The organism is Rectinema subterraneum (assembly GCA_009768935.1).
Lineage (GTDB): Bacteria > Spirochaetota > Spirochaetia > Treponematales > Rectinemataceae > Rectinema > Rectinema subterraneum.
The window spans coordinates 1-40,987 of the sequence record WESA01000022.1 but is presented as its reverse complement, the minus strand read 5'-3'; the positions used below and the strand labels follow the sequence as shown (position 1 = coordinate 40,987).

Annotated in this window: 36 protein-coding genes; 20 read left to right on the top strand and 16 right to left on the bottom strand. The window is 54.2% G+C overall.

The window, feature by feature from the left end:
- The coding region (locus tag GAP13_RS07145; RefSeq protein WP_503473378.1) for a transposase family protein at positions 1 to 584 on the bottom strand (584 nt) is incomplete at its 3' end.
- A 162-nt stretch (positions 585 to 746) separates the two neighbouring features.
- On the opposite strand from GAP13_RS07145, the gene rpmB reads away from it, so the two are divergent.
- From rpmB to GAP13_RS07130, 3 genes are all read left to right on the top strand, one after another.
- The gene (gene rpmB / locus GAP13_RS07140; protein WP_158907637.1) at positions 747 to 938 is read left to right on the top strand and encodes a 50S ribosomal protein L28; all 192 of its coding nucleotides are present in this window, start codon (positions 747 to 749) and stop codon (positions 936 to 938) included.
- Positions 939 to 1,110: 172 nt separating this feature from the next.
- Positions 1,111 to 2,085 carry a hypothetical protein gene (locus GAP13_RS07135; RefSeq protein WP_158907636.1) on the top strand — a complete coding sequence of 325 codons (975 nt, stop codon included), beginning with the start codon at positions 1,111 to 1,113 and terminating at the stop codon, positions 2,083 to 2,085.
- A 154-nt stretch (positions 2,086 to 2,239) separates the two neighbouring features.
- Complete coding sequence (locus GAP13_RS07130) at positions 2,240 to 9,001, top strand: FlgD immunoglobulin-like domain containing protein (RefSeq protein WP_158907635.1); 6,762 nt, start codon at positions 2,240 to 2,242, stop codon at positions 8,999 to 9,001.
- Between the two features lie 165 nt (positions 9,002 to 9,166).
- Here GAP13_RS07130 and GAP13_RS07125 read toward each other — a convergent pair whose 3' ends face one another.
- Together GAP13_RS07125 and murB are read right to left on the bottom strand one after the other, a co-directional pair.
- Positions 9,167 to 11,653, bottom strand: coding sequence for a cation:proton antiporter domain-containing protein (locus tag GAP13_RS07125; protein ID WP_158907634.1), 2,487 nt, complete (start codon positions 11,651 to 11,653; stop codon positions 9,167 to 9,169).
- Positions 11,654 to 11,753: 100 nt separating this feature from the next.
- Complete coding sequence (gene murB, locus GAP13_RS07120; protein ID WP_158907633.1) at positions 11,754 to 12,689, bottom strand: UDP-N-acetylmuramate dehydrogenase; 936 nt, start codon at positions 12,687 to 12,689, stop codon at positions 11,754 to 11,756.
- 62 nt (positions 12,690 to 12,751) lie between these two features.
- On the opposite strand from murB, the gene cysS reads away from it, so the two are divergent.
- From cysS to GAP13_RS07085, 7 genes are all read left to right on the top strand, one after another.
- Positions 12,752 to 14,191, top strand: a complete 1,440-nt coding sequence (gene cysS, locus GAP13_RS07115) for a cysteine--tRNA ligase (protein ID WP_241864311.1) — start codon at positions 12,752 to 12,754, stop codon at positions 14,189 to 14,191.
- Positions 14,192 to 14,252: 61 nt separating this feature from the next.
- Positions 14,253 to 14,846 carry an RNA polymerase sigma factor gene (locus GAP13_RS07110; RefSeq protein ID WP_158907632.1) on the top strand — a complete coding sequence of 198 codons (594 nt, stop codon included), beginning with the start codon at positions 14,253 to 14,255 and terminating at the stop codon, positions 14,844 to 14,846.
- Positions 14,836 to 15,456: an anti-sigma factor family protein gene (locus GAP13_RS07105; RefSeq protein ID WP_158907631.1), complete on the top strand. Its 621-nt coding sequence runs from the start codon at positions 14,836 to 14,838 to the stop codon at positions 15,454 to 15,456. Before GAP13_RS07110 ends, GAP13_RS07105 begins: the two co-directional genes overlap by 11 nt.
- On the top strand, positions 15,453 to 16,028 hold the full coding sequence (locus GAP13_RS07100; protein WP_158907629.1) for a hypothetical protein: 576 nt from the start codon (positions 15,453 to 15,455) through the stop codon (positions 16,026 to 16,028). Before GAP13_RS07105 ends, GAP13_RS07100 begins: the two co-directional genes overlap by 4 nt.
- 3 nt (positions 16,029 to 16,031) lie before the next feature.
- Positions 16,032 to 17,669, top strand: coding sequence for a transglutaminase domain-containing protein (locus GAP13_RS07095; protein ID WP_158907627.1), 1,638 nt, complete (start codon positions 16,032 to 16,034; stop codon positions 17,667 to 17,669).
- Positions 17,670 to 17,775: 106 nt separating this feature from the next.
- Entirely contained in the window at positions 17,776 to 19,059 is a 1,284-nt protein-coding gene (gene glyA / locus GAP13_RS07090; RefSeq protein WP_158907625.1) for a serine hydroxymethyltransferase, read from the top strand.
- 9 nt (positions 19,060 to 19,068) lie between these two features.
- The gene (locus tag GAP13_RS07085; RefSeq protein ID WP_158907623.1) at positions 19,069 to 20,250 is read left to right on the top strand and encodes an epoxyqueuosine reductase; all 1,182 of its coding nucleotides are present in this window, start codon (positions 19,069 to 19,071) and stop codon (positions 20,248 to 20,250) included.
- Between the two features lie 96 nt (positions 20,251 to 20,346).
- Here the strand turns inward: GAP13_RS07085 and GAP13_RS07080 are convergent, their stop codons facing one another.
- From GAP13_RS07080 to GAP13_RS07070, 3 genes are all read right to left on the bottom strand, one after another.
- Positions 20,347 to 20,628, bottom strand: a complete 282-nt coding sequence (locus tag GAP13_RS07080) for a type II toxin-antitoxin system RelE/ParE family toxin (protein WP_158907621.1) — start codon at positions 20,626 to 20,628, stop codon at positions 20,347 to 20,349.
- A complete protein-coding gene (locus GAP13_RS07075; RefSeq protein WP_158907619.1) occupies positions 20,628 to 20,879 on the bottom strand; it encodes a type II toxin-antitoxin system prevent-host-death family antitoxin in 252 nt (83 codons plus the stop codon). Before GAP13_RS07075 ends, GAP13_RS07080 begins: the two co-directional genes overlap by 1 nt.
- A 100-nt stretch (positions 20,880 to 20,979) precedes the next feature.
- On the bottom strand, positions 20,980 to 21,462 hold the full coding sequence (locus tag GAP13_RS07070; protein ID WP_158907617.1) for a hypothetical protein: 483 nt from the start codon (positions 21,460 to 21,462) through the stop codon (positions 20,980 to 20,982).
- A gap of 17 nt (positions 21,463 to 21,479) precedes the next feature.
- On the opposite strand from GAP13_RS07070, the gene GAP13_RS07065 reads away from it, so the two are divergent.
- The 5 genes from GAP13_RS07065 (at position 21,480) to GAP13_RS07045 (ending at position 25,188) form a co-directional block, all read left to right on the top strand.
- Positions 21,480 to 22,496 carry an amino acid--tRNA ligase-related protein gene (locus GAP13_RS07065; RefSeq protein ID WP_158907615.1) on the top strand — a complete coding sequence of 339 codons (1,017 nt, stop codon included), beginning with the start codon at positions 21,480 to 21,482 and terminating at the stop codon, positions 22,494 to 22,496.
- On the top strand, positions 22,483 to 22,608 hold the full coding sequence (locus tag GAP13_RS13305; RefSeq protein ID WP_371709717.1) for a type II toxin-antitoxin system PemK/MazF family toxin: 126 nt from the start codon (positions 22,483 to 22,485) through the stop codon (positions 22,606 to 22,608). The genes GAP13_RS07065 and GAP13_RS13305 overlap by 14 nt, the downstream gene beginning before the upstream one ends.
- A gap of 35 nt (positions 22,609 to 22,643) precedes the next feature.
- Positions 22,644 to 23,207: an elongation factor P gene (efp, locus tag GAP13_RS07055; RefSeq protein WP_158907613.1), complete on the top strand. Its 564-nt coding sequence runs from the start codon at positions 22,644 to 22,646 to the stop codon at positions 23,205 to 23,207.
- Between the two features lie 67 nt (positions 23,208 to 23,274).
- A complete protein-coding gene (locus GAP13_RS07050) occupies positions 23,275 to 24,603 on the top strand; it encodes a methyltransferase (protein WP_241864312.1) in 1,329 nt (442 codons plus the stop codon).
- 66 nt (positions 24,604 to 24,669) lie between these two features.
- Positions 24,670 to 25,188 (top strand): LB099 family protein, encoded by a 519-nt coding sequence (locus tag GAP13_RS07045; RefSeq protein ID WP_158907609.1) that lies wholly within the window; start codon positions 24,670 to 24,672, stop codon positions 25,186 to 25,188.
- Positions 25,189 to 25,236: 48 nt separating this feature from the next.
- Here GAP13_RS07045 and recG read toward each other — a convergent pair whose 3' ends face one another.
- Positions 25,237 to 27,285 (bottom strand): ATP-dependent DNA helicase RecG, encoded by a 2,049-nt coding sequence (gene recG / locus GAP13_RS07040; RefSeq protein WP_158907607.1) that lies wholly within the window; start codon positions 27,283 to 27,285, stop codon positions 25,237 to 25,239.
- 72 nt (positions 27,286 to 27,357) lie between these two features.
- On the opposite strand from recG, the gene GAP13_RS07035 reads away from it, so the two are divergent.
- A complete protein-coding gene (locus GAP13_RS07035; RefSeq protein ID WP_158907605.1) occupies positions 27,358 to 28,857 on the top strand; it encodes a carboxypeptidase M32 in 1,500 nt (499 codons plus the stop codon).
- Here the strand turns inward: GAP13_RS07035 and hisD are convergent.
- Genes hisD through hisG form a run of 7 tightly spaced genes read right to left on the bottom strand, consistent with a single transcriptional unit; the run spans position 28,781 to position 35,464 of the window.
- Positions 28,781 to 30,103, bottom strand: coding sequence for a histidinol dehydrogenase (gene hisD / locus GAP13_RS07030; RefSeq protein WP_158907603.1), 1,323 nt, complete (start codon positions 30,101 to 30,103; stop codon positions 28,781 to 28,783). The genes GAP13_RS07035 and hisD overlap by 77 nt on opposite strands.
- Positions 30,085 to 31,398, bottom strand: coding sequence for a phosphoribosyl-ATP diphosphatase (hisE, locus tag GAP13_RS07025; RefSeq protein WP_158907601.1), 1,314 nt, complete (start codon positions 31,396 to 31,398; stop codon positions 30,085 to 30,087). The genes hisD and hisE overlap by 19 nt, the downstream gene beginning before the upstream one ends.
- Positions 31,395 to 32,162 carry an imidazole glycerol phosphate synthase subunit HisF gene (gene hisF, locus GAP13_RS07020; protein ID WP_158907599.1) on the bottom strand — a complete coding sequence of 256 codons (768 nt, stop codon included), beginning with the start codon at positions 32,160 to 32,162 and terminating at the stop codon, positions 31,395 to 31,397. The genes hisE and hisF overlap by 4 nt, the downstream gene beginning before the upstream one ends.
- Entirely contained in the window at positions 32,159 to 32,854 is a 696-nt protein-coding gene (hisH, locus tag GAP13_RS07015; protein ID WP_158907597.1) for an imidazole glycerol phosphate synthase subunit HisH, read from the bottom strand. The genes hisF and hisH overlap by 4 nt, the downstream gene beginning before the upstream one ends.
- Positions 32,851 to 33,495 (bottom strand): imidazoleglycerol-phosphate dehydratase HisB, encoded by a 645-nt coding sequence (gene hisB / locus GAP13_RS07010; protein WP_158907595.1) that lies wholly within the window; start codon positions 33,493 to 33,495, stop codon positions 32,851 to 32,853. Before hisB ends, hisH begins: the two co-directional genes overlap by 4 nt.
- Positions 33,492 to 34,508 carry a pyridoxal phosphate-dependent aminotransferase gene (locus tag GAP13_RS07005; RefSeq protein ID WP_158907593.1) on the bottom strand — a complete coding sequence of 339 codons (1,017 nt, stop codon included), beginning with the start codon at positions 34,506 to 34,508 and terminating at the stop codon, positions 33,492 to 33,494. The genes hisB and GAP13_RS07005 overlap by 4 nt, the downstream gene beginning before the upstream one ends.
- A 14-nt stretch (positions 34,509 to 34,522) precedes the next feature.
- Entirely contained in the window at positions 34,523 to 35,464 is a 942-nt protein-coding gene (gene hisG, locus GAP13_RS07000) for an ATP phosphoribosyltransferase (protein WP_158907591.1), read from the bottom strand.
- Between the two features lie 360 nt (positions 35,465 to 35,824).
- On the opposite strand from hisG, the gene GAP13_RS06995 reads away from it, so the two are divergent.
- Both GAP13_RS06995 and GAP13_RS06990 read left to right on the top strand, forming a co-directional pair.
- Complete coding sequence (locus GAP13_RS06995) at positions 35,825 to 36,736, top strand: radical SAM protein (RefSeq protein ID WP_158907590.1); 912 nt, start codon at positions 35,825 to 35,827, stop codon at positions 36,734 to 36,736.
- The gene (locus tag GAP13_RS06990; protein WP_158907588.1) at positions 36,724 to 37,584 is read left to right on the top strand and encodes a PHP domain-containing protein; all 861 of its coding nucleotides are present in this window, start codon (positions 36,724 to 36,726) and stop codon (positions 37,582 to 37,584) included. The genes GAP13_RS06995 and GAP13_RS06990 overlap by 13 nt, the downstream gene beginning before the upstream one ends.
- Here GAP13_RS06990 and GAP13_RS06985 read toward each other — a convergent pair.
- Positions 37,550 to 38,683 (bottom strand): AI-2E family transporter, encoded by a 1,134-nt coding sequence (locus GAP13_RS06985; protein ID WP_158907586.1) that lies wholly within the window; start codon positions 38,681 to 38,683, stop codon positions 37,550 to 37,552. The two genes, GAP13_RS06990 and GAP13_RS06985, sit on opposite strands and share 35 nt — an antisense overlap.
- A 187-nt stretch (positions 38,684 to 38,870) precedes the next feature.
- On the opposite strand from GAP13_RS06985, the gene rsmI reads away from it, so the two are divergent.
- Both rsmI and GAP13_RS06975 read left to right on the top strand, forming a co-directional pair.
- Positions 38,871 to 39,578 (top strand): 16S rRNA (cytidine(1402)-2'-O)-methyltransferase, encoded by a 708-nt coding sequence (rsmI, locus tag GAP13_RS06980; protein WP_158907584.1) that lies wholly within the window; start codon positions 38,871 to 38,873, stop codon positions 39,576 to 39,578.
- Positions 39,575 to 40,378, top strand: coding sequence for a TrmH family RNA methyltransferase (locus GAP13_RS06975; RefSeq protein WP_158907582.1), 804 nt, complete (start codon positions 39,575 to 39,577; stop codon positions 40,376 to 40,378). The genes rsmI and GAP13_RS06975 overlap by 4 nt, the downstream gene beginning before the upstream one ends.
- 36 nt (positions 40,379 to 40,414) lie before the next feature.
- Here GAP13_RS06975 and GAP13_RS06970 read toward each other — a convergent pair.
- The coding region (locus GAP13_RS06970; RefSeq protein WP_158907580.1) for a hypothetical protein at positions 40,415 to 40,987 on the bottom strand (573 nt) is incomplete at its 5' end.

The following is a 40,987-nucleotide window of genomic DNA, read 5'->3' as shown; positions in this document are numbered from 1 at the left end:
AGCACCTCCCTGAATGACCGGCCGATCCCACCCCGTTCGAGCCGAATCGTCGAATAGAGCGCCTGTGCCTTCGCCTTTTGGTCCTGCCGCATGCTCCCTGAGCGCCGCCGTGTGCAGTGACTGACATCGAGCACGAAGCCGCTTGTCCGTCCCACCGCAATGGGGATTTCGCTCGGGAAGTACTGCGAGCAGTCGAAGGAGACAAAGCCGTCGATACAGATGTCTTCCTTGCCTCGCCGAGCGTGCAGCATCCGGGCGTGGAGTGCAATACCCTGGCGAGCCAGTCGGTCGATACGATTCGTAAGCAGCGACAGCGAGCACCCGAGCGCGCGACTCATCCCCCGTAGGCTCTCCCCGCCTACCAGCCTATAGAGCACATCCCGGTACGAGACAATGCGCTTGAGATAGTAGTGCGTAGAGAAGGTCTGGGTGGAAAAGCTTTTTCCGCAGCGCGTACAACGGAACCGGCGCACCTTCCCGAAGGCCTTGGTAGCATACCAGCCAATCGCATAGGCCCAGGGCGAGGCGGGGGCCTCGTGATGGTAGGGACAGTTCGGATTGGGACAAAAGGCAAACCAGTGCACGAATACCCTCCTTGACCGCAGTGGCGGTCATAGAGGTATTCGCGCAAATCTACCCTCTTTGCTTCAATTCTTTACCCAAGGTTGAGAGCACTAATGATGCCCTCTTTACACATTTATCGGATTCCGCTATATTTCATCGACTATTCTTTTTTGGAGACCACTATGTCCAGAGTTTGTGAAATCTGCGGTAAGAGAACGCTTTTCGGAAATAATGTGTCGCATGCGAAGAATCGCACGCGCCGAACCTGGTTCCCGAACCTTATCGAGGTGCGGACACTCCAGAATGGCACAGTGCGCCATATAAAGGTATGTGCGCGCTGCCTCAAATCCGGAAAAGTCGAAAAGTACGTGTAAATGCCCTTGAATGCCTGCTATCGGGCATGACGCGCAGTATCGATGCGTATGTGAAAAGAAGGCCGCCTTTGAGGGCGGCTTTTTCTTTTGTCGCACAGTGGATACGGAGCTTCAGCCGCATGCTCTTAATGCCGATAAAATAAAGAATGAATGCGTGCAGAAAGGGATACCCATGAACCGTGGAAAGCATATTATTTTGGCACTTGTCGTGATTGTTGTACTGATTTCCATATTCCCGATCACGGTCGAGGCTGTGGAACCGGTTCCCTACCGGCTTTTTCCAGCACTCTATAAAAAAGAAAACTTCTCGCGCATCGATCAAACGATGAGCTTGGTGAATTATCAGGCAGGGGGAGGCTTTCTCTGGGATCGTGTCCCGCTTATCGCGAATAATACTATTGTCGCCTATTATGGCAGTCCCTTGTCTGATCGAATGGGAATTCTCGGCCGCTTTCCCAAAGAGAAAATCGCGCAGATGGTCAAAGAAACAGCACAGCAGTACGACGAGGTGAATGGAAAAGATGGCGTCATCCCTGCATTTTATATAATTTATGGCACATGTTGGCCTGGCGGCGAAATCGGGTACCTCGACGAAAAGGTGCTTCTCGATTACATAAAATATGCCCAATCGGAGGGAATGCTGGTATTCGTCGATCATCAGATCGGAAAATACAGCGTACGCGAGGCGATGGATCGGATTCTGCCCTTTTTGCGCTATCCGAATGTCCATCTTGCCATTGATCCGGAATGGCGCACGCTCGTTCCGATGAAGGAAATCGGATCTATCACAGCGAAAGAACTGAACGATGCGCAGGATTACATGGATGCCTACATTCGGGAAAACAATATTCCTGGCATTCGTATGCTCGTGGTACACCAGTTTGCGGACAAGATGATTCAGTCCCGTCAAGAGGTGCAAGCGCATCGGGATCGTGTTATTCTCATCCATACATCGGACGGCTTTGGCGTTCCGCAAGTAAAAAAAGCGACCTACCAGCGCAATGCAAATGCCGCGAACATGCCAGTCAAAGGTTTCAAGCTCTTTTTCAAGTCGGATTTTCCTTTGGCGGGTTTCGACATGCCTTTGATGTCGCCGGCTGAAGTTATGCAGCTCGATCCAAGGCCAAGCCTCATTCTTTATCAATAAGGCTGCATAATGAGCGGTCAGGGATTGTGTGAAGAGCCTGATGGGAGAGAGCGCCTTGGGCAGGAATCGATATCGTATGGCAGCATGAGCCCTGAAGAATGGCGCTTGCTGTGATAGATTGAAACAGAGGTTCCATGAAAAGAAGGGGAAATAGATGAACAGAGCCCGAAAAGCGAATATTGCAATATTGCTGCTTTGTGCAGCTTTGAGCACCGTTTCTGCATACGATCCGCCCAAAGGAGCATCGCTGCTTGGGCGAATATATAGCCCCTGGTCCATGGGTGGGGGAATGTCGCTTACGGAACAGGGCAGCGGAGCATGGGCTTCTGCATTCAACCCTGCATCGACAGCTGTCGAAGAGCTTCCTGGACTTGAATTTTCTTATACTGGTATCGCTGATATGAGTACCGGGAGCCCGCAAGGGTGGGGAAGCGCCGCACAGGCTGATTTTGCGCTGCCCAAAGCCTATGGTGTGTGGAACGGCGCTGTGCGCTTATTCAGCGCACCTGGCGCGATGACAAGTATGCCGCTGGGAACTTTTGTAACTGTCGGTGGCGGTTTTTCGAAAAAGATTTCTGGCCGCATGTCGGTTGGTGCCTCCGCATGGCTGGCTATGGGGGACAATGGCAGTTTTGGCTGGGGCGTGTGGGCTGATCTGGGGGTAATCCGGGAACTGGGAGATGTTGGCTTTCTCAAGAATGCCAGGCTTGGCTTTGTCGTGAGCGGCCTTGGAAAGGAATTCAATTATCAGACACCTCCTGTTGGCATCGCTCCTGGAAGCCTTGCTGCAACAGGGTTTCCGCAAGCGTTTACGCCAGGAATCGGGTTCAGTGCAGACCTCCTGAATGAATATGATCTTCGCATGCGCGCATCTGTTGACCTTCGTGCGCCTTCTTTCAGTGATATTGAGGCAGAAACAAGTCTGGCGCTTTCTTTCAGAAATATTGTTTCACTCCGCCTCGCAATGGCCACCAGCCTGTATGATATTCAGCAGAAATCGGGCAGAAGCGTATGGCCTTCGTTGACGCTTTCGGGCCGGATTCCCCTCGGGAAAAAATCGGCAAATAATGCGGGCGTTTCTTCGGTTGCACCTGCTTTCGGGCTCATGCCGCTGTACGATTCGCTGGATGCATTCAGCCTTGGCACGCGCCTTTCGTTTGGGCAAGCGGACAAAAGCCCGCCAAAAGTGAAAGCGCAATTGCCAGTTTCGACAAGTGGCCTGCCGGCCGCTTATATTTCTCCGAATGCTGATGGTGCACAGGACTGGCTCGAAATCCCCATTACAGTTAGTGATGATCAACGAACCGTAGCCGGGTGGGTTTTCAAGATTGAAGACCGCTCGTCTGGCAAGGTAGTCCGGACCATAACTGAACAAGCAAGCCCCCCGGAGACCATCAAATCATTCGCGGATTTGAAAGAAGGCTTTGGCTTCTCGCGCCATAATGCGTTCATTCCAGATGCGCTGCGATGGGACGGAAAAGATGATCAGGGCAATCTTGTTCCTGAAGGTACCTATATTGTCAGTTTCCATGCGTGGGACGATCTTGGGAACACCAATATGGATTATGACTCATGCATGAATGTAGTGGTGGACAGAACACCTCCATCGGTAAATGCGTGGGTTTTGGGAGACGAACAGCTGTATCAGGGCACCGACCAGCTCATATTCAGCCCGGATGGCGACAACAGCAAGGATACCATTTCGTTCCGCACACAGGGATCCATCGAGAACAATTGGAAATACGAAATTCTCGATGCAAATGACAAAGCGGTGCGCACAAAAGAAATCCGTGAGCGGTCGGCACCGCGTGATTTTGTATGGGATGGTACAGACGATGCCGGAAAGAGGGTACCGGACGGCTATTATCGTTTCAGGCTTTCCGCTGCAGATCCGGCAGGGAATGTGGGATCGAAGACAATCGGGGTTGCGCCTGACAAATCCGATTGGATTGTAGTCGATACAAGTCGGCCGGCTGTTCGCGTTGCAGCGGACAGAAAGGCCTTCAGCCCGATAAAAGAAGGAAAGGCCGGCACAATCGATGTCTCTTTCAGCCTGGAATCTCTGAAGAATCTTGTTTCCTGGAAAGAATTTATTCAGGATCAAAGCGGCAAAACCCTATGGTCCTCATCGGGCGACAGCTCCAATCCGCCTCTAACTTCGTTCGCGTTCAATGGTTTGGATCCATCAGGAAAGCCATTTGCAGATGGACAATACAAAGCCGGGATCGAGATGAAATATCGGAACGGATATTCGCCCGTAGTGTACTCGGATCCATTTATACTCGATGCGACACCGCCCTCGGCTCAGATTGTACTCGACGATGTGCGGGCTATATTCAGCCCGGATGGAGATGGAAGCAGAGATGCGCTGGCATTCAAATTTGCCAGCAGCAAAGAAGATTTGTGGAATCTGAGCATCCGGAATGAACAAGGCGAAGTCGTGTACTCTCAGGAATATCGCGATGGACTTGCAAATCGCTTTGTATGGAACGGTCTTGATACAACAGGGCGTCGTGTCGATGATGGTCGGTATTTCCTCCATCTGGAAAGCAAGGATATCGCAGAAAATGCGTTCAGCACCGAATATGGTCCCATCGTAGTCGATACGCGAACCCCGCGCGCATCATTTGCGCTCAGCAGGGATGCATTCAGTCCAAATGACGATGGTGTCGCTGATGTGCTTAAAGTGGGCATCACGCTCGAAAGTATCGAAGGGCTTCGCGCTTGGAAGCTGGATGTCGCTAGCTCTTCTGCCGCACAGATAGCAGAGAAGAATGCTGCAATATCGACGCTTCTGAGCGGTGATGGATCGAACCCGCCTCCTGCGACATGGCAATTTGATGGCAAGACAGACCGCGGCCAGCTTCCGGAAGGCGCGTATCGCTTTGAACTGACAATAGAATACGACAATGGCTGGAAGACAACAGTATCGAGTCCGGAATTCGTACTCGATAACACCGCGCCTAAGGCGCAAGTTTCTCGTTCCCGCCCATACTTCAACCCGAGAGGCAGTGCGCTTCAATCGCAGGTAATTATTTCCCAGCTGGGCTCGAAAGAAAATCTCTGGACAGGAGAACTTCGTGATGCCCAGGGTGCGCTCAAGCGCAAATGGGAATTCAAGAACAGCGAGCCTGGCGAAATTCTCTGGGATGGGCGTACTGCTGATGGCGCGCTCCTGCCGGATGGACTCTATTCCTATCGCCTTTTCTGCGTCGACGCAGCAGGCAACAGTTTTGCTTCGGAGCCTATCCAGATTGGTATCGATACAGCTGCCAAACAATCTTCGCTTTCTGCAAACTACATGGCGATAAGCCCGAACGGAGATGGAATACAGGATGCAATGGCGCTTGCGATCAGTGTGACTTCGCCAGAGAGTGTCCAGAATTGGCGTCTTGCTATCCTTAAAGGGCAAGAAACTGTGATGGAATGGAAGGGTGCAGGAAATGTGCCCCAATCAATCACATGGGATGGCACAAGCCTTACACGCCTTCCTGTGCCAGACGGAAGCTATACTGCATTTTTCCATGCGGACTACCCGAATGGCGATGCTACAGAAGCAAGCTTGGGCCCGCTCGTGGTTGACCGCATAGCGCCGCAGGCTGAAGTAAAGATTGCAAGCGCGATTTTCTCGCCGAATGGGGATGGAGTGAACGATACCTTGCCGATTCAGCAGTCCTCGGTGCCGGGAGACGTGTGGCAAGGCAGCATTCTCGATGTGGATGGCAAGGTGGTGCGTTCCTGGACCTGGGATGGCGCGGTGCAGCCCTTTGAGTGGGATGGCCGGGACAATGCAGGGAATGTGGCTGCGGATGGCAAATATCGCTACAAGCTTGAATCGAAAGATGCGGCAGGTAATGCATTTTCCTATATCAGCCCCGCTTTCGAAATCGAGACTGAGAAGAAAGCGGTACGTCTGACAGTGAGCGACAAGGCCTTCAGTCCGAACAATGACGGCATTAAAGATGTGCAGGTTTTGAGTGCAGCGATTGTTGCGCCTGAAAAAGTGAAAGAATTTGTATTGCAGATTGTAGCGCAGGATGGGCCAGCGGCTTTGAGTGCCGTGCGGACATGGAAAGGCGAAACCCCGCTGAGCCGATATGAGTGGAGAGGGGAAACGGACGCACAGATACCGGCGCCTGACGGCCACTATGCAGCATCGATGCGCGTTGTGTACCGCAATGGCGATGAAGCGGAGAGCGCGACAGGAACCTTCCTGCTTGACAGGCAATATCCGCAGATCGACGTGAAAGTGCAAGGCAGTATTTTCTCGCCGGATGGAGATGGCCGCAGCGATACCATAACCATTGCGCAGTCCTCCGTGCCAGGCGATGACTGGAAAGGCACAATGAAGGACAGTGCGGGCAATGTGGTGCGCAGCTGGGTGTGGCAGGCACAGGCGAGCGACTTTGTTTGGGACGGCAGGAACACCAATGGCAGCGTAGTCTCCGATGGATTCTATACCTATGCAGTCGAATCCGAGGATGCAGCAGGAAATCGCACCATGGCAGGGCCGTTCCGGATTCAGGTTGAAACAGGCAAGCGGGCAGTGCAATTGCGTCTTAGCGACAAAGCTTTCAGCCCCAACGGCGATGGCATAAAAGACGAGCTTGTCATCAATGTCGAGGCGGACGCGCGGGATCGTATCAAACAATACAGCCTCATCATTCGAGGCAAAGACGGGACAGCGGTGAGGATATGGACAGGCAGTGCTGGTCTTGCCCGCGAATATCGATGGAATGGAACAAATGATGCAGGCGCTGCTGTACCCGATGGAGAATACAGCGTCGGTATCGAAGTTTTGTATTTGAATGATGCGTTCGCAAAGGATGGGCCGATCCCTGTGACGGTCGACCGCATACCGCCACAGGCAAGCGTCAAGCTTTCGCGCTCAATATTCTCGCCGAATGGGGATGGACGGGCCGATACGCTTGAAATTGCTCAGAGCAGCGTCTATGGCGACCGCTGGAATGGGCAGATAATTTCCGAAGTAGGCAAAATAGTTCGCACCTGGGAATGGTACCCCATGATTGCGGACATCGTGTGGGACGGCAAGGATCAGAATGGCAAGATTGTGCCTGATGGCGCATACTACTACGAATTGCGCTCCATCGATGAAGCCGGCAATTCCTTCATTCTGCCGCGCCAGCGAATCATTGTGGATGCTGCTCAGAAGAATGTGAGCTTCCGTGTCGAGCCAAGCGCGTTCAGCCCGAATGATGATGGCGTAAAAGACATTACCTACATCAATATCAGCGCGCCTAAGCCAGAAACCCTGCTGAGCTATGCTGTTTCGATATTCTCCGGAACAAAGGCTGTGCAAGGACAGGCTCCTGCCCGGAGCTGGAAGGGCAGTACGGATATAAAGACCCAGTATGTGTGGGATGGCTTGACCGATGCAGGGCTTAAGGTTCCCGACGGAAATTACAGCGTCTACCTTATGCTGGAGTATGCCAATGGCGACCTTTTCAATATCGGTCCCGTGCCGGTGGTAGTGGATACGGTTCCTCCGAAAATTTCGATTTCTGCCGATCCCATGCTGTTCTCTCCAAATGGCGATGGCATAAAGGATTATGTTACGATCACCCAGAATTCCGACCCCGGCGATGATTGGACGGGGAGAATACGCAGCGCTTCCGGGGCTGTAGTGCGCAGCTATACCTGGAAAGGTCAAGCAAAAACCTTCAATTGGGACGGCACAGATGCGAATGGCAAACTTGTTCCGAATGGAGCCTATTCTTATGAGGTTGTGAGCGTCGATGCGGCCGGCAACAGCGCCTCGGCCAGCATCAAAGGCCTTACCGTTGATTCGAGCAAGCCGAAAGTGTATGTAACTGCCTCTGACACCGGCATATCGCCCAATGGCGATGGCATCCGCGATGATGTTTCATTCTCTCTGACAGTAGAAAACCGCGAAGGGGTCGAATCCTGGAGGTTCTCGCTCATCGACTCGAAGGGTGTCGAGCGCTCGTTCTTTGGTGGGAGCGGCTCGGATGTACCCACGCGGCTTGTGTGGGATGGACGCGATCTGCAAGGCCAGGTGATTGAAGACACCTACACCGGCAAACTGGTGGTCAGGTACCTCAAAGGCGATGTGGCCGAAGCGAGCAGCGCGAAGATTATCGTCAAGATTGCTCCGCCCAAAGTGGATGTTACAGTCAAGCCTGAATATTTCAGCCCGGATGGCGATGGCGTCGATGACACGCTTACCTTCGGAATCGCAACAGAGAAAAATGCAGGCATCACAGAATGGAAGCTTGAGATTCTGGAGACGGCAGTAGTCGAATCGGCGAGCATGCAGGAAGCGAAGCCCACTCGTTCATTCAAGATTTGGACCGGCAAAGGCAATCCGCCAGCGCAAATTACTTGGAACGGGAAATCAGACAAGGGTGAGCTTGTCGAATCCGCGACCGATTACCCCTTCGAATTCACCTGCTGGGATGCACTGGGCAATCAGACAAAAGTAAAAGGCATCATAGCGGTCGATGTGCTGGTGATTCGGGATGGCGACAGGCTCAAGATCAAGGTGCCATCGATTGTGTTCCGCGCGAACCATGCCGATTTCATCGGCCTTGATGCGGAAACGGTTGCAAGGAACCAACGAGTCGTCGCACGCATCGCGCAGATCCTTAATAAATTCCCGGATTACCGTATCAGGATCGAAGGGCACGGCAACAATGTGGGCAAAATGCTCGGCTACAGCGCCTCACGCATCCAGCAGGAAGAGATCAACGAACTGATTCCGCTTTCAACAGAACGCGCTGAGGTTGTACGCAAGATGCTGGTGGATAATGGGGTGGACTCGCGGCGATTGACCGTGAATGGCCTTGGTTCGAGCGAGCCGGTGGTGCCCTTTACCGATGTCGAGAATCGCTGGAAGAATAGGCGAGTGGAATTCGTGCTGATAAAGAATCAGTAAACCGGCCAAATTTCTGAAGATTTGAAACAAGAAGGCTGCTCGGGGCTGAAAACTCCGGGCAGCCTGTTTTTAAGAAGCGCGCAATACATTATGCAAGTCCAGCTATTGCATGAAAGCCTGGGCGCCGCAAAAATTCTCAGTGTTGTGGGACTTAAGGTTGACGCATCAATGCTGGCTCAAAAGATTTTCTGGCATATTCGCAGCGATAAGACGTTCGCGAAGGTCATGCGAATGGAAAAGGGCGGCAATCTCCGCCAGGAAGCGAAGATGCTCCTCAGCGCCCTGGTTGTGCGGCACAAGAATGATCACGATGACCTGCACCGGCACATCGAGCGTACTGAGCCTGAATCCTTTCTTGTGGGCACCGAAGCAGACAATAGGATACGAAATGTTTTCGATACGATCATGAAGGAGCACCACGCCCGGTTCAATTTCTATAGGCTGACGCTGTACCATTTCAATAAAATGATCCGCAACGGACTGCAGGACATTCTTTTCGGTGTGAGGGAGGGCTGCAAACATAAGCTCGTAAATGCCGTCCGCAATGGCGCTTGTTTGCATATCCACCCTGATTCTGCCTGCCCTGACTGCTTCCGCAAGCAGGGCTTCCGCGCTGGATTCAGCGAGCGGCTCTGGCAATGGCTGCTGGTACTCCGAAGCTTGTGCTTCTTCGGGCAGGAAGGCTGGCATATAGAGCATAAGCACATTTGCGGCGCTATTTTTTTCTGCAAGGACATGCGGCAGTCGTTCAAATGCAGGATTCCATGATGCTTCACCGGGCCTTGCTGAGATTAGGGCAATCATTGCATGTGAGCCTGAAGAAACCTGTATCAGCGAGGGGATGTCGCGCCAGGAATGAAAATGACTTGTCTGAGCTGAATTGAATGACGCCAGGCTCTTGCCGATCTTCTGGACTTCCTCTGCATTTTCTTCTGCTACAATAAAATGAATGTGCGCATAGGTTGCCTCTGCAAGTCTTTCTATGCACTGCAAGGCTGCAGCGAATCCGGGGTGTCGATTGACGAGTACAGGTGCCACGACATAGATTTTTTTTATCTGCTTCCACGGGAATTGTGCGCGCGCAACAAGCACCATCTGGCTGGTTCCGGACACAACCTGGTCGATGACATTGCCAAAAAATGCATGGGAAAGGCGCGGAGGCTTGTTCCACCCGATAATGATGGTATCTGCATTTTTCTGGATAGCGGAATCGATAATGCCAAGGCCTGCGTTCAGAGCCTCGATTTGCAAAGGCAGAGCCGACTTTTGCATCTGCGAAAGCTGCATGACGGCTGTTGCGAGCAGTGTTTCGGAATCAGCTGATTGCTGCGAGGCAGTTTCTTCCGGCATGCGGACGACGAGGGGAAAAATTGGTGAGCTATTGGCTGTCCCATGCAGAATTCCGCTCAATTCGACTAGTTGTGCTATCGAAGAAGGCTTTGACAGGGCGATAAGGATCCGGTTCGGTATTGCGAGCCTGCTCTTGTCACCGCCTGCGGCAGAAGGCGCTTCTGCGCCAGATGACCCTTGTTTCATGGAAATCCCGGAGATAATGCTCGATATGATCGCGAGTGCGAGTGCGCTCAGAAATAACACTGAATCGAAGAGCCCTGAACCATAGAGTATCCAGGATATGGCCAGAGAAAAAGACGCAAACGGAACAGCCAGGCCGATGAGGGGTTCTGTAACGAGGGCAAATCTTTTGGACAGGAATACAATCAATATTCTTGCGGCCAAGCCGCCAATTACGAATATGACAGCCACGAGAATCCAATTGCCAGTTGGCAAAATGCCGGAAATTCGAGCCGATACTCCCATAAAAAGAAGCGCAGCAGGAATGAAAATATCATCCCTGACGGGAATCCGGTTCAGCTCGGAATCAGCAGATGGTGCTGCAGCAGCCGAAAGGGCAACGCCAGTCATGAATGCGGTGAACCAAGCCGGGATCGAGAAAAAGGTTCCCGCATATGCTGCCCCGAAAACCAGAAACAGCAAGAACCATACCTCTATGCTGCCTTTGATTTTGACATGGCGAAGAAACAGTGCGGCAAGGCGAGGAAAGACAATCCATACGAGACCACCGCCAATAAATGAAAAAGCCAGAACCAGCATAAAGCTTCGCGCATCAGCGCCAGACATGAGCGTATCGAGCACAAGCAGGCACAGGGCTGAAAAAATGGGCACAAACGCAGGCATTCCATATGAGGCTTGCTCCTGGAATTTGGCTTTGTTCAGCTTCAGTGCGGAGCGGGCTCCAGCAGAAGCAAAAAAAAGCCCGATCGCACATGCCCGGATGAAGGATGCTCCAGCAGCCAATCCGACCGCAATCCCCGCCATGGAAGGCATTATTGTCCAAATAAAAACTTGCTTTAAAATTACGCTAGTCGGGACAATGCTCCTTCTCGCGGTCCTTGATGCAATATTCGCTGACAATCCTGCTGAAAAGAATATGTACATAACGCCGATGGAGCCGAGAATCTGGAGCACAGTGCCACCCTCGATGATGCCAAGTACCTCAGGACCCAGAATGATACCGAGAACCGGAAGAATGGCAGCGATATGCATCGGCAAAAGGTCAGACAGCCATGCAGAGAAGAGCAGGGCGGCGAGCAAAACGGCAAATACTCCTGCCGGATCATGAATAGTATGCATCTATACTTGAGTGTAGAACAATAAGCGTCAAAAAGCAAATATGCAGTATTAGCAGGGCGGCAAGCCGCATCGCGGTCGCTTGTGTCATCTGTGCAGAAATTCAGAATTCGCCGACGAATAGGACCTCTGGCTCAAGTTTCCAGCCAGTAGCCGCCAGAACCACCGCTTGCGCATGCAAAATAAGCGCTCGCATGTCGCGGGCGGTCGCGCCTCCGAGGTTTATAAAGATGTTTGCGTGCCAGGGAGATATGGCGGCATTCCCTATCCGGTAGCCGCGCAACCCAAGCTCATGCAGGATTTTGCCTGTCGGCTTGCCAAAATTCCTGTTATTCTTGAACATAGACCCAGCGCTTGGATAATCGAAATGATGCTTGTGCATGCGATCTTCCATCCTGGAACGCATGTGTGCGGCAATTTGCAGAGGCTCTCCGGGCTCGAGCGAAAACCGGCCGGCCGCGACGATATATCCGGCAAAAGCCCCTTTCCTCATGAAAGGAGAGCGCTTGTACGACCATTGCATCGTCCGGGCAGACAGGCTTACAAGCTCGCCAGTGGGGCTGATTGCTGTTATTTCATTTATATGAAGAGAAATATCATCTTCATAGCAGCGGGCGTTCATGTAGATTGCTCCACCGATGCTGCCCGGCATTCCGTAGAAATTTTCAAGACCTGAAAGGCCTTGCACCAGCGCTTCGGTGCACAGTGTGGAAACCGAAGCGCCGCATTCCGCATAGATAATATTGCTATTTGACGCATCACTCCGCACAGACGAGAGCAGGCAGGTATCGATGACTGCGCCCCGAATTCCTTGGTCAGCGACAAGGATGTTGGCACCGCCTCCCAGCAAGAATACGGGGATGCGGGCTGACCTGAGGAGCGTGAGGACGCTCGCAAGCGCTTCGACAGAGCGTGGCTTAAGAAAAAGATCGGCAGGTCCCCCGATTCTGAATGTGGTGTGTGCCGACATCGGTTCATCGAAGGTCACAGAACACTGTTCAGTATTGATTTTTTGGGCGATTTGCCATAGGGTTTCCATACAATTGCAGTATCTTCGGTTCATGCTGCAAAAGCAAGAAGGTACGACAGGAGGGCGAGGGAATGCACGACATGTATCTCTTCAACACCATGGGTCGGAGTCTTCAGCGCTTCGAGCCGCTGCATGACCACAAAGTCGGATTTTACGGGTGCGGCCCTACTGTCTATAATTTTGCGCATATAGGAAACCTGAGAACATACATTTTCGAGGACATTCTCGTCAGGACACTGCGCCGGTTCGGGTATGATGTGACGCATGTCATGAATATCACCGATGTCGGGCATCTGACCGGCGACGATGATACCGGCGAAGACAAAATGGTCAGATCCGCCCGAGAGCGCGGCTCATCGGTTCTCGAAATCGCGCAGTTCTATACCGATGCATTTTTTGTCGACACACAGCGGCTCAACATCAATCGCCCCACCATCGTCTGCAAGGCTACCGACCATATCCAGGATATGATTGATCTCATACAGCGCATCGAAGCGAATGGCTATACCTATTTTGCGGGCGGCAACCTCTACTTCGATGTATCGAAGTTCGAGCATTACGGAGAGCTGGCAGGTCTTCAGCTCGACCAGCTCAAGGCAGGCGCGCGCATAGAAATCGATCCCAACAAGCGCAATCCCTTCGATTTCGTGCTATGGTTCACGAAGTCCAAGTTCGAAAATCAGGCGCTTTTATGGGATAGCCCATGGGGCAGGGGCTACCCCGGCTGGCATATCGAATGCTCGGCAATGAGCATGAAATACCTTGGAGAACAGTTCGATATTCACGCAGGGGGCGTTGACCATATCGCCGTCCATCACACCAACGAAATCGCCCAGTCCGAGGCGGCGACCGGCCACAAATGGGTGAATTACTGGATGCACGCCGAATTCCTCGTGCTCGACAAAGGAAAAATGTCCAAATCTTCTGGCAGTTTCCTTACCTTGCAGACGCTTGTCGACAAGGGCTATGATCCACTCGACTATCGCTATTTCTGCCTTGGTGGGCATTATCGCAGCCAGCTTTCGTTCTCCTGGGAAGGGCTCGACCAGGCGAGAGCAGCGCGGCTGGCGCTCGTGGACCGGGTTGTAGCGCTGAAAGAAGCTGCCGGGCAGCCAGCCCATTCGCTTGCACGGCCTGAACAGATTGGAGCCGCTGCGAAGGCCTATCTGCAGGCCTTTGATGACGCGCTTAGCGACGACCTTGCAATGCCGCGTGCGCTTGCCCAGGTTTGGACTATGCTCAAGGATACGGAAATTCCGCCTGCGGATGCGCTTGCCTGTATCCTCGATATGGATAGAGTGCTGGGCTTGAGCCTCGATGCTGCAGAAAAGCGGGAAGCCTCAGTCGATGCAGAGACAGTTCGCTGGATCGAAGATATGATACGTCGCCGCGCCGCTGCCAAAAAGGCACGCGATTATGCAGCGGCCGATGCGATTCGCAATGAGCTCAAAGCCAAAGGCATTCAGCTCGAAGACAGGCCGGATGGTACCTCATGGAAACTGACAAACTAGGCGCAGGTTTGCCTGATATGCTCGAATCCGCCGCTAAGGCTGTAACAAAAGGATAAGTACATTGTTCCAAAGAAAGGATGATAGTCTATCTTCGGATTTCGATCGCATCTTTGCGCAGAATATCGACCTTTTGCTGCGCATTGCGGTGCGCATAACCAATGATTGGGAATCCGCGGAAGATGTCGTCCAGGATGCCTTCGGCAAGGTGCTTGAGAAGCGCCTGCAATTTCCTTCGGATGAAGATGCGCGGTACTGGCTTATCAGAGTGGTAAAAAATGGCGCGATCAACTGGTCGAAGCGCAAGCTGAGGGAATTCAAGGCGTACGAGCACTGGTGGAAGGCTGAAACGACGCAGGCGAAGTCATCTTCGAGCGCTGCATCGAATGGTGAAGAGCAGAACCAGGATGCGGGAACCGAGCAATCAGCAGAGCATGAACTGCTCATGAAGGAATCTGCGGAGGAAGTTCGCGAAGCCTTGGCAAAACTGCCCGAAAACCTTCGGGTTGTGCTGATTCTGAAAGAATACGAAGGAATGAACTACAAAGAAATTGCAAAGGTGCTTGGGATATCCGAGGGAAATGTGAAAGTTCGCGCATTCCGGGCCCGACAGGCATTGCTTTCGCTTTTAAGCGAGGGAGGTACTCATGTGCCCTGATGAAATCCTTCTGACTGCTTTTGTCGATAACGAAGTGCCTTCGCCGTGGAAAGAGCGGATCGAGCTCCATCTTGAGCAGTGCGAACGATGCAGGACTCGCGTGGAAACATATCGCGAGCTGCGCGTGCGCCTCAGAAGCGCAGACAGCATCGATGCACTACAGCTTGCACATGCTGTTCAGAGAATCAGGCTCTCACTCGAAGAGACAGAAAAAGCCGCATCGATGAAAGGTGCACGCCGGCTGGTCGCACGATACCCGATTCTCTCGGCCCTCAGCTCCAGAAGAGTGTCAGTGCCTCTTCCTTTGCTAGTAGCTTCAGCGCTCTTGATTGTATTTTTTGCTGGGCTGGCTTTTGGCATCTTCGGAGCGGGGCGATACGCGAACCAAGCTCTTGCGCTCAGCACACGATTGCCTGCAACGACAAATGCCAATATTGAAAGCCTTGTATCCACCCTCTCCCAGACCGATCCTTCCCAAGTTGTGACAATAAGAGCCCCTGGAACGATGTTGGCGCCTCTTTCGAGCGCTGCGCCCGTATATGTCATCTATAATATCGGCGAGCAGAAACCGACAGTCATGGCTGTTCCTGCACAGGGAGAGGCGAAATGAGAATCCGCACGCTGGTGGTTATTGCGTTTCTGCTTGCAGGCGCGGGCTGCCTTTTCGCGCAGGCGCCATCAGCCCAGCCGGCGGCACAGGGCACAGGGATCGCACCATCGCAAAATCCTGGTGCAAGCCTTCCTCTTCCTGTATTCCAGTTTCGCTTGCGGGCAGCATTCATGCTGACGCCGGTCATGGTTGCCGCCATCCAGTCGGCTGCTATCCATTCCCAGAATTCGAAGGTAAACAACGCCCAGCCTTTGGATAAAGATGCTGTGCCTGCGTGGGACGAGCCGATTCTGCGCGATGTCAGCCTGACTTCTCCGCTCGGGATAAAAATACAAGGTGACCAGCTCATTGCGATGATCGTGTTCATGCCGGTAGAGCTTGTAAAGAAAGACTTGACCATGCTTGTCCAGAATCAGATCTGGGCGAAAAGCCCAGACAATTCGATTCAGATGAATACATCGGTCCATACGATCCGGGTGCCGTTAGGAGCGCTTTTCTATTACTATCCGCTCGGCGGAGACAATAAGCAGGGCGCGCCGGTAGCAATAGAGATACTTGTAAATCAGAAGTGATTCATGAAGAGGCGGGCGATCATCATTGTATGCATGTTTGTGCTCATGCTCGCTGCAGGCGCGATCGCGTTCTATGTAGTGAGCCGCCCGGTTCTCATTGCGATTGATCCTGTCAGCTCAAAGCCAAACGAGGTTGTATCTCTCTTCGGGCGCAATTTTGGGGAACAGCCGGGGCACGTGCTGTTCGATGCGGCACCTCTGCCTTCTCCGGCAGTACTGTATTGGAGCCCTCAGCTCATTTCTATTCGCATGCCGCATGGAGTGGATACCGCCATTGTGCGCATCCAGACCAGATTCGGGCTTTCCAATCCTCTCATGCTCGCTGATGCATCAAAAATTCCTGAAATATCGAAGTCCGCACCCATCCCCAGCATACATCCGGTCATTTCGAGTATGCAGCCAACCACAAATGCCCAGATTGGCAAACCCCTCATCGTTTCAGGAGACCATTTCGGCGACCCTGAAGAAGGATCGGCGGTCTTTTTTACCAGGATTGCTTCGGTCTCCACCCTCGCGCTCGATGATCCAGCGAATTTCATCGAAGTGAATTCGGTGGATAAGCTTGTCGAGGTCTGGACAGAGAATAAAATCACTGTGCGGGTTCCTGATGGAGCCGAAAACGGTTTTGTATTTATCCGGACGAAACGGGGTACCTCGAATGTGTATCCTGTCTCTATTTCCAGAGCAAAGGGACGGACATGGAAAGGCGAAACAGCGAAATACAGCATTGAACAGCGCATCGCCATCCATGTTGCAGCCTCCCTTCCGGAAGGCCAGCTTTCGCTGTTTCTTGCAAAGCCGCCAAACCAAGCAAATCAGAATGCGCAGATTGAGGTAAAGAGCGGGGCGGAATACCTTGTTGCAGATGAAAATAACTGGCAGGAATTCCGCCTCGGGCAGGCAGACGCGAGCAAGGGCAAAATCGAAATAGTTCGAGGGCTGCAAGTCGATGTATCAGAAATGCGTGCAGATCTCGCAAGTTCATCCCTGCAAGGCATAGATTCGCCATGGCCTGCTTTTCTTGCATCTTCTCTAGCCGCTGACACGCTTGTCCCCTCCGATGACCCCACCATTCAGGCCGCAGCGCTCGCGATTCAGAAAAAAGAGAAGAATCCCTTTCGCCAGATTGTGCTTGTATCGCAGTGGGTGTCTTCCAACGTCAAGCTGAACGACAAAAGCCAGGGGCTTTCCGATGAGGCGCTCGTTGCGCTTAAACACAAAGCGGGAGGAACGCGCGCCCTTGCCCTTTTGAATTGCGCGATGCTCCGTGCGCTCGGTATTCCGGCCGTGCCCGTCGCCGGCTTTCTTGCAACAGGAGACAACCGGCTCATTCCTCATTTCTGGGGGGAATATTATCTGACAGGGATGGGATGGATTCCTTTCGACCCCCTCTTGGCATCCGGATATGTTCCTCAACAATTCAGTGGCGGATTTTCCGATCGCCTGATATACTACCGTGGTATCGATAATCGGCATATCGCAATGAGCAGAGGGTATCGTTTGCTGCCTGCTGTTTCGCGCGAAGTCCAGAAAAAGCAGAAAGTATCCTGGTCATTCTTTGAATATGATGAGCTTTCGCTCGGGCTCAGTTACAGCTCGACATGGGATATTGCGATGATCAGCTGGAATGCAAACCCTTGATGCATCCAGCAAAAGCGTGCTCTTGCCCGCGAGAGCTTGTTTCGGTAAGGCTTTGGCTTTTGCAGAATATTCGGTATTTGGGTATTATATAGTCCAGGGAGGATATATGTCATATATACAATCTGTTGATCCTGAGCTACATGCAGCGATGCTAGCAGAGATGGATCGACAAAAAAACAAATTGGAGCTCATCGCCAGCGAAAACTATACATCCAGGGCGGTGCTGGAGGCTGCCGGCTCCGTGCTGACAAATAAATATGCAGAGGGCTACCCCGGCAAGCGCTATTATGGCGGCTGCGAATTTGTCGACATAGCGGAAAACCTTGCGCGCGACAGAGCGAAAAAGCTGTTTGGAGCTGACCACGCCAATGTCCAGCCGCATTCAGGAAGCCAGGCGAACATGGGCGTACTGTTTGCAGCTTTGAACCCTGGTGACACGATTATGGGCATGAGCCTCGCGCATGGCGGACACCTGACCCACGGCGCGCCGGTGTCATTCTCTGGAAAGCTTTACAAAGTAGTGAGTTATGGAGTCAATCCCGACACCGAGACCATCGACTACGACCAGGTTGCCTACCTCGCGCGCGAGCACAAGCCCAAGCTTATCATCGCCGGAGCGAGCGCATATTCGCGCATCATCGATTTCGATGCATTCCGCAGAGTTGCGGACGAGGTGGGTGCGTACCTTATGGTCGACATGGCTCACATTGCGGGCATTGTAGCGGTCGGACGGCATCCGAGCCCGATTCCTGTCGCCGATTTTACTACTACAACGACCCATAAAACTCTGCGCGGGCCGCGCGGCGGCATGATTCTGGTGGGAAGGGATAAAGAGAACAATCGCGGCATTATGACGCCCAAGGGCGATGCGCTCCGCAAATGGTCCGAAGTGATCGACAGCATGATTATGCCCGGTATCCAGGGCGGCCCGCTCATGCATATCATTGCTGGAAAAGCAGTTGCGCTCAAGGAAGCACTGGAGCCAAGTTTTGCAGAATACATCGATCGCGTGCTTCTGAATGCAAAGGCAATGGCAAAAGCTCTCAGCGCTGGCGGCGCGCGCATTGTGTCCGGGGGAACCGATAATCACCTCATGCTCGTCGACCTTACGCCGCTCGAGATTACCGGGAGAGACGCCGAGAAATGGCTCGACGAAGCCAATATCACTGTGAACAAGAACGGCATTCCCTTCGACAAGAAAAGCCCCTTTGTGACTTCCGGTATTCGTGTGGGAACGCCCGCCATTACGACTCGCGGAATGGGGCCAGCGGAGATGGAGAGAATAGCCGGCTTCATCATGGATGTGCTGAAATCCAAGGGCGATGCGCAGGTAATCACACGTGTCAAACAGGAAGTGCTCGCGCTGACAAAGCGGTTCCCGCTTCCATAATCTATATCTATGGTTCTCGAAGGCGGGGTGGGGCGGTGGTACGCGGAGGCACTTCTGCGGAGCGCCGCCTCGCAGCATTTTTTCTCGTTTGCAATCCTCAGGAAGGAAGAGTGGGTACGGGTGTTTCGCGTGCAGGGGGTTGCGGAGGAGGAAGGCGGGGCGCATGTGGACGAGGGCGCGCCTGAAAGCGGTGCGCAGAAAAGCCAGAACGCGCCAGATAGCGGAAGTGCCTCCCAAAATTCTGAAAACCTGTGGGCGCGCTACCAGCTCGACAGTGCGGGCGCGATGCTTGTCGTTGCGCTGCGGTATGCGCCAGATGTCGAGCCTGAATCCGACGAAGAGCGGGCAGTTCGCGGCCTGCCGCCATTGCCGATCGCAAAGGAAGGCCGGCCTGCGGCCGCTGTGGGCCGTTTTGCCAGGGCGAACTGGTACCGCGAGACAATCGCAAGGCTTGCAGACTGCGTGAAGTCCATCTCGGATGAGGCCAGAGCGCGCGGCCTTCCGGTTTTTGCGCCCCGAGAATGGCACAGATTTTCGAATTCGAGATTTCCGGAGAAGGCACTTGCGGTCGCTGCGGGTCTAGGGACCATCGGGCGCAACGGCCTTCTGATCGCGCAGCGCACGGGCAATGCAGAAGCATCGGACAGTGGCTGCGCAGAAACTTCAAGCTGGCCGCTATGGTCCTCCGCAGTCGTCCTTGGGCTCATGCTCCTTCCTTTCGATATTGGCAAAGAAGCCGGAACTTTGCATGATGAGCCCATTATGCCTCTTGCGCTTTGCGGAACTTGCCAGCGGTGCATTGATGCATGCCCGACTGGAGCTTTGGCGCTCGCAGAATTGCCCCGTTACGAGCGCGCCCGCTGCATCCAGAACTATACGAGCGGTGCAGGTCCGCTTCCCGAGGATATCGAAGCGGCGTGGGGCAATCAGCTCTATGGCTGCGACATCTGTCTCGAAGCATGCCCGTATTTCAAGCCCAACAGCGAAGCTTGCACCGCACTGGGGAGAATCGGCGGTGCCTTTGATGCCGCATTCATCGCGGCAATGAGCGAGGCAGAGCTGCGCGCAGTCTTCAAAGGCTCCGCCCTCGATCAGAAGTGGATTGCGCCTGAGGCTCTTAGGAGGAATGTAGCAATAGTCGCCAGCCTGTTCATCGGCAAGAGCTCCGACGTTCCATCCCGCCTGCTCTAAGAAGAAAGCAACTATCGCCTCGCGCGATGTGCCAAGATCGCCGCCCTCGACTAAAGATGTATCAGGCCCGTAGCTCAGGCTTTTCTTCAAGCCGCGCTATTCTTTTCCATAAATTGCTTTATGGTCTCCAATATCGATAAGGAGTATCTCTTTTCCATTCATGATGAACTCTAGGGAAATCCGGTACATGAGATTGATGGATATAGAATATCCCTCGAAATTGCTGGTCTTGAAATGGTGAAGCCGCAATGAAGGATGGAAAGGGTTAAGTTCCAGAAGCTTCAAGGTTTTGATATATTGTTTTTCAATTTCGGGATGCTTTTTGAGAAATCTGCGGACTTTTTCTTCATACGAAGCAGTATAGATGAGCGTATACATCAATGAACCCGCTGCAGATGTTCCTCTATGGTTCCAGTGTGGTATCGCCCTTCCGCATAGTCCTTCTGCGCTTCCAGAATGGCTGCGTCCAGCTCATATTCCCTGAGCTGATTGTACGTCTCGATAGGAAGTATCACGTATTTCTCTTTTCCGCGCACTGTTATGATAACTTCACGATCGTTTGAGGAGTTTTCTTCAATTGCACGGATGCCTTTCACTTTCAGGTCATTTGCTGAAACCAAAATCGCCATGATTTTCCTCCAGCGCCAATAATACTATTATAAGTTCTTTTAGTCAATGATTTAAAATACTATAAATAGTACGCATTATAATGCAGTACTGGCATATGCTTCAAAACATGAACCCTGCGAGCCACAGCGGAATCGCATTGCCAGCTGGGTAATCGATATCATCTCGGATCACGAAATCGGCTTGCTTGGGTTTTTTGGAGCGTCCTCCGACTTCAAGCGTATATCGTTCAGTTCGAGTGTCCGGGCCTGTTCTGGAAATGGCAAAGTCGCCAGCCTGTTCATCGGCGAGAGCTTCGACGTTCCATCCCGCCTGCTCTAAGAAGAAAGCAACTATCGCCTCGCGCGATGTGCCAAGATCGCCGCCCAGGGCCGGGTAGAATGCAGGGTCCGCAAAAAAGAGCTTTTCGCCGACGGTTTTGGCCTTGGTGCTGTGCTCTTTCCGGATGACGCGAAGCACAATGTATCTGATACAAGTACAAAATAGCCCCTTTGTATCTATTTCAGATACAAAAATAGAAAAATGTTTCTGCTGCAAATACAAAATCTGAATTTGTACATTCGCGCATTTCCATGATTCAGCCATTTCGCTATACTTGCGCCATGGAGGTTTCAATACTGCAGGCGCGCTCGCGCATGGTGACCGCCACTCGCGATTTTTTCCTTTCGCGGGGGTATCTCGAGACCGACACGCCAGCGCTTGCTCCTTCGCTCATTCCGGAATCCTGCCTCGAGGTGTTCGCGACGGAGTACGTGCACCCGACAAAAGGGCGCAGGCCGCTCTATCTCATTCCCTCGCCCGAGATATGGATGAAGAAAGTGATCGCGGAGACGGGGCGGAGCGTGTTCCAGCTCTGCAAGTCATGGCGCAATGCTGAATCCGTTTCGCGCATCCACAATCCCGAGTTCACCATGCTGGAATACTACGGGGTGGGGCTCTCGAGCAGCGACAATATTCGCCTGACCGAGGAGCTTTTCGCTGCCCTTGCCACAGACGAAACGCCGCCGCAAGCGCGGCCTCCCTTCCGCGTGATGAGCATGAAGGAAGCTTGGCACGAGTTCGCCCATACGGACCTCGATGCACTCGCCGAGCCTGAGGCGATGCGCGAGGCCTGCCGTGAGCGGGGCCTCCTCGTGCCCCAAGATGCTCCCTGGGAAGACGCTTTCAATATTCTCTTTCTAAGCTTCGTCGAACCTGCCTTGCCGCAGGACCAGCCGCTTGTGCTCAACGAATATCCAGCAGGGATCGAATGCCTCGCCATGGATATTCCCGGCACCACGTACAAGGAGCGTTGGGAGCTCTATGTCTCGGGCATCGAAATTGCGAACTGCTTCACCGAGATGGCGAGCTCCGACGCTGTCCGCGCCTACTTCGCCTCACAGAGCGAAAAAAAGCGCCAGGCGCTCGTCCCGCACCACATCGACGATTCCTATGCTTCGATTTTTGAGCATTTTCCGCCCTGCTCAGGCGTCGCAGTGGGCTTCGACCGACTTCTCATGGTTCTGCTGGGCAAGCGCTCACTCGCCGAGGTCATGCTCTTTCCTTTTGAGTCGTTTCCGGAAACAGAGCAGGCGAGCCTTGAAACACTGAGGAACGCAGCAATGCATGACTCGTGGTGAAATTTGGTGGGCAGACTTTGGAATGCCTTTCGGAAGTGATCCTGGCTTTGGGCGCCCTGTACTGATCGTGCTGCTAAGGCTTTACACAAAAGTCCTTTGCGCGCTAGTATAGTCCGACTCAATTCTTTATCTATCGAGGAAAAATATATGGTTCGTGGTGGTGAAATCGGAATTGGCACCTGTCTTCTCATCAATGGGACACCGCACATTGTGGTGGAGCGCGAGTTTGTGAGCCCCGGCAAAGGTTCAGCCTTCGCGAGGGTGAGAGCGAAAAATCTCAAGAATGGCAATGTAATTACCCAGACTATAAAAACGGCAGATTTTGTCGAAGATGCACAGGTGGATCTTGTCGATTGCCAGTATCAATACAATGATGGCGAATTCTTCCATTTTATGAACAACGAGACATTCGACCAGTTCGAAGTCCCAGTTGCAGCCCATGAGGATCGAGGTCCCTATCTCAAAGAAGGGGAAACCTACACCATCGTCATGTGGGAAGGCGAGCCTATCGATATCAAAATACCCTACAAGATGGTTTTTACGGTGGTTGAGAGCGAGAATTATGTCCGCGGCGACACGGTCTCGGGAGCGACCAAGCCCGTTACGACCGAAACGGGGCTCGTGGTGCGTGTTCCGCTCTTTATCAAGCAAGGTGAGAAGATCCTTGTGAATACGGAGTCGAACGAGTACGTTGAACGCGTCAACGAGTAAGCAGGAGCGGGAGGCTTGTCCGCTCGATCCGCTTGTCAATAAAACAACTGATTTCGCATATCGAGGCGTGCGGCTGAAATTCGATTTGTCGCACGCCTTATTTTCGTCATTTGACATAGATGCGGGAACGCGCCTACTTTTAAAGGAGATTGTGCACGAGCCTGGTATCGTGGAGGCGCGGCGTGTGCTCGATGCAGGCTGTGGCACTGGCGTCATCGGGATAAGCCTGGCCGCTTCCTGCCCGGATATGGAAGTGGTCATGCGCGACAGGGATTTTCGGGCAGTAGCGTTTGCAGCACGCAATGCAAGCCGAAACGGCCTTGCGGTCAAGCTTCAGGGGCTCGGAGGAACAGAGCTGGCGCAGTGCGCAAAGCGGCCGTTTGCTAAAATCAAGGTGGTGCAAAGAAATGCAGCACTTATCGCAGCGCCTGGTCTTTTGTGCGAGCCGGACCCCAATGCGCCGTACGAGGCAGTAGTCGCCAATTTACCAGCCAAGGCTGGGCCAGCTTTGCTCTCGCAATATTTTGTGGCGGTAGGGCGGGAGCTTTTGCGCGAGGGCGGTACCTTCGCCTTCGTGATTGTGGCCCCTCTCGCTGAGCAAGCGCGGGCATGGTGCATGGAAGCCGGTTTCGAGATCCAGAGGACAGTTGCCACGAAAAACCATATGGTGTGCATCGCAAGGACAGGGGAAAGGCGGGCAGGCGAAAATGCTGTGAAGGAAGCCCTTGCGGAGCTAGGGCGCGGAAAGGCTGACCAGTGGTTCAAAGCCTATGTGCGATCCCACGTTAAAAAATCGATTGCAGGTGCATCGCTTGTCTGGGACGGAATTCAAGGCTTGCCAGAATTCGATGAACCTTCGTTTGCTACTTTGTGTGCGCTCGCCCTCGGTCGGCAAGTATTCCCAGGTTCGCTGGTGCGCCGCGCTCTTGTCATCGAGCCAGGAGTGGGCATTGTGCCGCTGTGGTGCAAGGGAGTGCTTGGTTCTTCCGAAATTACCTTGAAATCGCACGATGTGCTTGCGCTCGCTGCTTCCGGTTGGAATCTCAGGCGCGCCGGGTTCGACAATTCGGTGCGAATTTTGGAGCCTGCTTTCGCAAAGAAAGAGAATAGCGCGGGGGAACCAGTTTTGGATTCTGCTGAGCGAGGGATGGAAGTATTGGCGCCATTCAGTATCGACGCTGCAATTCTCTTTCCTGAAGATATTCCGAAATTCGATAGTGCGAGCTATTACTGGCCGCTTCTATCCAGAGCGCTCAAGAGGGGTGCTGTCGCAGTCATAGCTTCCAGCGCAACATATATCGGACGCTTTGTGCGCCAGAAACCTTCGGGTTTCTCGAAACTGCCACAAGGAGAGCACAGAAAAGGTTGGGAAGCAGTTGCTTTCCGTCGTGAATAAAATCGCCGAGCAAAGTATCTAACGCGACGCTATTTCCTTTCTGCAATTCTTTGTTATATTAAGAATATGAAAAAGTCAGAAAAGCTGATTATTGAATCGGCGACTCCCGATGAATATGTGACGAATTCGCTCAAATCGAGGCTCAAGCCGGCGGAAAAGGCTCGACTTGCGCGAATGTGGATGGAACGCACCGGCTATACCCGCGATGATATCATCCGCGCGCGCAATCGCAATGCTTACTGGAGAAAGCGCAAAATGGAAGGTGCCGCAGAGCGCACCAAGCGCCGCATGCAGGAACATGATTATTCCGAAGGCACAGCCATAGAATGGACGCGCGAGCGCATCGAAGAATTTATCACGCTCAACCGCAAAGATGCGTACGGCCGCTATATCCATCGCGATTGGGAACTTGCGCAGCACTTCGGAACGAGCATCCCTTCGATCCAGTACATGCGCCGCAAATACAACAAGATTCGAAAAATGCTCGGCCCCGGCGCCAAAAGAGACAAAGTCATCGATTACATGAGCTGTTCCGAGCTCGTGCTCCAGCACGGCGGACCGAAGTCGCGCAAACGCAGCCGGTAAAGTGCAAAGCAACGCGACATGCCAAGGCTAAACCATTAGGGCAGAAAATTATCGCTCTCTAAGAGGATTTGCTCGGGTCAGCACCTGGCGGATAGCCTCATGCTCAGGCCCAGCCAGGAGAGGGTCCTTTTCGATCACCGCAAATGCGTCTTTGCGCGCTTCTTTAAGCAAGTCGAAATCCGTTCGCATATCGGCAATTCGTAAATTAAGCTCGCCTGCCTGCTCGATTCCCAGAAGATCCCCGGGCCCCCGGATTTTGAGGTCTTCTTCCGCTATCGCAAAACCGTCGTTGGTGTCGTAGAGCGCTTTGAGCCGCATTCGGCCTTCTTCGGTGAGTTCTTTTGAATAGATCAGGAAACAATACCCTTGATATGTGCCTCTCCCGATACGCCCGCGCAGCTGATGCAGCGCTGAAAGCCCGAAACGCTCTGCATGTTCGATCACCATTATTGTCGCGTTGGGAACATCGACGCCGACCTCAACCACCGTTGTCGCCACGAGCACCTGGATATGGCCTGCCGCGAACTGGTTCATCGCCTCCATTTTTGCATCATCGCCCAGGCGCGAATGCAAAAGTCCCACTTTGAATTCGGGGAAAACCTCTTTTGCAAGATGTGCAGCCATGGACTCGGCATCGCGAAGGCCGAGCCTGTCAGATTCGCTGATCACGGGGTAGACAAAATACGCCTGGCGCCCTTCCTTGAGCTTTTTGCGCGCAAATTCGTATACCCTGTCGCACCTGTCTTCTCGTGCAAGATGCGTTACAACCGGCCTACGCCCAGGCGGAAGGTTCTTGATGGTGGAAACCTGCAAATCCCCAAAAAACGTGAGCGCAAGGCTCCGCGGAATCGGCGTGGCAGTCATCATGAGCAAATCGGGGACATGCCCTTTTTTGTAGAGCGCGATGCGCTGGAGCACGCCGAAGCGCTGCTGTTCATCGATAATCACAAGCTCGAGATTCTTGAATGCCACATCTTCCGAAAAGAGCGCGTGCGTGCCGATAGCTATATCGATATCGCCATTCTTGAGCGCAGAAAGAAGAGGCGGCCGGGCAGCATTCGAAACAGAGCCAGTGACAAATGCGAGCCGCACGCCAAGCGGCTCCACAAGGTGCGCTGCAATGGTTGCATGCTGGCGGGCAAGCAGCTCGGTAGGCGCCATAATTGCCACCTGGCCCCCACGTTCTACGGCATAGAGCGCCGCAAGCAGCGCGACAATTGTTTTGCCGCATCCCACATCGCCTTGAAGAAGCCGCGCCATAGGGTAGGGCTTGTGCATGTCATCGACAATCTCTTGGAGAACCGCCTGCTGATCATCCGTGAGCGAATAGGAAAGGCGCTCGCGCAGCCGGCGCGCGAGAACTCCCGGCGACTGCTTTCGCTCGATGGTTTTTGCGCGCCTTGCGCGAATGCGTAGGGCTATGCCGAGCTGAAAATAAAAAAGCTCTTCATAGGCGAGTGCATCATGGGCGCGTTTGGCATCTTCCCAGGATGAGGGAAAGTGGATTGCGCGAATTGCATCGGTTTTTCTCAAGAATTGACGGCGATCGAGCAGATAGGCGGGGAGCTCGTCTTCGATGTGCGAGGCGAATTTATTGAGCGCAAGCGTCACCATTTTGCGCATTGCCATCTGGTTGAGATGTTCGGTGAGCGGATAGACAGGCGAGAGAGCCTTTTCCGCGGCAAGCTCGCCATCGATTCGCTTGATTTCGAATGAAGAAGACTGAATCTCGCCGTACTTGAACTGGAATTTGCCGTACACCTGAATCATCGAGCCGACCGGTGCCATCTGCTCCAGAAAAGGCCTGTTGAAACAAAGGAGCGCTGCCTCGCTCGACTCATCCTCGATGAGAATCTTGAGCGTGCGCATCCTGCCGAAACCGAACCACTCGTGGCGGATTACGCGCGCTGTCGTGAACACCTTTGCATCGGCAAACCTTGAGAGCGGGACAATTTTTGTCTTATCTTCGTAATCCCGAGGCAAGTGCAGCAACAGATCGGCGACCGTATGGATGCCGAGATTCGCCAGAGCCCGCATGGTCGCCGGGCCTGCACCTTTCAGAATACGCACATCCTGAGTCAGTTCACGCAAAAACACCGTTTCAGTATACAAAGAGTGGCGTTCTGGTGCTACTATAGATCAAAGCTATACACCAAAGGGAGGAAATCGATGCATAAAGAAACCGCCAGGCTCCTCGAGCTTGACCGCGAACACAGCCTTGTGATGCACATAGGCGCGATCCTTGGATGGGACCAGGAAACCTACATGCCGCCCAAGGCAATCGAAGAGCGTTCTTCACAGCTTGCGCTGCTCGAAGGGCTGGCTCATCAAAAAGCAGTCAATCCCGAAATCGGAGAACTGCTTGCCGCGCTGGAAGCAAAATCAGATCTCTCGGAGGACGAAAAAGCCTACGTGCGCGTCGTGCGCCGCGATTACGACCGCGAAACGAAATTGCCCGAGGCCTTTGTCACCGAATATGCCAAAGAAGCAAGCCTTTCGCAGGCCGCATGGGCAGACGCCAAAAAGAACAACGACTTTGCGGCATTCAAGCCCCATCTTTCGCGCATGGTGGAGCTCAACAAAAAGCGGGCACACTATCTCAATCCGAACGCAAAGCCCTACGATGTGCTCCTTGACCTCTTTGAGCCGGGCAGCACGCAAGAATCCGTAGCTGCGGTATTCGCGAAGATGAAATCGTACCTCGTCGAAATACTCACGCGCATACGCGAGCGCCCTCAGATCGAGGACAAATGCTCTGGCCGCCGGGTCGACAAGCATACGCAGGAGCGCATCAGCCAGTACTTCATGAAAGTGCTGGGTTACGAGCGTGATCGCGGAAGGCTCGATGTCTCCGCTCACCCCTTTACGACAACGCTCGGCGCCGATGATGTGCGCATAACGACTCGATATGTTGAAGACTATTTCCCGTCGAGCCTTTTCAGCACCATCCACGAATCGGGACATGCGCTGTATGAAATGGGCATTGACCCGAATCCGGATTATCGTGGGACGAAGCTGGCCGAAGCTGTATCGATGGCTGTGCATGAATCGCAGTCCAGGCTCTGGGAAAATATCGTTGGCCGCTCGCCCGCATTCTGGGAGCGACATTTCCCAGCATTGAGCGCCCTGCTCGGCGAGGTTGGCGAAGGGCTCGATCTGGAAAGCTTTGTGAAGTCGATCAACAGGGTGAGCCCATCCCTTATAAGAACCGAAGCGGATGAAGTGACCTATGGTCTGCATGTCATCGCGCGATTCGAGCTTGAATCCGCGCTGTTCGATGGTTCTCTGAACGTGGAAGAAGTACCTGAAGCCTGGCGGGCGAAGTATCGCGAGCTCTTGGGCATCGAAGCGCCGGATGACCGGCAGGGGTGCCTTCAGGATGTGCACTGGTCGATGGGCGCTTTCGGATACTTCCCGAGTTATGCGCTGGGAAATCTCTATGGAGCGCAGTTCTGGGCAGCTCTCAAGAAAGAAATTCCGGATGTCGAGGCTCGGATTTCAGGCGGCGACACGAGCGCAGTGCTTGCATGGCTGCGCAAGAATGTCCATGTCCAAGGGTCGCGCTATACTCCGGGCGAGCTCGTGAAAAAGGTTACCGGGCAGGCGCTGGACCCGGTCTGGTTCGAGAAGTACCTGCGAGAGAAGTACTCGAAGATCTACGGGTTCTGATAAGCGCGGCGCGAGCATGCGCTTCGAGGCCTTCAAGGCGGGCGAATGCTGCGGTGTCATCGGCGAGTCCGGCCGGATCATCGATAGCGAGCCATGTGCGCGCCCTCAGAAAGTGCAAAACTGAAAGCCCTGCAGCAAAGCGCGATGCTCCCCCTGTGGGGAGGGTGTGGTTGGGGCCTGCGCCGTAATCGCCAAAGACCTCGGCAGAGCCTGAGCCCAGAAAGATTGCGCCTGCGTTCTTGATGCGTTTTGCAAGGGCGCGCGGCTCTGAGGTCGCAATTTCGAGGTGCTCGGGAGCGCAGTGGTTCGCGCCGTCGGCGATGCGCGCGGGATCAGGCTCGATGCAGCAGAAGCCGTTTTGCAGCGAGCGCTGTGCGATGCTGCGGTTGGGCTCGGGGAGGGCGGCAAGCTGTGCGCGCAGGATGCGGTCGATTTGATCGGCGATATGGCTATGTGTCGCGATGAGGGCAGGCATTGCGTCGGGCGAATGTTCCGCCTGGGCAAGCAGGTCAGCCGCGACAATGTCCGGGTCAGCGCTTTCATCAGCAATGACAAGGAGCTCGGAAGGGCCTGCAGGGGCTTCGGTGCCCACAATGCCATACAAAAGGCGCTTTGCGGCTGCAACATATTTTCCGCCGGGGCCGATAATGACATCGCAGCGCGGAACAGCGATGCCGAAAGCGAGGGCAGCGATTGCATGGGCGCCGCCGCACTGCAGAAAGCCGTCCGCGCCAGCTAGCCAGGCGGCAGCGAGGGTTTCGCGGGTCGGTTTCGGGCCGGCGCACCATACTTCGGGGACGCCTGCGGCTTTTGCGGGGATGACCGTCATGAGGGCGCTGGATGGCAGGGGGAAGGCGCCGCCCGGAACGTAGCAGCCTGCGCGCGCCACGGGCACGAACTCGTGCCCGTGGCGGCCGCCCAGCGCGGGCACATCCAGCGGGGCCAGGCAGGCGCGCTGGGCGGCCGCAAAGGCCGCTACGCGGCCTTTGGCGCGCCCCAGGAGCGCCGCTGTCTCCTCAGGCAGTGAATCATATGCCGCCTTCATCTCCTCTCGCGCAATGACAAGCGGCGCGCCTTTGGCAAGCCCATCGAATTCTTGCGCCCACCTGCGGAGTGCCACTTCGCCCCCAGAGCGCACCGCTTCGATCGCCTTTATTGCAACAGCATCCACTTCAGGGTCGAAGAGCCGCATCGAAGGCTCAGGAATTTCCTCTATAGTAATTCTTTTTAGTGTATACTTTTCCATTCGTTTTTCCCTTCGCTGCCTTCAAATTCAGGCTTTGCGTTGCCGCCTCTGCGCGTGACACGCAGTGATCTCCGTTCGAGCTCAGCTTCGATATCGGAAAGGCTGCCGCCCATGCTGATGGTTTTAACGAGTGCAAAGTACATGACATCAGCTGCCTCCGCGACTGCTTCATCTTTGGTTTTGGACTGGGCAAGCTCCTGGGCTTCTTCTCTCAGTTTGGAGGCAAGGAGAGCTTCGTCCGAAAAAAGCCTTCTGGTGTAAGAACCTTGGGGAGCATCCTTCATGCGCTTTGAAATGGTACGGTTTAGTTTTTCAAGGCCATAGCCATCATCAAAGCAGTTGCGCCGTTTCAGGTGGCAGAATCCAACTCCTTCCTGGCGGACGGTGAAGCGGATAGTGTCCCGGTCGCAGTCGAGGTCCGCACGGATGAGCGTCTGGCCATTGCCCGAAGACTCGCCTTTGACCCACAGGCCGCGGGAACGGGAATGGTAGGCTCCCTTCCCCGATTCGATGGCGTGCTTCAGGCTTTCCCGGTTGGAGTAGACCAGGCCGAGCACTTTGCCTGATTCGTCGCAGACAAGGGTTGGCCAGAGTCCATCGGGGCGATCGGTGTGCAATGGGGCGGCGAAGGCATCCGCGAGCGATAAATCGCCCAAAACGAGCGAAGTGCCGGCTTGAATATCAGCGCCTATTGCATCGAGTGCGGTAATGTCCGCGAGTCCCCGTTCGCCGCCTGCAGCCCCGCCAGCAAAGGTGAATTTTCTATCGGGCGCAAGTTTGACAAGGCGCTTTGCCCGCTCGATATCGATGCCGCACTGGTCGCCTTCAGTTTCGATGAACGTGACAAGAAAGCCGGCGACATAGGGAGCGAGTTTTTGTATGGCTTCTTCCACGCTTCCTTCGCGCGGCTTTGTCCAGCCTTCGACCATGATTGTGTCGTTGCGGCTGTCAAGCGCAGCAATTAGGCGCTCGCGGGGCAGCTGCGCGCAGAATTCCGGGGTTGCTGCAGTGCCGAGCATGATATATCGGGCGCCTGCATTGAGGTATTCGAGAGCGAGCTTTTGTGTGCGGATGCCCCCGCCTACTCGCACAGGCCATCGCTTGCACATCGAAAGCACAAGTTCGCGGTTGCTTCCCTTGCCCATCGCCGCATCCAGATCGACGACTGCGAATTCGCCGACTCGCGAGTAGCGCTCAGCAAGCTCAAGGGGATTGCCCGCATCCAAAGGCGGCTGTTTGCCGCCTCGCAGCTGGACTGCCCGTCCGTTCATGATATCGATACTGGGTACGATCATAGCCTCACCTCCACATTATGAGCCGAAAGATATTGTTTTATTTCAGAAATAGATACTTCACTGCGATGAAATATGCCCGCAGCAAGCAGCGCCAGTGCGCCATTTCTGTATCCTTCCAGAAAATGCTCGGGTTTCGAAGCTCCGCCCGATGCGACAACGGGAATCGGTACGGCTCGGGAGACCAGGTGAATCAAATTGCATTCATAGCCAAGATTTGTGCCATCCCTGTCGATCGAAGTGAGGAGAATCTCGCCTGCGCCGCGCTGTGCTGCTTCGCTTGCCCATTCTATTGCATCGAGCCCTGTTGCGACTGCTCCTGCAGCGATTTTCACCTCGTAGCCCGAAGGCATTGCCGGGCTCTTTGTGGCGTCGATGGCGACAACTGCACACTGGACACCGAAGCGGCGTGCGATCGCCTCGATGATGGCAGGCTCTCTGACTGCCGCACTGTTGACGGACACGCGGTCAGCTCCGGAATCTAGTAGGCGCGCTGCGTCCTCCATCGAGGCAATGCCCCCGCCGACGGTGATGGGGATCGCAATGGCTTTGCGTATGCGAGCTACTTCCTTGGCCATGGTTTTGCGGCCTTCGACCGTGGCGCTGATATCGAGAAAGGCAAGCTCATCGGCTCCCTGGGCTTCATAGAGGAGCGCCCGTTCGAGCGGATCACCCGAGTCGACGAGGTTCTCGAAGCGCACGCCTTTAACGACTCTGCCATCTTTGAAGTCGAGGCAGGGGATAATTCTGACAGCAAGTCCGCTCATACGCGCCTCCTTTCGCTTGCCAGCTCGAGCCAGCGGGCAAAGAGGTTTTTACCAAAGGAGCCCGAAAGTTCGGGGTGGAATTGGCAGAGAAGAAGAACGGGCCTATCATCGCGCCACGCCTCGATTGCAGAGATAAAGGCGCTGCCGTAGGTTGTGGTTGCGATGCTGATGGAATCGAATCGGGGGAAGGCCGCCTTGCTTGTGTCTGCGGTCCCATCATTGAACTTCTGCTCGATGCCCACGCCATAGCTGTTTGCAAAATATACCCAGCCAGCCAGCAGAAGGCGCGATCCTGGCTCAGGCTCGATTCTGTTCCATCCGAGCTGGGGCAGAGGCAAGCCGCCGGAGAGCCGCTTTACCTTGCCGGGAAGAAGCCTTAGGCCTTGCACACCTTCCGATTCTTCGCTTGCTTCGAAAAAAAGCTGCATGCCAAGGCAGATGCCGGCAATGGGGCGTCCTTCTGCAACGCGGCTTCGAATTGCGGCATCGAGGCCTCGCTCGCGCAGTTTGTGCATGGCGGGGCCAAAGGCCCCCACGCCTGGCAGAAGAACGAAGGGCGCCCGGACTACCTCTTCGGGATCCGACGTCACGATGGGCTGTAATCCAAGGCGCTCTGCGAGTGCCCGTACCGAAGCCAGGTTTGCGACGCCTGTTTCGATGATGACGAGGCTCGGAGTGCGTATCTGGCTCATTTGCCCTCCTCCGGCGTGCTGAATGTCGTTTCGCCTTTGGTGCTTGCGCTCGGGGCTTGTGCGCGTGGCTCAAGGGCGCTTTTGAGCGCGAGCGCGGCAGCCTTGAAGAGAGCCTCTGCCTTGTGGTGGTCGTTTTCCCCCCGCAGGATGTCGAGGTGCAATGTCAGGTTCGCATTTGCTGCGAAACTCTGGAAAAAATGAGCGATATTGCTGGTCGAAAGCGCCCCGATTGAAGGGCTTGTAAATGTGCCCGAGAGCACGCAATAGCTCCTTCCTGAAATATCGATAACAGCGCGCGCGAGCGCTTCATCCATGGGCGCATAGGCATAGCCGAATCGCTGCCGCCCAGCTCCCGATGGAGCAAGCTTCGCAAAGGCCTTCCCAAGGGCGATCGCGCAGTCTTCAACACTGTGGTGATCGTCGACGTCGAGATCTCCTTTGCAGCTGAGCTCAAGGCTCCATCCTGCATGGAAGGCGAGCTGGGTGAGCATATGGTCAAAGAATCCTATGCCGGTTTTGATGTCGATTGCGCCTGGCAAAAACGACAGGGCAATGGTGACATCGGTTTCACGCGTGGTGCGCCTGAGGCGCGCAATCTGGCTCTGCCCGCCTTTTTCGTTTTGTATTGATTGTTCGCTCATTCTGCTGCCTCCTTGAAGCGCGCAAGCGTGTGTATCGCATTTGCAAGCTTCTCGAATTCACTTTTTTCCCCAGGCACGGTGATGCGCACAAGGCCTTCATAGGCGGTTTTGCCCTTCCATGTGCGCACGAGAATACCGCGTTCTCGGAGCATTTCGGCGACACGCGCCGATGCTGAGCTTTTCAGGAGCACAAAGTTTGCCTCGCTATCTGAAACGACAAATCCGAGTCCTCGAAGCTGCGCTGTCAGCAGGGCCACTTCACGGCGCACCTCATCCACAAAGGCCTGCACTGTGCTGGAATCGAGCGAGAGCGCCCGCCTGCCTGCTTCAATTGCTGCGCTCGAAAGGGAAAAAGGCGGTCCCGCATCCGCAAGGCGCGCGATAAGCGGTGCAGCTTCCTCGCCGCCTGCAATGTAGCCGATTCTAAAGCCTGCAAGCCCTCGCGATTTGGAAAAACTGCCGGAGACAAGAACATTGGGAAAGGCAATGGCGTCGACGGGTTTCGCGGTGCGCAGCGAAAAATCGCTGTACGTGGCATCGAAAATAAGAATGGTACCGGCTTCCCTGCATGCATTCGCGACAGCTTCAAGCTCGCTCTTCGCAAGCACACATCCAGACGGATTATCGGGGCTTGCAAGGATAAGAAGTTGCGGCGAGCGGCTTTTTACTGCCTCGCAGATTTCCGCTACAGGAAATGCGCCAAGTGGGTCTTTGGGAATGGATTCGAACATCGCCGAAGATCGCTTCGCTGCTTCAAGAAATTCGACAAAACCCGGGCTTGTGCTCATGACAAGACCTCCGGGCCCCGCGAGCGATCGCACCGTCCGGTCGATTGCATCGTCAGCGCCGGCTGTCGCAAGCACGCACGAGACAGGAAGCCCCAGCATCTCTGCAAGCGGCTCTTCGAGGAGGCTCCGCACCGGATAGCGGCGGGCAATCTCGGGGCTCAGGATTTCTTTCAAATCTTCCTCTGAAAGGAGGCATCTGCCTTCATTGGCATCGAGTCTGAGCATTCTTTTGTCCTCCCTCATGGTACCAGTTGTGACATCTGGGTTACAACGATATCGGTACCGCCTCTGCGCTTGATTTCGGGGATAAGGCTTGCAAGCGTATCCCGAGGGGCCGCGACTTTTACAGCAAATGCATCGCCTTTGCCGAGAGGCGAGACAGTCGGCGCGCGCAGGCAGGGAAGAATTGCCACAAGCTGATCGAGCAGTTCCGCCGAAATATTGACTTCGAGCATGACTCTGCGGCGCGCTTCCAGCACCGAGCGGAAGAGGAGAATGAGCGAGTCCGCTGCCTCGCGTTTGACGGGGTCTTGCATCGCTTCTTTTGAGGCATAGAAGCGGGTCGAGCTTGACATGAGCGTGTCGATGATCGACAGCTTGTTGGCGCGCAAGGTTGTGCCTGTCGCGCAGTTGTCGATGATGATGTCCGCATCTTCGGGAGGGAATACTTCGGTTGCGCCATAGGATCGCACAAAGGCTGCGCCCGGCAGATTCTTCGCTATCCATTCCTTTGCCAAGCCCTCGTATTCGGAGGCGACGATGGGCGTTCGCCCACACACCTTTTTTACAACCTCAATATTGCCTTTGCATTTTCCGTACGCTTCTGCGACCGCCTCAGGCGCTGCTGCAACAATGGTCACCGGGTCGAGTGCGGTATCCAGAAGCTCGACCAGGTCAACTCCAAGTTCGCGAATCCAGTCGGCCCCGGCAAAACCGATATCGCGGCTGCCGGTTGCGAGCATCTCTACAATATTCTGCGGCTTGAGGAGCTTAGCCTCATAAGCGATTCCTTTTGAAATAAGCGCTTGCGGCTTTCCATTCCCGACGCGCGGGCGGTATTCGCGCTCATCCACGGAGACGGGAATGCCGGCGTCATTAAAGAGCTCGATCACCTTCGCCTGCATGCGCCCTTTTGGCAAGCCAATCCTGAGCTCTGTCCGTTCATTTTTCTTTTCTCTCATCGTCTTCTCCTCCTGGACTAGTCCAGTTTTGTTCTGTTCCAGAAAACACAAAAGCCGGCCTTGCTAGCCGGCTTTTGAAAGACGCATGTCTACAAAAAAGCCGGCCCATACAGAGCCGGCTTGCGGGTGTTCTCATACGTGCAGGCTAACGCCTCACCGCATCACGGCTCCTCGAGAAATGGCCATGATGATGATGGAGTGAGGTTCGAAAGCCCGGAATAAAATTGCACATAACATGTATAAGATTGCGGATTTTGCAAAAAGTGTCAAGGGGCTGAATGGAAGTTTGTCTTTTCAAGTCTTTCCACGCGGCTGAAGAATACGGCATACTATGCGAAAGAATATCAAGAGGCATAGGCAATGACTGATACCCGGCATCCCGGCTTCCTCACCCCCGAGCGACACCAGCGTGGCGAAGATGCTGCTTCCATCATTTACCCCGTGGTGTCCCGGCGAGCGCGAGGCCTGTCGCTCGGCATCAATCTTTTTCCTGATAGCAAGCACTGCACCTACAACTGTCCCTACTGCGAAGTGCAGCCTTTCTCGAATCCGCATGCGCGCCTCTCGGAGGGCATGATAGAGGCAGCGCTCCGCGAGTTTTTTGATAAGGACTGGCCGGCCTATGCGAAGTCCTTCGCGCTCGAGGACATTTCCATTTCGGGCAATGGCGAGCCCACTTGTTCGCCTTTTCTGGAAGAAGCGCTCTACGCTGCCGCGAAGGTGCTGAGCGAACAGGTCTCCCTCGACGCGAAGCTTTTCCATGTGCCGATTGTGCTCATTACCAATTCCACAGGGTTTTTGAGCCCCCAAATCTGCGAGCTTCTGCACCGTTTCTCGCAGGAAGCCCGCTTCGAGATCTGGGCCAAGCTCGATGGAGGCTCTTCGGAACTGCATTCGATCCTTTCCAGATCGAACTATGCATTTGACCGGATTGTCGGGGACATTGCGCATTTTGCAGCGATTACGCCTGTCAAAATCCAGACAATGATCTGCCGAGATGCTTGTTCAGGGCGGGTTTTATTCGATGCTGAAAGGTATTGCGGCGCCTTGATGAGTCTGATTGGGCAGGGCGCGCGCATCAATGCAATTCAACTCTATACGACAGCCAGACCGCCTGCAGAGCCCTGGATTGCGAGCATCGATGATATAGAAATGGCTATGCTCGCTTCTATTGTGCGCAGATGTCTGCCTTCGGAGATCCGCCTTGAGTGCTTCGGACGCTCGGGCGAGCTATCCATTCCGAATTCAGGACAGGAACAATGGCCCAAGTAGATTTGCATACGCATTCGAGCGCTTCCGATGGCGAGCTCTCTCCTTCTGAGCTGATGGCGCTCGCGCACAAACTCGGGCTTTCAACCATTGCGCTCACCGACCACGATACCGTGGCAGGGCTCGCAGAGGCAGCGCAAGCAGCTCACGCGCATGGCATTGAATGTATCCCGGGTATTGAAATAGAGATTGATTTCGAGCCAGGCGAATTCCACCTTCTGGGCTATGGGATAGATCCACAGTCGGCGCCGCTTCTGGATGCGACCCAGCGTCTCGGCAATGCGCGCCATGAACGCAACGAGGCGATTCTCGAGCTGTTCGCCAATGCTGGTTTTCAATTGGATACCATTAAAATCTCTGAGCTTTCGCGCGAGTCGTATATCGGGCGTCCGCATCTTGCCGATCTTCTTGTCAAAGCTCGCTGTGTCCGGACGCGGCAGGAGGCTTTTGACCGTTACTTGGGCAAGGGCAGGCCATTTTATATCAAAAAATCATGCCTGCCTCTCGAAGAAGCGCTCTCTGTGATCAAGGCAGCGGGCGGCGTGCCAGTGGTCGCGCATCCCTATTCGCTCTTTGTCTCGAAGTCGATGTTGGGGACATTGTTCTCACGTTGGAAAGACATGGGAATAGAGGGGCTCGAGGCATACCATCCAACGGCCAAGTTCGGTCAATGTGTCATTCTCGAGCGCATGGCGCGTGAGCGGGGCATGTTCGTCACTGCAGGTTCGGATTTTCACGGAAAAGCGAGGCCGGAATGCGGCCTGGGAAGGACTGCAGGCAATATGGCTATCGACAGCTGCTATCGCGATGCGCTCGTCAGCGCGCTTTCTCATCCGGCGGCGCAGAAGTAAGCTCTGTACTTTTTTTTGCGCCTTCGTCTTCTTCGACACTGATGGAACGATAGAGATCGCCTGCTGCGATAAAGAGCATGAGCACAAGGGGGCCCAGAATAATTCCGTTAAAGCCGAAAACCACAAGCCCTCCCGCGATTGAGAAGAACAAAAAGAGCGGATGCACTTTCAACTGCCCGCCCAGGACTACGGGGCGAATAAAATTGTCGAGCGTCGAGACGAGGATGCCCGCCGTGATCAGAAACACAAGAGCCAGTCCGATATTGCCGCTCGCCGCAATGAATATGCCCATCGGGAACCACACAAGCGAAGTCCCCACCATGGGAACGAACGACGCGATGGCGGTGAGCACAGCGAGCACCAGGTTGTTCCGGAAGCCGAATATGAGGCTCAGAATGAACATCATAAGCCCCTGAAAGAGGGCAACGAGAAAATATCCTTTGACAAGCTGCCTGCCCGTTTCCCTCAGTTTGCGCATGAAAAGGCGCGTGTGCTCAGGGTCAATGGGCATCATGGAAACAAAGGTTTCGCCAAGCGAATTTCCATCCATCAATAGGTAATACAGCGTGAACATAATGAACAGAATTGCGATCACGAACCGGAACACATTTTTTATAAGCGAACTGGACAATCTCAGCGCCTGATTGGCTCCGGCTGCCAGCAAGGATTGCAGTTCCCGTATCGGATCAAGCGTTCGAATATCAAAGGAATCGCCCAAAAAAGACTGAATCGTTGCACCCAGCTGGCTCTGCGGATCGATTCGGAGTTTGTCCATGTTTGTTTCGAAAAAATGCACCGCTGACTTTAATAGATCAGCGAGCTGCCGAGTCACCGCAACAGCAAGAAAAGCCATAGGCACAAGCAGAATGAGGACCCCGAGCACAGAAAGCACGAGCGCGCTTAAGTGAGATCCGAAAGATTTGCGTCCATTCACACGAACCGAGCCGCTGAGTTTCTTATGGAGAGGCTCTAGAAACACATATAAAAGCCCGCTCCAGAGGATCACGGTCAGAAATGGGTAAAAAAGCCTTGCTACCAACAAAAAGAGCAACAGAAAAAAGAGCAAGAAGGCGATTTTCCGCGGGTTGAGCGTTTTCATTGTGCTTATAATAATTGTTTTTGTGATCTCTGGATAGATTAAGACCACCATTTTGGCTGTCCAAATGCGGGGACTCTGGACAGAGTGAGCCGGAGTCTAGCAAGAATGAAGATATCTCAAATTCCGCGCAGCTCTGGATTCGATGCAACTCTAGACATTGGCCGCCTTCCCCATGCAGTATAAGACTGTGAGCACGCTCTATATGGTTGCGACGCCGATCGGCAATCTCGGCGATATCACGCTGCGGGGGCTTGAAACGCTCAAGGCAGTAGATGTGGTGGCATGCGAGGATACGCGGCATACGCTGAAGCTGTTGTCCCATTTCGACATCCATAAGCCGCTTGTTTCCTGCCATGCGAATGATGAGCAGCGCGGTGCCGAAAGAGTCGCTGCGCTCCTCGATGAGGGCAAGAATGTCGCGTATTGTTCCGATGCAGGTACGCCTGGGCTTTCTGATCCTGGAGCAGTTCTTGTACGGGAAGCGCGCAGCCGGGGCCATGTCATCGTACCGATTCCCGGGCCGAGCGCCTTTGCAACCCTTATCAGCGCGGCAGGAATTTCGGGCCGGACTTTCCTGTTTGACGGTTTTCTCTCGCCCAAACCCGGCAAGCGCCGGGCGCGACTCAAAGAACTGCTCGCCCGAGGCGAGTCTTTCGTGCTCTATGAATCGCCATTCAGGGTGGGCAAGCTCCTCGATGATATCGCGTCGATTGAACCAGAACGTTGCATCTGCATCGGGCGCGAGCTTACAAAGATTCACGAGGAGATTGTACGAGGAACCGCGAGCGAGCTTGCGCCCCGCTTCCCTGCTGATTCAGCGAAGGGAGAGTTTTGCCTGATCGTTGAGGGGCGTGGAAGTGAACAGCCTGACTCTAAACGAGGCAAAGACTCATGATGGATCTTGCCCATCTTCTCAATCTTCACGGACGTGCGCGCGTGCGCAAAACGGTGCTCATTCTGGAGCGCATCGAGCACGAGTCCACCGAGAGCATTCATGCTTTTCCTCTTTTGTATTTGAGAGAGCTCGCTGTAATGCTGAAAGAGAGCCCCGAGAGCCCGGATAGCCTCGTCCAGGCCGCAGGCAGCTTTCTGCAAGCGATTGATCGCGAACAGCTTTCTTCGGAGGGGCGGGACAATTCGGATACGCGATCCATGCTAAGAGCTCTGAATCAATTTCGCCACGCGCTCATGAGGATATCAGGGCAAACTCCCGCCGACTGGGACTTTGTGAATGCGCCTCGCAGTTCGTCTGGTTTTGCCCAACGCAAAGCTGGCATGCGAGTTTATCTTGAAGATGTGCGCTCTCCATTCAATATCGGCAGCATTTTTCGAACTGCAGAAGCACTCGGATTCGAAGAGATAATCCTTTCTCCTGAATGCGCGGATCCGATGCATCCGCGCGCACGCCGTTCCGCAATGGGTACAATAGAACGCATGGCATGGCGCCGAGCTCCTGTCTCTTCGCTTGCCGAGATGGAAGGAGTCTTCGCGCTCGAAGTGGGCGGTTCTGCGCTCGGCGAATACACTTTTCCTCTGCCGGGTGTCATGGTGCTCGGTTCCGAAGAGCTGGGTATATCGAGCGATGCGCTGCAATACTGTACCGCTGGCAGGGTAGAAATACCGCTTGTCGGCGCAAAAGCTTCGCTTAACGTAGCAACAGCTTTTGGGATTGCTGCGTTTGCATGGTTTTCATAGTGTTACGAACCTTGCAGAAGGTAGGTAGGAGAAAACTCACGCAAGCGCATAGCGAGGCAGATACTCCGCAGAGGTTTTGAGAGGGGTCGAGAATGCGCGCTTCCAGAGCTTCTGATCCAGTAGATCGAGGGAGAGCCTACTTACAAATGCCCGTTCACGGAACATCCATGCGCGCCCGGTAGCCACAAGCTTGCGAGGTATGCCCGCCGCTTCTGCATGGGTCATACGCGCCTTTCGGTTCGCTTTGATCCGGAAGGGCTTTGCGTAGTTGTGCCACGCCATGTAGACGCAGAACCGATTGAGCATATTGGCGACATTGCGGGAAAAGCAGACTGTTTCACGCCTATGGGCTGCCTGATCCTTTCTGAGCTCGCGATCCATGTAGTTGGCGCCGAAGAGGGGATTGTACCAGGTGCGCGGTTCGGTGGAGTGCACGGTCAGATGCACCAGTCGATGGTCTGCATTCTGGAAGCGAAAGAGCGGATGCCTATACAGCGCTCTGCGATATTCCTTTTTTTCGTCGGTGATGAGGATGAGAGGCTGCCAAAGCTGGGGCATGCGTTCCTGGGCAAGGCGATCGAGGAGCTCCCGGAATGAGCGTTCGATGCT

Coding starts and splice junctions, on each gene's coding strand:
- GAP13_RS06985 (WP_158907586.1), bottom strand. CDS start 38,683: ATGAAAACGCTCAACCCGCGGAAAATCGCCTTCTTGCTCTTTTTTCTG.
- GAP13_RS13305 (WP_371709717.1), top strand. CDS start 22,483: ATGACTCGTGGTGAAATTTGGTGGGCAGACTTTGGAATGCCTTTCGGA.
- hisE (WP_158907601.1), bottom strand. CDS start 31,398: ATGATCGTACCCAGTATCGATATCATGAACGGACGGGCAGTCCAGCTG.
- hisD (WP_158907603.1), bottom strand. CDS start 30,103: ATGGAAAAGTATACACTAAAAAGAATTACTATAGAGGAAATTCCTGAG.
- GAP13_RS07080 (WP_158907621.1), bottom strand. CDS start 20,628: ATGTATACGCTCATCTATACTGCTTCGTATGAAGAAAAAGTCCGCAGA.
- glyA (WP_158907625.1), top strand. CDS start 17,776: ATGTCATATATACAATCTGTTGATCCTGAGCTACATGCAGCGATGCTA.
- GAP13_RS06995 (WP_158907590.1), top strand. CDS start 35,825: ATGACTGATACCCGGCATCCCGGCTTCCTCACCCCCGAGCGACACCAG.
- GAP13_RS07095 (WP_158907627.1), top strand. CDS start 16,032: ATGAAGAGGCGGGCGATCATCATTGTATGCATGTTTGTGCTCATGCTC.
- GAP13_RS07005 (WP_158907593.1), bottom strand. CDS start 34,508: ATGCTCAGACTCGATGCCAATGAAGGCAGATGCCTCCTTTCAGAGGAA.
- hisH (WP_158907597.1), bottom strand. CDS start 32,854: ATGAGCCAGATACGCACTCCGAGCCTCGTCATCATCGAAACAGGCGTC.
- hisB (WP_158907595.1), bottom strand. CDS start 33,495: ATGAGCGAACAATCAATACAAAACGAAAAAGGCGGGCAGAGCCAGATT.
- efp (WP_158907613.1), top strand. CDS start 22,644: ATGGTTCGTGGTGGTGAAATCGGAATTGGCACCTGTCTTCTCATCAAT.
- hisG (WP_158907591.1), bottom strand. CDS start 35,464: ATGAGAGAAAAGAAAAATGAACGGACAGAGCTCAGGATTGGCTTGCCA.
- GAP13_RS07125 (WP_158907634.1), bottom strand. CDS start 11,653: ATGCATACTATTCATGATCCGGCAGGAGTATTTGCCGTTTTGCTCGCC.
- GAP13_RS07035 (WP_158907605.1), top strand. CDS start 27,358: ATGCATAAAGAAACCGCCAGGCTCCTCGAGCTTGACCGCGAACACAGC.
- murB (WP_158907633.1), bottom strand. CDS start 12,689: ATGGAAACCCTATGGCAAATCGCCCAAAAAATCAATACTGAACAGTGT.
- GAP13_RS07045 (WP_158907609.1), top strand. CDS start 24,670: ATGAAAAAGTCAGAAAAGCTGATTATTGAATCGGCGACTCCCGATGAA.
- GAP13_RS07065 (WP_158907615.1), top strand. CDS start 21,480: ATGGAGGTTTCAATACTGCAGGCGCGCTCGCGCATGGTGACCGCCACT.
- hisF (WP_158907599.1), bottom strand. CDS start 32,162: ATGAGCGGACTTGCTGTCAGAATTATCCCCTGCCTCGACTTCAAAGAT.
- rpmB (WP_158907637.1), top strand. CDS start 747: ATGTCCAGAGTTTGTGAAATCTGCGGTAAGAGAACGCTTTTCGGAAAT.
- GAP13_RS07070 (WP_158907617.1), bottom strand. CDS start 21,462: ATGGCTGAATCATGGAAATGCGCGAATGTACAAATTCAGATTTTGTAT.
- GAP13_RS07105 (WP_158907631.1), top strand. CDS start 14,836: ATGTGCCCTGATGAAATCCTTCTGACTGCTTTTGTCGATAACGAAGTG.
- GAP13_RS07130 (WP_158907635.1), top strand. CDS start 2,240: ATGAACAGAGCCCGAAAAGCGAATATTGCAATATTGCTGCTTTGTGCA.
- GAP13_RS06975 (WP_158907582.1), top strand. CDS start 39,575: ATGATGGATCTTGCCCATCTTCTCAATCTTCACGGACGTGCGCGCGTG.
- GAP13_RS07075 (WP_158907619.1), bottom strand. CDS start 20,879: ATGGCGATTTTGGTTTCAGCAAATGACCTGAAAGTGAAAGGCATCCGT.
- GAP13_RS07100 (WP_158907629.1), top strand. CDS start 15,453: ATGAGAATCCGCACGCTGGTGGTTATTGCGTTTCTGCTTGCAGGCGCG.
- GAP13_RS07085 (WP_158907623.1), top strand. CDS start 19,069: ATGGTTCTCGAAGGCGGGGTGGGGCGGTGGTACGCGGAGGCACTTCTG.
- GAP13_RS07135 (WP_158907636.1), top strand. CDS start 1,111: ATGAACCGTGGAAAGCATATTATTTTGGCACTTGTCGTGATTGTTGTA.
- GAP13_RS06990 (WP_158907588.1), top strand. CDS start 36,724: ATGGCCCAAGTAGATTTGCATACGCATTCGAGCGCTTCCGATGGCGAG.
- cysS (WP_241864311.1), top strand. CDS start 12,752: ATGCACGACATGTATCTCTTCAACACCATGGGTCGGAGTCTTCAGCGC.